63 protein-coding genes and 1 pseudogene (2 of these 64 running past the window's edge) are annotated in these 54,702 nt (G+C 68.9%); 34 read left to right on the top strand and 30 right to left on the bottom strand.

Features of this window, described 5'->3' with window-relative positions:
* The 18 genes from ACWD26_RS30120 to ACWD26_RS30035 form a co-directional block, all read right to left on the bottom strand.
* Positions 1-269, bottom strand: the start of a protein-coding gene (locus ACWD26_RS30120; protein ID WP_451275106.1) for a hypothetical protein. Its footprint begins 463 nt before the window's first position; 269 of the gene's 732 nt are visible here — the first part of the coding sequence; the start codon lies at positions 267-269; its stop codon lies beyond the left edge, outside the window.
* 58 nt (positions 270-327) lie between these two features.
* Positions 328-843, bottom strand: a complete 516-nt coding sequence (locus tag ACWD26_RS30115; protein WP_451275105.1) for a hypothetical protein — start codon at positions 841-843, stop codon at positions 328-330.
* A 135-nt stretch (positions 844-978) separates the two neighbouring features.
* Positions 979-1,359 carry a hypothetical protein gene (locus tag ACWD26_RS30110; RefSeq protein ID WP_451275104.1) on the bottom strand — a complete coding sequence of 127 codons (381 nt, stop codon included), beginning with the start codon at positions 1,357-1,359 and terminating at the stop codon, positions 979-981.
* Between the two features lie 138 nt (positions 1,360-1,497).
* Positions 1,498-2,196, bottom strand: coding sequence for a hypothetical protein (locus ACWD26_RS30105; RefSeq protein ID WP_451275103.1), 699 nt, complete (start codon positions 2,194-2,196; stop codon positions 1,498-1,500).
* Between the two features lie 80 nt (positions 2,197-2,276).
* Positions 2,277-2,561: a hypothetical protein gene (locus tag ACWD26_RS30100; RefSeq protein ID WP_451275102.1), complete on the bottom strand. Its 285-nt coding sequence runs from the start codon at positions 2,559-2,561 to the stop codon at positions 2,277-2,279.
* Complete coding sequence (locus ACWD26_RS30095) at positions 2,558-3,175, bottom strand: hypothetical protein (protein ID WP_451275101.1); 618 nt, start codon at positions 3,173-3,175, stop codon at positions 2,558-2,560. Before ACWD26_RS30095 ends, ACWD26_RS30100 begins: the two co-directional genes overlap by 4 nt.
* 73 nt (positions 3,176-3,248) lie before the next feature.
* Positions 3,249-3,842, bottom strand: a complete 594-nt coding sequence (locus tag ACWD26_RS30090; protein ID WP_451275100.1) for a hypothetical protein — start codon at positions 3,840-3,842, stop codon at positions 3,249-3,251.
* Positions 3,843-3,918: 76 nt separating this feature from the next.
* On the bottom strand, positions 3,919-4,392 hold the full coding sequence (locus tag ACWD26_RS30085) for a hypothetical protein (protein ID WP_451275099.1): 474 nt from the start codon (positions 4,390-4,392) through the stop codon (positions 3,919-3,921).
* A 137-nt stretch (positions 4,393-4,529) separates the two neighbouring features.
* Positions 4,530-5,411 (bottom strand): hypothetical protein, encoded by an 882-nt coding sequence (locus tag ACWD26_RS30080; protein WP_451275098.1) that lies wholly within the window; start codon positions 5,409-5,411, stop codon positions 4,530-4,532.
* 142 nt (positions 5,412-5,553) lie between these two features.
* Positions 5,554-5,880, bottom strand: coding sequence for a hypothetical protein (locus ACWD26_RS30075; RefSeq protein ID WP_451275097.1), 327 nt, complete (start codon positions 5,878-5,880; stop codon positions 5,554-5,556).
* A gap of 209 nt (positions 5,881-6,089) precedes the next feature.
* On the bottom strand, positions 6,090-6,665 hold the full coding sequence (locus ACWD26_RS30070) for a hypothetical protein (protein ID WP_451275096.1): 576 nt from the start codon (positions 6,663-6,665) through the stop codon (positions 6,090-6,092).
* A 118-nt stretch (positions 6,666-6,783) separates the two neighbouring features.
* The gene (locus tag ACWD26_RS30065) at positions 6,784-7,515 is read right to left on the bottom strand and encodes a hypothetical protein (protein ID WP_451275095.1); all 732 of its coding nucleotides are present in this window, start codon (positions 7,513-7,515) and stop codon (positions 6,784-6,786) included.
* 12 nt (positions 7,516-7,527) lie between these two features.
* Positions 7,528-8,007, bottom strand: a complete 480-nt coding sequence (locus ACWD26_RS30060; protein WP_451275094.1) for a hypothetical protein — start codon at positions 8,005-8,007, stop codon at positions 7,528-7,530.
* Between the two features lie 215 nt (positions 8,008-8,222).
* Positions 8,223-10,472 (bottom strand): hypothetical protein, encoded by a 2,250-nt coding sequence (locus tag ACWD26_RS30055; protein ID WP_451275093.1) that lies wholly within the window; start codon positions 10,470-10,472, stop codon positions 8,223-8,225.
* Between the two features lie 89 nt (positions 10,473-10,561).
* On the bottom strand, positions 10,562-10,804 hold the full coding sequence (locus tag ACWD26_RS30050) for a hypothetical protein (protein WP_451275092.1): 243 nt from the start codon (positions 10,802-10,804) through the stop codon (positions 10,562-10,564).
* A 63-nt stretch (positions 10,805-10,867) separates the two neighbouring features.
* Complete coding sequence (locus tag ACWD26_RS30045; protein WP_451275091.1) at positions 10,868-12,283, bottom strand: hypothetical protein; 1,416 nt, start codon at positions 12,281-12,283, stop codon at positions 10,868-10,870.
* Positions 12,284-12,449: 166 nt separating this feature from the next.
* On the bottom strand, positions 12,450-12,713 hold the full coding sequence (locus ACWD26_RS30040; protein WP_401694999.1) for a hypothetical protein: 264 nt from the start codon (positions 12,711-12,713) through the stop codon (positions 12,450-12,452).
* A complete protein-coding gene (locus tag ACWD26_RS30035; protein ID WP_451275090.1) occupies positions 12,710-13,078 on the bottom strand; it encodes a hypothetical protein in 369 nt (122 codons plus the stop codon). Before ACWD26_RS30035 ends, ACWD26_RS30040 begins: the two co-directional genes overlap by 4 nt.
* 306 nt (positions 13,079-13,384) lie before the next feature.
* Between ACWD26_RS30035 and ACWD26_RS30030 the strand changes: the two genes are divergently transcribed.
* The 5 genes from ACWD26_RS30030 to ACWD26_RS30010 all read left to right on the top strand — a co-directional run bounded on the left by ACWD26_RS30030 (position 13,385) and on the right by ACWD26_RS30010 (position 19,515).
* Entirely contained in the window at positions 13,385-14,200 is an 816-nt protein-coding gene (locus ACWD26_RS30030) for a GntR family transcriptional regulator (protein ID WP_451275089.1), read from the top strand.
* A 655-nt stretch (positions 14,201-14,855) separates the two neighbouring features.
* Positions 14,856-15,866, top strand: a complete 1,011-nt coding sequence (locus ACWD26_RS30025) for a hypothetical protein (protein ID WP_451275088.1) — start codon at positions 14,856-14,858, stop codon at positions 15,864-15,866.
* 81 nt (positions 15,867-15,947) lie between these two features.
* On the top strand, positions 15,948-17,330 hold the full coding sequence (dnaB, locus tag ACWD26_RS30020; protein WP_451275087.1) for a replicative DNA helicase: 1,383 nt from the start codon (positions 15,948-15,950) through the stop codon (positions 17,328-17,330).
* Between the two features lie 987 nt (positions 17,331-18,317).
* Positions 18,318-18,974 carry a hypothetical protein gene (locus ACWD26_RS30015; RefSeq protein ID WP_451275086.1) on the top strand — a complete coding sequence of 219 codons (657 nt, stop codon included), beginning with the start codon at positions 18,318-18,320 and terminating at the stop codon, positions 18,972-18,974.
* A gap of 1 nt (position 18,975) precedes the next feature.
* Positions 18,976-19,515 carry a hypothetical protein gene (locus tag ACWD26_RS30010; RefSeq protein ID WP_451275085.1) on the top strand — a complete coding sequence of 180 codons (540 nt, stop codon included), beginning with the start codon at positions 18,976-18,978 and terminating at the stop codon, positions 19,513-19,515.
* A 221-nt stretch (positions 19,516-19,736) separates the two neighbouring features.
* On the opposite strand, the gene ACWD26_RS30005 is transcribed toward ACWD26_RS30010, so the two are convergent.
* From ACWD26_RS30005 to ACWD26_RS29995, 3 genes are all read right to left on the bottom strand, one after another.
* Positions 19,737-20,564 carry a hypothetical protein gene (locus tag ACWD26_RS30005; protein WP_451275084.1) on the bottom strand — a complete coding sequence of 276 codons (828 nt, stop codon included), beginning with the start codon at positions 20,562-20,564 and terminating at the stop codon, positions 19,737-19,739.
* A gap of 458 nt (positions 20,565-21,022) precedes the next feature.
* Positions 21,023-21,448 (bottom strand): hypothetical protein, encoded by a 426-nt coding sequence (locus tag ACWD26_RS30000; RefSeq protein ID WP_451275083.1) that lies wholly within the window; start codon positions 21,446-21,448, stop codon positions 21,023-21,025.
* A 12-nt stretch (positions 21,449-21,460) separates the two neighbouring features.
* Positions 21,461-22,252 carry a hypothetical protein gene (locus tag ACWD26_RS29995; RefSeq protein ID WP_451275082.1) on the bottom strand — a complete coding sequence of 264 codons (792 nt, stop codon included), beginning with the start codon at positions 22,250-22,252 and terminating at the stop codon, positions 21,461-21,463.
* A 165-nt stretch (positions 22,253-22,417) separates the two neighbouring features.
* Between ACWD26_RS29995 and ACWD26_RS29990 the strand changes: the two genes are divergently transcribed.
* From ACWD26_RS29990 to ACWD26_RS29980, 3 genes are all read left to right on the top strand, one after another.
* Positions 22,418-22,765 carry a hypothetical protein gene (locus ACWD26_RS29990; RefSeq protein ID WP_451275081.1) on the top strand — a complete coding sequence of 116 codons (348 nt, stop codon included), beginning with the start codon at positions 22,418-22,420 and terminating at the stop codon, positions 22,763-22,765.
* Between the two features lie 33 nt (positions 22,766-22,798).
* Positions 22,799-23,410, top strand: coding sequence for a hypothetical protein (locus ACWD26_RS29985; RefSeq protein ID WP_451275080.1), 612 nt, complete (start codon positions 22,799-22,801; stop codon positions 23,408-23,410).
* Between the two features lie 256 nt (positions 23,411-23,666).
* Positions 23,667-24,035 (top strand): hypothetical protein, encoded by a 369-nt coding sequence (locus tag ACWD26_RS29980; protein WP_451275079.1) that lies wholly within the window; start codon positions 23,667-23,669, stop codon positions 24,033-24,035.
* A 106-nt stretch (positions 24,036-24,141) separates the two neighbouring features.
* On the opposite strand, the gene ACWD26_RS29975 is transcribed toward ACWD26_RS29980, so the two are convergent.
* The 4 genes from ACWD26_RS29975 to ACWD26_RS29960 all read right to left on the bottom strand — a co-directional run bounded on the left by ACWD26_RS29975 (position 24,142) and on the right by ACWD26_RS29960 (position 26,465).
* Entirely contained in the window at positions 24,142-24,399 is a 258-nt protein-coding gene (locus tag ACWD26_RS29975) for a hypothetical protein (RefSeq protein ID WP_451275078.1), read from the bottom strand.
* A gap of 175 nt (positions 24,400-24,574) precedes the next feature.
* Positions 24,575-25,108: a hypothetical protein gene (locus ACWD26_RS29970; RefSeq protein WP_451275077.1), complete on the bottom strand. Its 534-nt coding sequence runs from the start codon at positions 25,106-25,108 to the stop codon at positions 24,575-24,577.
* Between the two features lie 95 nt (positions 25,109-25,203).
* Positions 25,204-25,983: a hypothetical protein gene (locus ACWD26_RS29965; RefSeq protein ID WP_451275076.1), complete on the bottom strand. Its 780-nt coding sequence runs from the start codon at positions 25,981-25,983 to the stop codon at positions 25,204-25,206.
* 65 nt (positions 25,984-26,048) lie between these two features.
* A complete protein-coding gene (locus ACWD26_RS29960; RefSeq protein ID WP_451275075.1) occupies positions 26,049-26,465 on the bottom strand; it encodes a hypothetical protein in 417 nt (138 codons plus the stop codon).
* Between the two features lie 175 nt (positions 26,466-26,640).
* On the opposite strand from ACWD26_RS29960, the gene ACWD26_RS29955 reads away from it, so the two are divergent.
* Together ACWD26_RS29955 and ACWD26_RS29950 are read left to right on the top strand one after the other, a co-directional pair.
* Positions 26,641-27,093: a hypothetical protein gene (locus ACWD26_RS29955; RefSeq protein WP_451275074.1), complete on the top strand. Its 453-nt coding sequence runs from the start codon at positions 26,641-26,643 to the stop codon at positions 27,091-27,093.
* 198 nt (positions 27,094-27,291) lie between these two features.
* Positions 27,292-27,738 (top strand): hypothetical protein, encoded by a 447-nt coding sequence (locus ACWD26_RS29950; RefSeq protein WP_451275073.1) that lies wholly within the window; start codon positions 27,292-27,294, stop codon positions 27,736-27,738.
* Positions 27,739-27,762: 24 nt separating this feature from the next.
* Here the strand turns inward: ACWD26_RS29950 and ACWD26_RS29945 are convergent, their stop codons facing one another.
* The gene (locus ACWD26_RS29945; protein WP_451275072.1) at positions 27,763-28,431 is read right to left on the bottom strand and encodes a hypothetical protein; all 669 of its coding nucleotides are present in this window, start codon (positions 28,429-28,431) and stop codon (positions 27,763-27,765) included.
* 151 nt (positions 28,432-28,582) lie between these two features.
* On the bottom strand, positions 28,583-29,626 hold the full coding sequence (locus tag ACWD26_RS29940; protein ID WP_451275071.1) for a DNA polymerase Y family protein: 1,044 nt from the start codon (positions 29,624-29,626) through the stop codon (positions 28,583-28,585).
* 132 nt (positions 29,627-29,758) lie between these two features.
* On the opposite strand from ACWD26_RS29940, the pseudogene ACWD26_RS29935 reads away from it, so the two are divergent.
* The 5 genes and pseudogenes from ACWD26_RS29935 to ACWD26_RS29915 all read left to right on the top strand — a co-directional run.
* Positions 29,759-29,938 (top strand): annotated as a pseudogene (locus ACWD26_RS29935) (Ku protein); the annotation flags it as partial.
* A complete protein-coding gene (locus tag ACWD26_RS29930; RefSeq protein ID WP_451275070.1) occupies positions 29,913-30,473 on the top strand; it encodes a Ku protein in 561 nt (186 codons plus the stop codon). The pseudogene ACWD26_RS29935 and the gene ACWD26_RS29930, both read left to right, overlap by 26 nt.
* A gap of 254 nt (positions 30,474-30,727) precedes the next feature.
* Positions 30,728-31,933 carry an AAA family ATPase gene (locus ACWD26_RS29925; RefSeq protein WP_451275069.1) on the top strand — a complete coding sequence of 402 codons (1,206 nt, stop codon included), beginning with the start codon at positions 30,728-30,730 and terminating at the stop codon, positions 31,931-31,933.
* 21 nt (positions 31,934-31,954) lie between these two features.
* The gene (locus ACWD26_RS29920; protein ID WP_451275068.1) at positions 31,955-33,589 is read left to right on the top strand and encodes a VWA domain-containing protein; all 1,635 of its coding nucleotides are present in this window, start codon (positions 31,955-31,957) and stop codon (positions 33,587-33,589) included.
* A gap of 56 nt (positions 33,590-33,645) precedes the next feature.
* Positions 33,646-34,719, top strand: a complete 1,074-nt coding sequence (locus ACWD26_RS29915) for a DUF6744 family protein (RefSeq protein ID WP_451275067.1) — start codon at positions 33,646-33,648, stop codon at positions 34,717-34,719.
* 211 nt (positions 34,720-34,930) lie between these two features.
* Here the strand turns inward: ACWD26_RS29915 and ACWD26_RS29910 are convergent, their stop codons facing one another.
* Together ACWD26_RS29910 and ACWD26_RS29905 are read right to left on the bottom strand one after the other, a co-directional pair.
* Positions 34,931-35,689 (bottom strand): IclR family transcriptional regulator domain-containing protein, encoded by a 759-nt coding sequence (locus ACWD26_RS29910; protein ID WP_451275112.1) that lies wholly within the window; start codon positions 35,687-35,689, stop codon positions 34,931-34,933.
* Positions 35,690-35,830: 141 nt separating this feature from the next.
* Entirely contained in the window at positions 35,831-36,781 is a 951-nt protein-coding gene (locus ACWD26_RS29905; RefSeq protein ID WP_451275066.1) for a quinone oxidoreductase family protein, read from the bottom strand.
* Positions 36,782-37,713: 932 nt separating this feature from the next.
* Between ACWD26_RS29905 and ACWD26_RS29900 the strand changes: the two genes are divergently transcribed.
* The 15 genes from ACWD26_RS29900 to ACWD26_RS29830 all read left to right on the top strand — a co-directional run bounded on the left by ACWD26_RS29900 (position 37,714) and on the right by ACWD26_RS29830 (position 50,546).
* Positions 37,714-38,253 (top strand): hypothetical protein, encoded by a 540-nt coding sequence (locus ACWD26_RS29900; RefSeq protein ID WP_451275111.1) that lies wholly within the window; start codon positions 37,714-37,716, stop codon positions 38,251-38,253.
* Positions 38,254-38,512: 259 nt separating this feature from the next.
* Complete coding sequence (locus tag ACWD26_RS29895) at positions 38,513-39,790, top strand: MFS transporter (RefSeq protein WP_451275065.1); 1,278 nt, start codon at positions 38,513-38,515, stop codon at positions 39,788-39,790.
* Complete coding sequence (locus tag ACWD26_RS29890; RefSeq protein ID WP_451275064.1) at positions 39,787-41,070, top strand: ATP-grasp domain-containing protein; 1,284 nt, start codon at positions 39,787-39,789, stop codon at positions 41,068-41,070. The genes ACWD26_RS29895 and ACWD26_RS29890 overlap by 4 nt, the downstream gene beginning before the upstream one ends.
* Before the next feature lie 41 nt (positions 41,071-41,111).
* Positions 41,112-42,392 (top strand): hypothetical protein, encoded by a 1,281-nt coding sequence (locus ACWD26_RS29885; RefSeq protein ID WP_451275063.1) that lies wholly within the window; start codon positions 41,112-41,114, stop codon positions 42,390-42,392.
* The gene (locus ACWD26_RS29880) at positions 42,389-43,660 is read left to right on the top strand and encodes an MFS transporter (protein WP_451275062.1); all 1,272 of its coding nucleotides are present in this window, start codon (positions 42,389-42,391) and stop codon (positions 43,658-43,660) included. Before ACWD26_RS29885 ends, ACWD26_RS29880 begins: the two co-directional genes overlap by 4 nt.
* The gene (gene trpA / locus ACWD26_RS29875; protein WP_451275061.1) at positions 43,657-44,493 is read left to right on the top strand and encodes a tryptophan synthase subunit alpha; all 837 of its coding nucleotides are present in this window, start codon (positions 43,657-43,659) and stop codon (positions 44,491-44,493) included. Before ACWD26_RS29880 ends, trpA begins: the two co-directional genes overlap by 4 nt.
* 50 nt (positions 44,494-44,543) lie before the next feature.
* Complete coding sequence (locus ACWD26_RS29870) at positions 44,544-45,170, top strand: hypothetical protein (RefSeq protein WP_451275060.1); 627 nt, start codon at positions 44,544-44,546, stop codon at positions 45,168-45,170.
* A 173-nt stretch (positions 45,171-45,343) separates the two neighbouring features.
* Complete coding sequence (locus ACWD26_RS29865; protein ID WP_451275059.1) at positions 45,344-46,342, top strand: hypothetical protein; 999 nt, start codon at positions 45,344-45,346, stop codon at positions 46,340-46,342.
* Positions 46,339-46,725, top strand: coding sequence for a hypothetical protein (locus tag ACWD26_RS29860; RefSeq protein ID WP_451275058.1), 387 nt, complete (start codon positions 46,339-46,341; stop codon positions 46,723-46,725). The genes ACWD26_RS29865 and ACWD26_RS29860 overlap by 4 nt, the downstream gene beginning before the upstream one ends.
* 230 nt (positions 46,726-46,955) lie before the next feature.
* Positions 46,956-47,264 (top strand): hypothetical protein, encoded by a 309-nt coding sequence (locus ACWD26_RS29855; protein ID WP_451275057.1) that lies wholly within the window; start codon positions 46,956-46,958, stop codon positions 47,262-47,264.
* Between the two features lie 108 nt (positions 47,265-47,372).
* Entirely contained in the window at positions 47,373-48,146 is a 774-nt protein-coding gene (locus ACWD26_RS29850; RefSeq protein WP_451275056.1) for an IclR family transcriptional regulator domain-containing protein, read from the top strand.
* A gap of 633 nt (positions 48,147-48,779) precedes the next feature.
* Positions 48,780-49,142 carry a hypothetical protein gene (locus tag ACWD26_RS29845; RefSeq protein WP_451275055.1) on the top strand — a complete coding sequence of 121 codons (363 nt, stop codon included), beginning with the start codon at positions 48,780-48,782 and terminating at the stop codon, positions 49,140-49,142.
* Positions 49,143-49,221: 79 nt separating this feature from the next.
* Positions 49,222-49,620, top strand: a complete 399-nt coding sequence (locus tag ACWD26_RS29840; protein WP_451275054.1) for a hypothetical protein — start codon at positions 49,222-49,224, stop codon at positions 49,618-49,620.
* A gap of 52 nt (positions 49,621-49,672) precedes the next feature.
* A complete protein-coding gene (locus ACWD26_RS29835; protein ID WP_451275053.1) occupies positions 49,673-50,005 on the top strand; it encodes a hypothetical protein in 333 nt (110 codons plus the stop codon).
* A 202-nt stretch (positions 50,006-50,207) separates the two neighbouring features.
* Positions 50,208-50,546, top strand: coding sequence for an SH3 domain-containing protein (locus tag ACWD26_RS29830; RefSeq protein WP_451275052.1), 339 nt, complete (start codon positions 50,208-50,210; stop codon positions 50,544-50,546).
* A gap of 149 nt (positions 50,547-50,695) precedes the next feature.
* On the opposite strand, the gene ACWD26_RS29825 is transcribed toward ACWD26_RS29830, so the two are convergent.
* Positions 50,696-51,955, bottom strand: a complete 1,260-nt coding sequence (locus tag ACWD26_RS29825; RefSeq protein WP_451275051.1) for a DUF1173 family protein — start codon at positions 51,953-51,955, stop codon at positions 50,696-50,698.
* A 74-nt stretch (positions 51,956-52,029) separates the two neighbouring features.
* Here ACWD26_RS29825 and ACWD26_RS29820 point away from each other — a divergent pair, with 74 nt between their 5' ends.
* The 4 genes from ACWD26_RS29820 to ACWD26_RS29805 form a co-directional block, all read left to right on the top strand.
* Positions 52,030-52,494, top strand: coding sequence for a hypothetical protein (locus tag ACWD26_RS29820; protein WP_451275050.1), 465 nt, complete (start codon positions 52,030-52,032; stop codon positions 52,492-52,494).
* A 712-nt stretch (positions 52,495-53,206) separates the two neighbouring features.
* Positions 53,207-53,845, top strand: a complete 639-nt coding sequence (locus ACWD26_RS29815) for a hypothetical protein (RefSeq protein ID WP_451275049.1) — start codon at positions 53,207-53,209, stop codon at positions 53,843-53,845.
* Between the two features lie 85 nt (positions 53,846-53,930).
* Positions 53,931-54,515, top strand: a complete 585-nt coding sequence (locus ACWD26_RS29810; protein ID WP_451275048.1) for a hypothetical protein — start codon at positions 53,931-53,933, stop codon at positions 54,513-54,515.
* A 144-nt stretch (positions 54,516-54,659) separates the two neighbouring features.
* Positions 54,660-54,702 carry the start of a hypothetical protein gene (locus ACWD26_RS29805; RefSeq protein ID WP_451275047.1) on the top strand. 743 nt of this gene lie beyond the right edge of the window, so the window shows 43 of its 786 coding nt (coding positions 1-43); the start codon lies at positions 54,660-54,662; the stop codon falls past the right edge of the window.

Raw genomic sequence — 54,702 nt, 5'->3', positions numbered from 1 at the left:
TCGTCCTGACGGCAGAGGACGCGCACCGGTTCCCAGTGCCCGCCGGTGACCTGCTGGAAGGTGGCGGTGAAGTCCAGGGCGATACGGAAGTGCGTGGTGACGCGTACGGCCACTCCCGGCAGCGGGTTGTCGCCGACGTAGTCTGAGAACTTGGGGCGGAGGGTGAAGGTAGCGGCCCGGCCGAATACTTCCCCGGACACCCGGAGTTCGGGGGGACCGGCGCAGTGGTCGTAGGCGGTGGCCGGGTGGGCGGTTGTGTCGGCGGACATCACGGAAGCCTCCTTGTGTGGCTCATCGGGTGGGTCGGAGAGGACTGCACGGCGCGGATCAGGCATGGGACGGCACGCTCGGCCCTGGGGCGTAGAGCGCAGCGGTGAGGCGGGTGCATCGCTCGTCGAAAGCGCGTGCGGCTTCGACGGCGGCGGGTGATTCGGCCTCGAAGGTGCACACGGGGCACTCGCCGCTAGCGAGTGTCTGGCCGTGGGCGCACTGGACCATGCCGCTGCCTTCGCAGGGGGAGCACTCCGTCTCGTCGCAGCTGGAGGGCAGGACGCGGGCGCCACGGCCCTTGCAGGTCGGGCAGCGGTATCCCTCGGTCGCGCGGTCGTTGATCAGGGCCTGCCGCAGGTACCCGGGCACTTCCGCATAGGCGGCGGCCAGTTCGAGGACGGTGGCGACCTCGGAGATGTCGTACCGGGCCGCACCGGCGAAGAAGACGGTGCGCGCGGCGCCGTTCGCCTCATCGGTGACGCGGATGCGGTACGTGCCGAGCCAGGTCCATCCGACCGTGACGGTACGGCCGGGCGGTGCGCTCTGGTGGGGTGTCAGGTCGTAGCGGGACACGGGTTTCTCCCTCGGTGGGGTGCGTGTGGGAGCCGGTCCGGGGAGCCACCCCGTTCCGACAGAATGAACTTTACCAGCATACGACCCTTCTTGATAGTGAGGCGGGCCCCTGCCGGGCGCGCGGTCCGAGGGTGGTCAGAGGCCGATCGCTTCGGCGACGGCCTCCGGTATGGTCTCCGGGTTTCCGTCCCAGGGCTCGTCCGGGTCCTCGCCCGGCAACTGGAGCGGATCCGGGTCCTGCTCGTCGACGTCGCACCAGCAGGGCCTGCGCTGGGAGCACTTGCCGCACCATGAGGGGGACGGCGCGCAGCCGGGCTTGTAGCAGCCCTCTTCCCAGCACAGGGGGCAGATGTCCCGGCCGTCGCGCGAACGGTGCCATCCCTTCTGGCTGTGCAGGAAGCGGCGGACCTTCGTCGCGGTGGTGTGCCACGGGAGGGCCGGCTGACCTTCGGAGCGGCACTTCGTGCCGGGACCGCCGGGTGTGCCGTCGCACTGGATCACGGGTTTCACAGACAAATCAGGCTCCTCGGGGTGAGGATCGGCCGCCCCGTCAGGGGCGGCCGGGCGGGCGGATGGCGGAAGGTGCGGTGTCAGGCCTGGGCGGTCTCGCGCACGGCCTCTTCCCTCCTTCTGTGTGGTGCGGCCAGGGGCGGTTCAGGTACGGCGAGCCGTGGCAAGGGCCGGGCCGTCCTGTCCGACGAACTCGCCCTCGGAGGCGACCAGGCGCAGCCGGGGGAACGCCTTCGGGCGCTCTTGCCCGGGCACGGGTGGCCATTCGTCGGCCGACAGGCCGTACGAGGGTGGGGTCCATGAGCTGCGGTGCTTGATCAACTCCATGGCGCGGCGGTACTTCGTTTCCCAGTTCCAGGCGAAGAACAGCGGGAGCATCCCGCCAGCGTTGGGGATCGGCTCGGGGGCGCGGTTCTTGCTCCCTTCGGCGCGTTCGCGGATAGGGCGCATGTACTCGCGGCAGCGCGGCCGGGAGCAGAACCCCCAGTTGGTCATCCAGCCGGTGACCGGGTCGAATTCCGGGAAGCCGATGCTGGTGGACCTCCCGCACAGGCGGTTCGCCCGGACCATCGGGGCCTGGCAGCCGGATGGGCTCGCGTGCCAGTCGTGCTCGTAACGGGGGACGTCCTCGGCGATCGTCTCCAGCATCTGCCGGTTGTCGGCGTTGAGGACCTCGCGGGTGCGGTCCCACAGGGACACGGCCGGGTGGTGGCGCTTGGGGTCCCGGAGGGTCACCCACCCGAGGGCGAGGATCAGGTCCCGGGTGCCGGAGGGCAGACGGCGCTCGCCGTAGACGCGTTCGGTGAGCTGGTCGTACCGGCGTATCTCATCGAGGTTGGTCATCCAGTGGCCTCCTTGTCGGTGTCGTCTCAGCCGGTGAGGACCGGCCGCCCCGGGAGGGGCGGCCGGCGGGCGGTGCGGTGTCAGACCTGGGCGATTGCGCGGAGGGTGCGGGCGGTTCCCAGGGGCTCGGCGCTGGCTGCGGCGCGGAACACGCGGATCGCGGCTCCGGCCGGGGCGTGGGGCAGGGCGTAGGCCTGGCCGCGGTCCAGGGAGGCAAGCAGCCGGGCCGCGTGGCCTTCGCAGCCGTGCGCGCCCGCGCGGTCGGCGTCGAGGACGGTCACGGTGACCGGTCCGTCGCAGGAGGTCGGGTCAGCGGGATGGGCGGCGCCGCAGCGTGCTCCCTGAGGCTGTACGGGCGCGGTCACTTCCGGCCTTCCCGGCGGGTTGCGAGCCAGGCGGTCAGGACGGCGGCGCCGACACCGATCGCGCGGTGCAGGGCCTGGTCAATCTCCATGAGGGCTGTTCCGGGTCCGGATTCCTCCACGACCGGGGCCTTGGTGTCGGTGGCGGGCTTGCGGACGACGGTGGCGTGCTCGATGTATCCGCTCTTGCCGATCTTGCCCGCGAGCCACAGCAAGGGCTCCCTGCGATCGATCACGGCGTGTGTCAGCGCGTTGACGGCAGTGCCGGCCAGCAGAGTGCGCACGGGCACCCGGTAGCCGAAGACCCGGGTGACGGTGATGCTCGCTGCCAGCTGCACGGCGCTGTAGGACCCGACGTGCCGGCTGACCGAGCGGCGGCCGTAGGCGCTGGCCGTGCAGGTGCGGCCTTCCTTGCCGTGCCGCCACGGGTCCTCCTTCACGGGAGTGCCGTCGTTCACGTAGACCAGGTGGGAGCCGTGCATTGCCTTGGTCACTGCGTCGTGTGAGTCCTGCACGACCTGGTCGCACAGGGCGTGCAGGCCGTCGAAGACGGCGATCAGGGTGCCCGTCAGGGCCAGGCCATGGAGGTTGATGCGGGGGGCGGGGGTGCCGCTCATGCTGAGCTGTCTCCTCGTGTGGTGGGTTCGTGCGAGGGACCGGTCCGGCGGTGCCGGACCGGGGATCAGGGGCTTACTGCCAGTCGGACCGGCGGGCCTGGTCGGCGAGAAGGTGATTGACGGCTGCGTAGGACACCTCGCGCACCTGATCCTGGTGGCGCGCCTCATCGTCATCGCCGAAGCGGGCGGCGTCGGCGCTCTCGGTCTCGGCTCGCTTACCGACGGCGGCGAGGATGAGCGCCAGGGGCTCGATGCCGCCGTGCCGGTCGAGTTCGTCGACCGCGTGCGTGGTGCCCTCGGCAAGGTCGCTGGCGATCTGCCGGAGGGCTGCTGCCGCCTCCTGCCAGTCGGGGCCACGCCGGAGCCAGTAGGCCAGGACCTCGGCCAGCACGACGGTGCCGTGGCCGAGTCCCATGGCGGCGGCGGCCTTGAGCCCGGCGCTGCGGTCGGGCTCGCCGCCGTGGCGGAGCGCCGATTCCAGCATGATGAGCGCCGCGATGCCGTCGCCCAGGTAGAGGGCGGCCCGGGCGATGCGAAGGGCGATACGGGAGGCGCGGGCTCGGGCGGTCACGATCTGGGGCAGGTTGCGGGCGCAGAACATGCAGGTGGTCCGGTAGGCGCGGTTGTAGGTGTCGCAGGTGGTGCAGCGAGTGGCACTGATGCGCATGGGAACCTCCGGGGTGGTGGCGTGTGGAACGCGGCACGGAAGCCGTCCGTGCCGGGCGGGGGTCTGGCCTGGGGGGTCAGCGGTCGGTGGCCTGGAGGTGCCGGGCGGCGGCGTCCACGAATGCGTCGTGGGCCTCGACTGCCTTGGCGCGGGCAGCGGTCAAGGCATCCCAGGAGTCGCCGGCGCGGCGCATCGCGAACGTGGCGACGACCATGGCGTTGGCGGCGGCGCGGACCGCCTCGTCAGTGACCAGCAGCCGCAGGGCGGTGAGAGGCTGGGCCACCTGGGAGCGGGTGTGGTGGCTGTCGGCGCGCAGCCGCTCGACGCTCTCCTGCGGGGCCCCGGACAGGGCCGCTTCACTGCGCAGATACATGGCACGTCGGTGGTCGCTGACGGCCCCGGCGAGGCGGGAGACGGCGTCGAGCGTCTCGGCGCGGGCCCGCTCCCGGCGCTGGACGGCTTCGGTCCGGCGGGCGCTGCGGTCGTGGAAGAGTGCGGCGACGGCGGTGCCGAGCAGGGTGCCGACGATGGCCAAGAGCGCGGTGAGCATCTCGTTCTCCTCGGATGCGGTGGGTGCGTGTGGCGCCGCCCCGGGAAGCCATCCCGTTTCGACAGAAAGAACTTTACCATCCTGATCACCCGCCCGGCAAGTGTGCTTGCCAGGCGGGCGGTTCAGGGCTGGTGGGTTCAGGTCGAGGCGGTGAGCCGGACGGCGTGGGCGACGAGCGCGGTGGCGGTCAGTTCGTCGAACGGCACGTCCCAGCGGACCTCGACGGTGGATGTGTCGTAGTCGCGGCTTCGGGGCCGGTGCAGCACGCTGCGCCCGTGCCGGTGAGAGAGGGTGATGAGGGGGACCCCGGGCAGGCGCTCGGGCAGGGAGGGCGGCGGCTGGGGCGGCCGGTCGGCGGCCTCGGTGCGGTCGGCGAGGTCGGCGGCCAGGTGCCGCAGGTGGTAGGTCTCGTGGGCGCAGGCTCCCTGGCAGGTCAGGACGGCCAGGCGGGGCCCATCCTCGTGCCCGTACAGTTCGTGCCGGGTGGCGGCCGGGCCCACCTCGCTGCGCACGAGGGCCTCGTCGGCGGCAGGGTGATCGCGCACGATCCAGAACGCTTCGCCCTCCTGGTCACTCCACCACCAGCTGATCCGCCCTCCGCGAGTGTTGAGCACCTCGCTCCAGCCGGTTTCCAGCAGGGGCGGGCCGCCACTCCAGACGGAGAGCTCCAGATTGCTGCGCCCGGCGGTCAGGCCACCGAAGAGTGCGCCGGGGGCCGGCGGCCAGGGCCTGATCCGTGCGAGCAGCAGCGGGACGCCCTCGGGCCAGTCCACGCCTCCCTCGTACGCGAGGTGCCGTTGCTGCACCGGGCATTTGCCGCACGCGCCGCGCCCCGTACAGGGCTCGAAGCCGCCCCAGCGCTGGCGGCCGGTCATGGCGGCGAACAGGGTGGGATGGTTCGTCGGCATCCAGCCGCACTCGTCCCACAGGCCGCCGTGCGCGTTCAGGCTGAGCCGGTTCCAGCCCAACCCGTCCGGGCCTCCGGGGTCATAGCCGGGCTGCTCAAGGAAGATGGGCAAAAGGGTCCTCCTGGGTGTGTTGTCGTCACGGGGGTGCTCTTGGATCTGCCCGCGGTTTCAGAGTCGGGGGCCGTACACAGGGACCGCCCCGGCCGCGGGCCGGGGGCGGGGCGCGATCAGGACGGGCGGTCAGGCGGAGGCCTCAGACCTCGTGGGCCTCGCCTCCCCACTGCATCCATGGCCACAGGCCGCCGATGCGATAGCGGCCATCGGGCTCGGGGGTGACGATCTCGCTTCCCTTTTCGCCTCGGTGGCGCTCGTCCCAGGTGAAGACGAGATTGGGGCCGTCCCATGCGGCGGTGAGGCCGCATCCGGCGTCCCGCACGTTCAGGTCGTACGCGATCCGCTCGGCGGTCGAGCGGGTGACGCTGATCGGGTCGTAGGGGCCCCAAGTCTCGGGGACAGGGCCGGCCGCGTACGGGCCGTGGGTGCTGCCGTCCACGGTGAACAGCTGGTCGGTGGCGCTCATGGGTGCCCTTTCCGGTGTCGAAGGTGTCGGTGCGATGAGCGGCCGTGCCGTGGACTGCCGTGGACGCTGGAGCGGGGGCTTCGTCGTGTCGGCGCGGCACGTGTAGAGGTCCTGCCCGGTGCACTCGGTCCCGGCGGCGCGGACCAAGCCGGGCAAAGGGGCCGCCCCCGGCGATGAGGCGAGGCCGGGGGCGGGGGCGGGGCGGGGGATCAGACCTTGTCGCCCTTCTTGGTGTGCAGGTAGACGTCGGCGGTGACGGGCATCCATGCCGTTCGCCCGTCCTTGGCCTTGATGCGGAGCTTGTAGACGGCGGGGTGCGGGGTGGCCACGATGCGTTCCCCGGTCTTCGTGCACTCCTTGCGCTGCTGGGTGCCCGTGCCGGGGCTCTTCGGGCTGCTGCCCTGCGGGCTCGGCTTCCTTCCGGAGGAGGATCCCTTCGAGGGGTCGGTCTTGGGCTTGCGGTCGGACCCGCCGCCGAGTAGACCGCCGAGGAGGCCGCCGCCACCGGACCCACCGGACCCACGGGACCCGCCGGTGCCGCCGGTGCCCTTTCCGAGGACGAGGCTGGAGCGGGCGGCCTTCGTCGTGATGGTGCGGCACTTGTAGACGTCTCGGACGGTGCGCTGGGTCCAGGCGGCGCGGCTGTACTTGTCGATGACGATGCCGTGGCGGACCGGGGGCTTGCTGTCAGCGGACGGTGCGATGCCGGCGCAGGAGACGATCAGGGTGGTGGCGCCGAGGGTCATGGTGACTGCGGCGAGTCCGCGCAGGGAGGTGGAGTTCACGGGGGTCCTTCCGGTTCGAGTGCGTGTGACGCCGGCCGGGGAGCCACCCCGTTCCGACAAAAAAAACTTTACCACAATGTAGGCGCGGGGCGGAACTCCGGGAGTTCCGCCCCGCTGGTCATCCGTCGCTGCCGTCGCCGTCGGTCTTCCGGTTGTCCCGGGCGAACCGGCGGGCTCCGGCGTTGTCGGCCGCCTCGATGGCGGCGCGCCCGGTGCGCACGCCTTCGCGGCCGAGATCGGCGACCTTGCCGACGGCTCCGGCGGTGGAGCTGACGGCGGCACCGGCGGCACCGGCCGTCTGGCCCACGGCCTGGGCCACGGCGGTGACCGTGTTCAGACCGGCGACCAGGGCGCCGCCGCCGCGCGCTGGCGTCGGCCTGCCCGCGCGGGCGGCCCGGGCGGCGGCGGCACGAGTCGCGTGCGCACTGGCGGCCGGTCCGGCCCCGGATGCGGGCGCGGCCTTGGCGGCCCGCGCCCTCTTGCCCTTCAGGACCTGGCCGCCGGGCATCTGGAAGGCGAAGGGCCGTCCAGGTTCGTGCTTGGTCGCGATGGTGCGCACGACCGCGGGGGTGACCAGGGGCAGCACGAAGAAGCACTGCGGGTCCCGGCGGCTGGGCCGCTGGCCCTCGGGCGGGTGGCGCTCGCCGCAGGTGGCGTGTACCTCCGTTCCGGAGATCATCAGGGTCAGGTAGCGGGGCACGCTGCCCGTGCTGCGGCCGGGGCAGCGCAGGAGCGAGCCGTTCAGCGTCAGCGGCCCCTTCACGGTGACGGCGGCCGCCGCGCCGGGGGCGGCCGTCTTCTTGCCCGCGGTCTTCTTCGCGGGCGCCTTCTTGGGTGCGGACTTGGTCATCAGCGTTCTCCCTTACTTCTTGACGGTGGCACTGGCGCGGGCGGTGGCTTTACCGAACAGGCCCCGGCTGGTGGCCGTGGCCGTTGCTGTGGCGGTTGCTCCGCCGCGGCGGCCGCGCCAGGTGACGGCGACGGCGGCGACGGCGGACAGAGCGAGGAGGCAGAGGAAGAGGTGCCACAGTGCGGCGGCGAGCACGGCGAGGGACTCGACGGCCAGGGACAGGCCCCAGAAGGCGAGGGTGGCGCTGCCTGCCGTGACGGGCATGAGCAGCGCTGTCGAGCGCACCCAGACCGGCAGCGGCTGGGATGTGGCGGCGGGGGCAGGGCTGTGGTGGTCGGCCGGCTGCATGAGGTAGCCGGTGACGACGTCGCCCTGGGGGGTGACGATCTGGGTGACAGGCGCGGGCGGGGCCGTCTGGACGGCGGGGACGTGGGTGAGGGGCTGGGGGACGTGAACGGCGGGGGCCGTCGGGGTTCGGGCGGGCGTTTTCATGATCGGCAAGGCTCCTTGGCGTGTGCCGGGAATCTGGTGTTTTGCGAGGTGCGATGGGCCCGCGACGGGCCGCGTCGTGCCTGGTCAGCGGCCTCGACGGCCCGCGACAGGGGACGTGGGGGCGCGACGGTGACGCGGGCCCGGCGGCCGGCGTCGTGGGGCCGTCGCGCCCCTGACCTGGGGCGACGCGGCCCGTCGGGGCCGCGTCGCGGGGGTCATTCCGGGGCAATCCCGGCGGCTGCGCGGACGTCGGCGAGGTAGTAGCCGCGGCCTCGACCGCCCTTGCTCCACTCCTTGGAGGTCAGCGTGCGGCCGGTGCCGCGAAGCTCCTCGGCGATCGCCTCGCGCAGCTTGGTGCCGCCCTGGCTGGCCCAGCCCTTCTCGTCGTCCTCGTCGACGCCGAGAGCCTTGGGTGACCACGTCGCCGGGTCGTCCTCAGCGAGGACGGCCAGGATGTCCACGGTCCGCAGCCGGTCGGGGTTGCCCCTGGCTTCAAAGATGTCGAGCAGGTCGGCCAGCAGGCTGCGATGCAGGGACGCCGCCGCGGTGGGGCGCCCGGGCTTGCCCCGGCCGGCGGGGCCGCCGCCGACCGAGCTGAGTCCTGTGCACTTCAGCAGGAAGTCCTCGATCTCGTCGAAGAACTGGCCCGGGGCCCGGTTCACCGTCTCCCGCAGGCGGCGCCCTGCGGCGATGATCGGGGCCGCCCCGTCATAGGCCTCGTCCTCGATGATGAACGACCTGATCAGCGCACCGACCAGGCCGTCAACGTCCAGGATGGTCAGGCCCTTGCGCTCGGGCGGCAGTTCGTGGGCGCGCATGCCGTTCCCGGTGGCGCCCTCCTTCAGGATCGCGTTGGTCTGGGTCGGTGAACCGGTGCGGGTGGCCATGCGGGCCCCGGAGTTGGACTTGTAGCCACGCGGAACGGTGTCCGCGTCCGGGTCCTGGGTGCTCAGCACGATGCCCATGTTGAGCGCCGCGATGAACCCGGCCAGGTCCTCAAGCAGGTCGGAAATCTCCTTGGCGAAGGGCTTGGCCTTGCCGGTGTACTGCTTGAGCTCGTCGATGATGAGGATTTCCCAGGGGAACTTGTCGAGGTCCTCCTCACTCATCTTGGATCGGCCCTGGTCCTCCAAGTACGCCTCGCGCCGCAGGGCCTCCTGCTGGAAGCCCTTCAGCAGCGCCAGGAGCCTCTCCGGCCGGCGGCCGAAGAAGGTCGCGCACACCGGGGCGTAGCCGATGTGCTCACCCGGCTTGGCACCGGCCACGAGGCGGATGTTAATCCTCGGGTCCAGGCCGAGACCGCAGATGAGCGAGCGCAGCAACATGCCCTTGCCCGTGCGCGACATGCCGCCGAGCAGCGCCAGGACGTGCCGGAGCTTGAGGTAGACCACCTCTCCGCGCCGGTTGAAGCCGATAGGGATGCCCTTGTTCCAGGCGTCCTGGCGCTCCGGGTTCTCCACCAGCGGCGAGACCCGAGGGTCGGCGAACGGCTCGGAGGTCGCGATCCACATGCTGATCCGGTTGGGGTGGCCGGCCTGGCGGATGTCCAGCCACCCCGGCTCGACGTTCAGCGCCTCGGCCAGCGCATCGTGGGCGGCGATGACGCGCGGCGCGGTAACGCCGCTGGGCAGCTTGAGGGTGGCCTCGCAGGCGTTGATCGCCACGGACCGGATCGGGCCGACCAGCTCGGCGACCTGCTCCTCCCCCAGCACCTTCACCTTGCGCAGGGCCTGGTTGAGGGTGAAGTCGGTCAGCGGGGCGTCCTCGGAGGCCGCCGCCTGCTCGAAGACCTCGAACGGCTCCGTACGACGCCCGAGTTCCCGCACCCCGCACGCGGCCAGGAACCCCACGGCCGGGATGAAGAACGGGGCCGTGACCCCCATGCCCCACACCGTGGCGAGCGCGATCAGAGCGGTGGTGTAGGTGGTGAAGCCCGTCAGCCCGAGGACCGTGGTGTTCTCCCGGCGGCGCGCCTTGCCCTCCTTGCGCCGCTCGGCGCGCAGCTGGGCGACATGGTCGTGGCCGTAGTTGTGCCGCTTCGCCTCGTCGATCATGTTCCCGTAGTCGGTGGCCAGCAGGTAGCCGCACGCGGTGCGCAGCTCGGTCCAGGCCCCCAGGACGGACAGGTGGCCCAGCCGCCAGGCGTAGCGCGGGGAGCGGGCCAGGTGGAACCCGGCGGAGTGCACCACAACGTCGATGCGGTGGCGCCAGACCTCGCGGTCCAGCAGCGCGGTGGGCAGGGTGCGGCGCGCGACGGGCAGCTCGGTGATCTCGGCGTCGTCCTCGACCTCGTGGGCCAGGCGGACGGTGCCGGTGATGGTGTCGGCGTATCCGGCGTGCGTGAGCTGCACACGGGCGCGCGCCTCCCGCTCGACGTCGGCGAGGGCATCGGGGTGGGGGAAGAGCTGGCGGACGTCCATGGGGGTCTCGTCCGGCTGCGGGCTGTCGGGGATGTGGTCGGTCATGCAGGAAGCTCCTTCGTGCAGGGTGCGTGTGGGCGGTGGCGGCGCGGCCAGGCGCCGCCACCGTGTGATGCAAAAACGGGCGTTTTTGCTTAGCCCTTCTTGTCTTTGGACTTCTTCTTCTTGGGCTTGGTCAGGGCGGCGGCGGTCTTCGCGGTGCCCTTGAGCAGGGCGGGGGCGAAGAGGACGACGAGGAAGACAACCAGGGCTGCGATGCCTGCCTCGTCCGCGGGATGCGTCTTGAGCGTGACGATGAAGACGCCGGTTCCGGCGGGCATGGCCAGCGGAAGGGTCAGCGGAAGGTGGCGGCTGTCGGTGCTCGTGTTCGGACTCATGGGTGATGGCCTCCGTTCCGGTGGGTGGGGACGTGCACGCGAACGTGCGGTGGCAGGCGTTGGTCAGTGGGCGTACCGGTCGACACGGATCAGGGACTGCTTGGCGCGCGCCTGGTCGCATCCGACCTCCTGCGCGACGTAGCGGGCGGAGAGGGTGGGCTTGTCCGGGTCGAGTGCACGCACCCGCTCGTCGAGCTGCTCGTCGGTGAGCGGCTCGCGACGGGTCTGGCCGCGCTGGCCGGCAAGGACACGGGGCTTGCGGCGTGCACTGCCGCCGCGCTGCTTCTTGCGCTCGGCGCGGCGGGAACGACGCTCGTTCCGATCGGTCTTACGAGAGGTCTGACCTGCGGTTTCGGTACCTTCGCGTGCGCCCGTCGCGGACGGGGCCGGCGCCTCCTGGTCGAAGACGTCGCCGCTCTTGGCGGGTGCACTTGCCGCACCGTCGACGATGCGGCTGAAGGTCCCGAGGATCGGGATCGTGGCGTGCACGTGAGCGTGCCCGCCGGCCTCGGCGACGCGCGCCTCGGCGGCTGCACGCATCGTCATCCACTCGCTCGTGTCGCCGACGTCCGTGCCGTGCACGTCGCGCCACGCACGTGCCCACACGTCGCGGGTGACCGAAGTTTCGCTGAACGCGGCTGCCACGTCCAGCGCGTGCGCCCAGACCTCCGGGTGTCGGTCGGCGTAGCCATCGAGCACGGCCTGCTCGTACGCGGCCGCCTTCTCCTCGGCCGCCTTCTCGGCCGCACGCTGGGCCTTGAGCTCGGCCGCCCGCTCCTTGGCCTGCCGGCGCTCGGCCGCGCGCTGGGCCCGGCGTGCACGCCAGGACACCTTGCCGTCGCGCTTGGAGATCCGGCCGTGCTCGTGCAGGTCCCACACCGCGGGGCCCGCCACGGAGCAGAACGCCGCCCCGAGTGCGGTGGCCAGGCCGTAGACCTCGACGCCGTGGATGTAGCTGATGACCGCGGAGTTGATGGCCACGCCCATGGCACCGAGGCGGTAGTGCCAGCTGGGCCGGTGGTCGTCGATGGCGGCCGCCGCTCCCCGCAGTAGCGCGAAGGCGATGCCCTCCAGGACGAACGGCACAGCGCCCAGCCACGGCGCATCCGGGTCCCAGAAGAACGAGATCTGCATCGGCAGGGAGACAACGACGCAGGCGATGGCAATGGCCTTGGCAGCATGGCGCCATGCGGCCGCGGACTGGGCAGCCCGGCGCATCTGCTCCGCTTCGGTTTCGCGCGCCTTGCGCTTGGCCTCGCGCTCTTCCTCCTCCTTCTCCTCCGCCTTCCTGCGGTTTCGCTCGATCTCGTCGGCCTTGGCCTTCGCTGCGGCGATCTGCGGCGCGGCCTTGGCGGCTGCCACCTCGGCGGCACGCTCCTCGGCCCTCGCCTTGGCCTGAGCCTCGACACGGATGGCTTCCGCCCTGGCTTCCTGCTCAGTCCAGGACGTGCTGGACGGGTCGGTGAAGGTGGTGGTCATCGGGTGGGTACCTCCTACGGGGTGCGCGGCGGGTCGGCGAACTGAGGGTGGGGAGAGGCGAGTTGGAGGGACCGCGGGTGCGTGCCGCCCCCGGGGAGGGCGTCAGCGGGGCCCTGGCGGCGGTGTGCGGCCGGGCGGGCGGTGTCCAGCGGGAACGGACCGGGGGTCATGCGGTGACGGCGGCGCGGCGGTTGGAGTAGGCCGCGGCAGCGTTGATGACCCAGCGGGCCAGCAGGATCACGCCGCCGGAGGCGGCGATGAGGGTGACGGCGGCCGCGATGACGGCGATCGCGAACGCGGCGGCGCCCACGACAAGGACGAACAGCGGGATGACCAGCAGCAGCAGGCAGGGGTGCAGGTCGTCCAGGCGGGCGAGGAACATGCGGGTGAGTCCGTCGAGGATCTGGAAGTAGTGGGTGGTCGTCTTCACTTGGACCGCCCCCGCAGGACGAAGCGGGCGGCCGGGCGCGTGGAGACGGCCGGCGCAGCGGGGCGGCGCTCGTTCTTGGGCCGCTGGTCGGCGACCCGGCGCGGCCGGCGCGGTTCCTTCCGGGGCAGGGGCGCCTTGCGCACCAGCGTGTTGTAGAAGGCCAGCCGGATCTGGTCCAGCTCGTAGTCGGCGATGAGCCGGTCGTAGTACGGCAGGTCCGCGCGCTCGATCTCGTCGCCCTCGGCCGCGATCGTGTCGCGGATGTCGCGCAGCGCGTGGATGCTGGCGTGGTAGTAGTCCCCGAGCGCCGTCTCGGCGAACTCGGCTGCGGTAACAGGCTTCTGGCCTGCGACGATGTTCTTCACGGGTCGTCTTCCTCTTCTCATCACTGTGGGAGTGGGCCGACCCCGTCAGCGGCCCCCCGGCGTCTTGCACACGCCCGGGGGCCGCGCTGCGTATAGGCAGCAATGACCGGGTCACGCGGAGCGGCGAGCCGCCGTTCTGCGCTGGGATTAATCTTCCACACCCTCCTTATTCCGTCAACTGTCCTAGTACTCATCCGACCGCAAGAAGGGCAGTGCTAGGATTGTTCCGCAGCCCCGACGAGTGGAAGGGAACAGGTGCGATATAGATGTGCACGCGTGTGTGCCGATTACGAGGGAGACGCCCGGGTGGCGACGAAGAGCGAAGAGATCGCGGCCGCGCTGGCCGAGCGCATCGGGGAGGACAAGGACTTCCCACCGGGGAGCACGCTGCCCCGCACCGATGACCTGGTCCAGGAGTTCGGCGTGTCCAAGGTGACGGTCGGCGGCGCCATCGAGCTGCTTGAGCGATGGGGCTTGCTCAGGGCGGTGAAGAAGGCCGGCTATCTCGTGTTGCAGCCGGTGGAGCGCCGCACCGTACGGGATGTGGTACGTCGCCCCCGTGGCGGGGGCTACGTGTTCCCGGTGGTCGCCTCGGCCCCTGGGGCCTGGGTCCTGCATGGTCGTGAGCAGGTCGACCGCCTGCCGGTGCCGGACGACATCGCCGAGCTGTTCGCCGACATCGAGCCGGGCTCGCAGGTGCTGCGGCGTCGCAGGGTGTCTTCGCCGCCCGGGGAGCCGCCGTTCCAGCTCGCTGACACCTGGCTACGCCCGGAGCTGGAGGAGTCGGCGCCGGAGTTGGCGGAGCACGACACCGGCCCGGGAGGCTACTTGGAGGTGATTGAGCACGGTGCTGGCCACGGCCCGCTGTCCTGGGACCGGTTCCTGCAAATCGACATGCCGACGGCCGAAGAGGCCCAACTGCTCCAGGTCTCTCGGAAGTTGCCGGTCTGGCGGCAGTACACCGTCGGCGTCTCCGCCAAGACCAACCGTCCCGTGGAGATCACGGCCGTCGTGATCCCCGGTGCACGGGTGCGGTATGCCACGAAGTTGCGGCGCGACGCGTCGGCCCGCTGGCCGGTGGAACCTTTCGCGCCCGCTCCGCAGTCCTTCGACGTGGGCTGACCTGCCGTCAGGCGTGTCTGCACCAGCGAAGAATGACGTCGTCGACCCTGCGACACACCCGTTACGGTGCGTGTGGTCGGATAGACGGCTGAGGGAGGAGTATTCCTCCCGGAAACCAAACAGGCCCCCGAGGGGCCTGTTGGTCCGTCGCCCGGGTGGCCGCCCGGAACGCGGACGCACACCTGACTCAACGACGGGGAGGTGCGCTCATGAGCAGCGTACGGGTTTCAGCGCGACCGCCGCACCGACAAGCGGCCCACGCCACCGGTGAACGGCCGAAAGATCACCAGCACGACCGGTACCGGCCGTCTGCCTCGGCCTCTCCCCTGACATGACCGTGGCCGCCCCTTTTCGCGAAGGGACGGCCACCCACGGACTCTCGCCCGAGTCAACGCACCACCAGTGATCGGAACCCAACCAAAACGCTGAGGGTGCTCCAGCCGGCGTGTGCAACCACGCCGACCGCCGCCAAGAGTATGACGTACTGACCGGTCTAGCTGATGCCAGTCCGGTCACGTGGAGATGTCATCTGGCGCTTGGAGCTCCCTTCGCTCGCCCGAAGGGGGAATGCCTCCGTGCAGTGCCCGCACCACCAACCACCACCGTCCGCCGCTCCGCCCCCGCCCGCCCGGCCTCTGGGGCTGGGGGTGGGCCGATGAGTGGCAACGGCTTCATCCGCCGCGGCCCGATGGCCGCGGACGTCTTCGAGCAGCAGTTCACCCAGATCCACAACGCCGTCTTCCGCGACCCTCGGATGAGCTTCAAGGCCAAGGGGATCTTCGGCCTGATCTCCACTCACAGGGACGGCTATGGCCTGTCCATCGAGTCCGTCGTCGCCTGCTCCACCGACGGCGTCGCTGCCGTACGGACCGGCCTGAACGAGCTGGAGAAGTTCGGCTACCTGGTTCGGCGCCAGGACCGGCTCGACGGTCCGACCGCTGACCGGCCCAACGCCAAGAAGGGCTCGTTCGGACAGACCGAGTACTTCATCACCGACATGCCGGACGGCCTGACCATCACTCTCCCGTCCCCTGTCGAGGGCCAGCCGCAAAACCCCAGCTCAGCACCGTCATTCGAAAATCGCACCACGGAGGAGGCAGCGCAAAACAGCAGGTCAGCACCGTCATGCGATTTTCCGCAGGCGGAGGAACCGCGTACGGGGAATCTGCCGCATAAGAAGATCACTTCTCAGAACACCATCTCTCTCTCCTCCCGTCGCGGGGGCCAAGGTGGGTCCGAGAGAGAGATGGCTGCGCCCAAGAAGGGCGCGGTGCCCGCTGCCCGCAGCGGCTCCGCGCGGGCCGGTGACGAGGAACGCCGGAACGAGGCGATGGCCATGATCGCCTCGTTGCCGGGGCATCCCAGTCGGGCCGACGCACTCGACCTGGTGCCGCTTGTACTCGACGCCGTTGGTGCCGGTTGGACGCTGACCGCCCTTAGGGCCCACCTGGTGAAGCGGTGCGACCCCAGCCGGGTGTTCGCCCTGGGTGCGGTCTACCGCAAGCTCCTCAAGAATCTGCCCGACGCTGCCGAGACCGCTCCTCAGCTGGTTGCTCCCTCGCCGGACTGCCCGAAGTGCCACGGGAGTGGTGTGGCTGAGGACCCGCAGACCTTCCTGCCTGCCGGGCCGTGCGACTGCCGCACCGCGCCCGTGATGGCGTCCTGACCAGACCTCAAAGCACACGCGGCGGCCGGAAACCTTGCCCGGCCCGGCCGCCGCGACCTACCCCAGAGACGGAGTAGCACCTTGAGCGTAGCCACTTTCAGTGGTGCCGAGCACGACCACACCCGCCACACCGACGGCTTCGACCGTGTCCCTCCGCATGACATAGCTGCGGAGCGGTGCGTACTGGGCGGCTGCCAGCTGTCCAAGGAAGCCATCGGCGACGTCATCCAGTTGGTCAACGCCCGGGACTTCTACAAGCCGGCGCACGAGACGATCTTCCTTGCGATCGTCGACATGTACGGCAAGGGCGAACCGGTAGACCCGGTGACCCTCACGGAGACCCTCCAGAAGTCCGGCGACCTTGCGAAGGTCGGCGGCGCTTCATACCTGCATGAACTCGTCCAGGCCGTGCCCACGGCGGCCAACGCCCAGTTCTACGCGGAGATCGTTGCCGAGACGGCGGTCACCCGGCGCCTGATCGAGGCCGGTACGCGCATCGTCCAGAGCGGCTACCAGCGGCAGGCCGATGCGGCGGACCTGGTCGAAGAAGCCTCCCGCGAGATCTTCGCCGTGGCGCAGCAGCGCGCCGACGAGTCGCTTCTGCCGGCCCAGCACGGTCTCGACACCACGCTCGACCGAATCGAGGCCGCGGGCAAGCGCAAGAAGGGCGAGCTCACCGGCGTACCCACTGGCTTTACCGACCTTGACGCACTCACCCAGGGTCTTCAGGACGGCCAGTTGATCATCGTCGCGGGCCGTCCCGCGATGGGTAAGAGCACGGTCGGCCTGGACTTCGCCCGAGCAGCGGCCATCAAGTACGGCCGGGCGGCGGCGGTCTTCTCGCTGGAGATGGGCCGCGAGGAACTCCACCACCGACTGCTGTCTGCTCAGGGATCGGTTGCTCTGCACCACATCCGCTCAGGTGATCTCGATGAGGAGGAATGGACGCGGCTGGGGAAGGCTCAGCAAGAGATCGCGAACGCCCCGCTCTACCTCGACGACTCCCCGGAGCTCACCGCCATGACCATCCGGGCCAAGTCCCGCCGGCTCAAGGAGCGCGGCGAACTTGACCTCGTCGTCATCGACTACACGCAGCTGGTGCAGTACGGCGGCGGCCGCCGCCCAGAGAGCCGTCAGCAGGAAGTCTCCGACATCTCCCGCAGTTTCAAGCTCATGGCCAAGGAGCTGGAGGTGCCGGTCGTGGCGCTCTCCCAGCTCAACCGCGGTCCCGAGCAGCGCACCGACAAGAAGCCGATGGTCTCCGACCTGCGTGAATCGGGCTCCCTCGAACAGGACGCGGACATGGTGATCCTCCTGCACCGGGAGGACGCATACGAGAAAGAGTCTCCGCGTGCGGGCGAGGCGGACCTGATCGTCGGCAAGCACCGCAATGGACCCACGGCCACGATCACAGTGGCCTTCCAGGGTCACTACTCCCGCTTCGTCAACATGGCGCAGACGTGAGGCCAAACTGACCCAAGCGGCCCTCGACGGTGCCCTGACCAAGATGGTCGGGGCACCGTCTTGAATTCTAGCCAGTACCGGCGGCGGATATGCCCGAATCCGGCACAAGCCCCCGAGGAACCCCGTCGTAGCCAGCTTCTGTTCAGGACCATGCTCTGCCCGCATCCCGGCCGACGGCCTGCCACGTAAACCGGCCACCGTAGCCGCCGACCACTATGGGGAGGTGCATCGCGCCAAGGCGCGATACCCGGGGGCCAGCCCCCGGGACCCCCGCCAGCGCTGCGGCGCTGGACCCGCACCTGGACTCGGCGCAAGCGCCTCACCCCGAGTCGGCCGGCTGAAGTTGAGCACCTACTCGGGACGTCACGTCGACAGGGGCTGATGACCTAGTGAATGGCGTGGCTAAGACCGGAACAGGGTTGCTGGAGACATACGCGCGCCTGGAAGGTCGGATGACGGTGCGCTGTGGCTGGCTTTCGTGGGCTGAGGTCCAAGGCGGGTAGTAGTGGGGCACGGGTGGGATGGGCACTTGCTCCCACACAGCCCCAGTAGGCGATGGTTCGCAAGGTACAGGTCACGAGGAAGTCCGACGTCCAGGAGTCCGAAAGGTCCCCATTGGCACTGGCCGGGGACTCGCCGAGAACCCCAGGAGTCCACGAACGTCGAGCGCGGATGGACGTCAGCCATAGACGGCCCGCACGTTTAGAGATGTACTGGGTCGTAGATCGTTGCTGGTCAGAGGCTCATGAGGGATAGTCGACCATGACGTGGGGGGCAAGTTGGGCGGGTGCTTGATTGTCGATGCAGACAACTTGAGCGCCACTACTGCGACTTATCTGCGCAATGTCGCGACTCGCTCCGGGAGTTGACTCCCAAGTCATGCAAGGACACGCGCAACGCGCACATAGGTCGCGTCGTTGCTATCTATGTGCGCAATCACTACTGTGCTCCACGTCTAGGTTTCGATCTTGAGGAGCACATCGCGCCATGTCCGCCCAACCCCAGGGTGACCCTCGCCGGTCACCTGGTTCCTCACCGCCTCGCGCGCCAAGCCCGAGAAGCCCTTACGCCGGTGCCCTCGGGCCACGGAAGAACCTGGTCGAGCTTCCACAGGGCCACTCCGCCCACGTTCAGCCGCCCGTCACCGCTGGCGAGTTCATCGGCAAGTACTTCGCTCAGGACAGTCTGGAGTTCCTCCGGTGGACCGCACGCTACTTCCGGGATGACAACGTCACCCTGTGCGTGCTGCTCTACATGATGGGCAGCCAGGAAGTCGGCGGTCACGTCGAGCTGAAGCAGACCGAGATCGCGGAAGCGTTGGAGATGGACCCTGCTCAGGTTTCCCGGGCGCAGACCAAACTGAAGCGCCTGGGCCTGGCGTACTCGCCCAAGAAGGGCACGATCCAGCTTCAGCCCGCCGCGACCCTCCGTGGTGGCTTCCGAGTCATCGAGAAGCCTGTCCGCGGTGCCGCCAAGAAGCAGGTCAAGGTCCAAGTCGAGCAACTGAGCCTTCTGAACGAGCTGGTGGTTGACCAGGGCGTACCGGAGGAATTCAGGAGTATGGCTCTTCCCAACGCGAAGTTCCCCGAGCCCAAGAGAACGCGCAGGCGCAAGAGCGCGCAGAAGCAGAAGCCGGAGGCATGAGATGAGGAATGCAGCGGCTGTGAACCCTGAGCCGGCAGAGCTGACGTATGGCACATTCAACGGCTTCGCGTACATGCCCGCGATGCCGGGGATCGCCTATCGAGTGCTCTTCAGGCTGCTGGGGACGCAGGAGCCGGGGGGGCGCTGCCTCGTCACAGAGGATGAGTTGGCCGACGCGCTTGAGGTCCACCGCTCTCTGGTGGGGCGAGGGCTTCAGGCGCTGATTCACGCTCGGCTCGTCTTCCGGCAGACCAAGGGTGTGTACCAGCTCAACCCCATGATCAGTGGAGCCCGCAACGTCACCGAGCACTTGGAGGCCATCGGCATGCTCGACGCCGATGACCGCCTGGACGTCGATGACTACCAGGACCGATACGACACGGCCGTGGCGGAAGCTGAGCGGGAGAAGAAGGCGAAGCGTCTCGGACGGACCAGGGCGACCCCCGCGCCGACTGCCGACAAGGCACCTGCTGGGGCAAGTGCTGACGTCCTGGAGCTCTCGACCGCGCGGCGGCGTTCCCGTCGTAAGCCGTCCCAGTAGGACGCATCCATGCAAACCATTGAGGCCCCCGCCAGAAGGCGGGGGCCTCAATGTGTCTAGGTTTCGGGTAGAGCCTACAGCTCGTGAGGGGACTCCGCCATCCGATCTTGACCCTTGAGTCATGTCGCCTACATGCCGGAACCGGATGATCTTGGCGGCCGGTACCTGTACCGCGCGGGAGGGCATCCCCCTAGCCCGGGTTCTCTGAGGGGCCGATGTACCTAGGTGGGTCGGAGGGCTCCGGGGCGTAGGGGTCGGCCGAGGAGGTTGTAGACGAGGCGGCGGTGGGCGTGGTGGAGGGTGCGGATGGCTGCGCGGCGGGCGCCGGGTGGGGGTGTTTCGTGGCCGGCGCGGGGGCGGCCTTGCTTGGTGGGGATCCAGAGGTAGCCGGGGTCGGTGTCGCTTTCCAGGGCTGCGGTGATGCCTGCGCGTTGGCGGAGCCAGCGGCGGACGATGCGGACGGTCTTCTCATCGAGGGGGACGGGACCGTCTTCGAGGAGCAGCCGCGGTTGGGGCCGGTCGAGTTGGAGGTCGGCGGTGTCGAGGCGGGCGAGGTCGCTGACGGTGCGGCCGGTGGTGGCGACGAGGGCGGCGAGGGCGGCGGTGCGGATGGTGGTGGCGGCGTTGGCTCCGTTGGGGCGGCGTACGGAGAGGTTGTGGATGACGGTGCGGGCGTCTTCGGGGTCGAGGTGTTCGCCGGTGGTGACGGGCGGGAGTTCGAGTCGGTGGGGCAGGGCGAGCCAGGCGGCGAAGAGGTTGTAGGTGATGGCGCGGCTTCGCTGGGTGGCCTGGGCGGCGTCGGCCTGGGGGCCGTGGAGGGTGTTGCGCTGGCGGGTGAGGCCGGCCTGGGCGTCGTTGTACCAGGCATGGGCGCGCTCGGGTTCCGTCAGCTCCTCGGCGCTCAGGTCCGGCGGGGCGCCTTCGGTGGTCAGGGCGTGCTGGAGGTATTCGGTGAGGTAGCGCTCGCGCAGGCGGCGGGTTCCGGCGGCGTATCCGCGGCCGGTCAGCTCGTCGAGGTAGGCGTCGATCGTCTCCTGCGCGCTCGTCACAGCCGACAGCGTACGCAGCAGCGCCGCAGCACCCCACCTTGATTACAGCAAAAAGCGCCCCGGGCCAGCCCCTCCCTCCCCTGCTGCTCGCATGTGGTCCGGGACGGACCGAACCGTATCGTCACGGTCCGAATCGATCCGGCACGGACCCAGGGCGGGCCCGCTGCGGCCCACGAGCCCGCCCTGGCTGAGGGGCGCTTTTTGCTGTAATCAGCAGTGCGGAGGCGGCTCCGCCGCCATGTTCTGCGTCTCCAGCTGGCGCCGTCGACCAGTGCGGGTGCGTCGAAGGGACAGAAAGGACGCGCTTCGCGCGGCGACCAAACAAAGCAGAGCGCTGGATCGGCGCTGAGACCAGGCAGCGACCGAAGCCGGGCCACGAGGTTGGTTCCGCGTACAGTCGAAACGGCGTCCGAAGCCACCTCCTATGGCTTCGGACGCCGCTTCTCGCTGGCGCGGTGTCAGGCGCGGGTGGGTGCGATGTAGCGCCGGGCACCGACCATGAGACCGAACGCCAGGGCGAGACCGACGAGGTGTGAGCCGCCCACAACGGTCTTGGCGATGGCGCCGGTGAGGTCCTGGCCGTGAGCGATGACCTCGCCGGTGGCGTAGCAGGCACCCCAGATCACCAGCATGGCCACCGCCAGGATGATGAGACGGGCACCCACGGGAAGCCACTGCGGCCCCCTGGACGGGCCGATCTTGGTTTGGACGTGCGCGAGGTGTGCGACCAGAGCCTCCTCACGGGTTCCCGCCGGCAGTTGAGGCATCCGGCCGCAGGAACACGTGGCCCGAAAGCGGGCCGTACCGGCGACGGTGGACGCATCCTCATCGATGACGACCTCCGGCAGATGGCGGCCGTCGTCGATAGCGAACCGGTCGAACATGCTGTCCCCCTGTCAGTTCCGGCCGGCCACGGCGAGGGTCTCGGCAGCGAGCGCCTTGCGACGGTTGTGCTCGGCCTCCAGCTCCTCGTGCAACCGGGCAGCCTCCGCCTCAGCATCGATATCGGGCTTGCTCACCGGCGGGTGACCAGCGGGGAGGATGAACTGCTCGTAAGCGTCGGCCATCAGGTTGTCCCCCTCTCCGCGATGGAAGGAAGCCGTGCTCTGCAAGCGTTCGGCGGCGGCCTTCCACGCGTCGATGGCGCGGTGGGCGCTGTCGACGGCGATGACGTAGGCGTGGTGGCCGTGCAGCCAGCTGCCCTTGCTGTTCGGGTCGGCCAGCGCCTCCCACCGGACGTCGACCAGGTGCCGGGCCCGGTTGCGCTCGGCACGGGCCCCTTCCTCCTCGGCGAGCCGGGCGCGCAGATCGTTGTACTGCCCCACCGCGAGGCTCAGCGTCATGAGTCGCCTGGCCTCGGCGTTGAGCTCCGGGGAAGCCAGGTCGTCGCGGGCGCGGAGGACTGCCCTGGCGACGGGGCTGTCGTTGTCGTCCAGGTCGTTGATGCCGTTGAGGCCCTCGACGGTGATGGGTGCGGTGATGTTCTTCTCCTTAGGCCGGTCGCGGGGATCGATGCCCCGGGACTTGAGGTCGTCGTAGATGGTCTGGCGGCTCTTGGCGCGTGCGGCCTCGGCGATCTCCACCACAGTGGCGCCCGCGTTCCAGGCCGCAAGGGCCAGGTCCGCACGGCGGCCGGGGACGGACCACTCGCGCAGTTTGGCGAGCGCGTTCTCTCGTTCCGTTCTCACACCACCATTATGCGTCTAGAAAATAGACATGTCTAATAACTAGACAGCGCTGAAGAGCGGGGCGCAGCACTACCCGGGTCAAGTGAGTCAGTGTCAGAGCGCCGCGCGGCCCTGCCGGCTGCGCCGCCGGTCTGACAGGATCAGTGCGCCAGGGAACGCAGGCACATGGGGGCAATCGTGGGCCGGGAAGACCATGCAGAGCAGGACATGCGGACGGCCTCAGGGCTCGGCGCCGCGGCGGCCGCCGTCACGCTCCTCGTCGCCGTCACAGGCGAGCACCACAAGGCCCTGTGGCTGTCCGTCGGCCTGCTCACCGGCGCCGTTATGGCCATCCGGCGCGTTCTGCGCGAACAGCGGCACGCATCCTGGATCGCCTGGGCGGCCGGGGCCGTCAACGCCCTCCTGCTCTCCTGGGCCGAACCCCTCGGCCGCCCCCTAGGCCTGCCCCTGGCGGCCGTCCTCGGACTCGGCGCCGGTGTCCTGTTCGCCCGATGGCGCCAGCACCGGGCCTGAACGCTGTCACAGGGCCGCGCCATCATGGGCGGCGTGAGCGACTACACCCACCTCGTGGCCGCCGCCGCACAGGCGGCCGGCCCCTGCCCCGAAGGCCAGGAAGCCGCCTGGCAGCGCCGCGTCCACCAGCTGGCCGTCGACCTCGTCTTCACCTCCCGCGAGGTCGACCAGGCCGTCAAGGCCCTCGACCAGACCCGCCCCTTCGCCGCCTACCTGGAGAAAGTCGAGATCGAACCCACCAGCCGCCGCGGCGTGCTCACCCTCCGCCCCGACAGCGGCGGCGCCGCGGAGACCATCCGCACCGAACAGCAGGACACCGCACGCGGCGACGCCATGATCAAACGCGCCCGCGAGCTCGAAGGCCGCTGGGTCCTCGTCTACCGCTACAACGAGCCCACCGCCGCCAGCAAAAAACAGCGCGGCGACTTCAGCACCGTCCGCATGGTCGCCCGCCTCGTCGACCTCGGCGAAGGCGCCCTCTCCTTCACCATCGCCCGCGAACTGGTCACCGCCGACGCCGGCGGCGACACCCGCCTCGCCGTCCAGGCCTGGCGCGACGCCGGACTGCCCGAACGCGGCATGATCCCCGTCGCCGACGTCAACCGCGTCCGCCAGGCCCTCCGCGAACGCACCACCCCCACCTGACACCTGTCCAGGCCACACCACTCCACCAGGCCACACCGGGCCGAAACACCGGCCCAGACGCCCCCTCGCCGCCGATCACGGGCCACACGCCCCAGACCGCCCGCCACGCCATACGAAGCGCCCACAGAGCCTCCTGTGGCTTCTGAGGCGGCAGTTCGCGTACCGGCACCCGATCCACAGCCCTACGGCCGCCCCCGTGCCAGCACTTGGCGGAAACAGAGCGTGTCCTTCCCGGCCCGTACGCAGTTGGTGGGGCATGAACGACGCAAGCCGTCCGGACTGGGTCGGGATCCTGCCCCCGATCCTGGAGAGCCTGCCGCAGCAACACGTGGACGGCCCGGCCATCTCGGTGCTCATGTGCCTTCTCGCACAGGGGGACGAAGCCCTCACCCCCTCGGCCATCGCCGAGCGCACGCACCTCGACGTCACCAGCGTCACCGCAACGGTCCAGCGGCTACAGACCCTCGACATCCTCCTCGCAGACGACACCGGTTCCGAGAACCGGCTCCGGATCAGCCCGGACGTCGCGATGACCGGTCCTGGAACCCCTGAGCTGCCGCAGGACACACAGGACGACTCCACCGCCGTCACCACCGGCGACACCCCACTGCACGCACCCGGCTGACCCCCGGCAAGAGGGCGACCCGAAAACCCTTCTGGGTGTGTCAGCGTTCCGCTGACGCACCCAGAAGTCCAAGGCCGCCCGACCCGGCCGACAGAGGCCTCCCCGCTCAGAACTCACCGAGGATCCGCAGGGAGACATGCCAGCGGCCGGGGCTCACCTCGCGCACCGCGGTGGCCGTGGCCTCGCGCAGATCGTCCTCGTAGCTGTGATCGATCCAGGCCAACACCCGCAGCTCAGCCTCCTCGGTGCCGGCGGCGTCGATCGCGAAGGTGGTCGTGGCCGTCGGCGAGCCGTAGTCAGGACGATCAAAGACGGTGTCCCCCACACGCTCGCCGTTCCAGGCCGTCTCCGGGTCGGAGGGCACCGGCGGAAGGGTTACGGGGTAGGTAGTAGGCACGGAGTGACTCCCGAATTGCCGTGGTCGACTTGCTGGGCCGAAGCATGATGCGAGGCCCCCATTGTCAACTCCTGGCCGGGACCCCGGGTTGCCCTCCGGGCACGATCCCGCCCCAAAAACGTCCGTTTTTGATTCCCGCGGCCTATGCCCCTCGTCCGAGCGCATCGAGGGTCTCCGCGACGGCGAGCGCCGCCAACACCTGGACCTGGCCGTGGTGTTCCTCCACCAGCCCGGCGGCAAGGGCTTCGGCGGCCCGAGCCGCCTGGTCCAGAGCCACTCGTACGCCGTCGAGCGGCATCAGGGACCGCGCGGGAGGCACCAGGGGCCGTTCCGGCCCGTCGACGTGCTCACCGGCCAGCCAGTCGTGTGCGGCGCGCAACGCGGCCGCGACGTCGTCACCGTGGTCTTCGGTGACGTAACCGGCCATGGGGCGCAGCCACTCCTCGTAGTGCGAGCGGAGCACCTCGTCGTAGGCCCGGTAGTCCACCACCGTGCCGCAGCGACCGCCGTCCGGCTCCGGCGTGCTGCGGCGGCCGCCCCAGCGCTCCGCGAGCCAGCGGTGACGGCGGCACATGGCCATCCGGTAGTCCACGGCGCGGCCGCGGCGGCGGCCGGCGCGCACAACGACCAGGGTGGCAGGCTGGGTGCAGGTGGTGATCTGGCGGAGCACAGGCATCTCGGGTCCCTTCCACAGCGGCACGGGCTCCGATCATGGCTGTGGTGCGCGGGCGCTACAGTCCAGCGTTGGGCACAACGGCAGTGACCCAGGTCTCATTTTTGAGCGGCTGTCAGCGGTTCGCTGACAGCAGGCTGCGCGGGAATGCCGGGCGCGCCGGTCCGGACGGCACGGTGCTCATCGAGCAGTGTCAGCGCGGCGTCGCGGGCCTCGGCGGCTTCGGTGGCCCGGGAGCCGACCGGGGCCGGCGGCTCCAGTCCGTACGGCGCCAGGGTGAAGCGCACTTCGTTCAGCCGCTCCACCAGAGCGATGGGGTCTTGCGTCTCGGCCAGTTCCCTCAGCCGGCGGGCGGCATCGGGCTGCATCTGCGGCCAGGATCCGGCGACGTCGGCCAGGCGGTGTGCGACTGTCCGAATCCGGTGGGCGTGCTCGCCGCACCATGCGTCAGCGTTCCGCTGACGTGCTCGCTCCGCGCGTTGCCGGTCCACGTCACGGTCCTTGCGGCTCTGCACCGCCGCCTCCAGGCGAACGGATCGGGTCTCAGCGGACTGGCGGGTTTTCAGGGCGAGGTGGTCGGCGATCTCGGTCCACGAGGCGCGATGGGACCGCGCCGCCTGAATGAGGTCGTACTCCAAGAGGTCAAGGTCGAACCGTGCGTCCCTGATCAGCGTGAGCGCGGCCAGGATGTCCTGGGCGGTCTCCGTGCTGCCCTCTGCGGTGCCGTGTGCGCCGTCCTTCTGCGCCGCAGCCCGTACGTCCAGCATGACGCGCACGGGATCGAGATACCCGCGGCCGCGGGCGTACCTCTCGCGCAGCCGTTCACGCGCGGCCTCGCTGATCTGCTCGTGCCGGTCGTCGTAGTCGATCGTCGCCATGGCACTGGAGGATGCCATCCCGGTCGCGGTGTCAGCGAATCGCTGACACCGACGTCGTCTTCTGGCTAGTTCTCAGGCTCCCCGGCTGTGCGCCGACGGCTCGCCTGGAAGTTGATGTGATGCCCTGACCTGGTGATGAGGTCCAGCACGGTGAACAGCCGATCCCTCCCCGCGTCCGCGTCTATCTCGCCCTCGCCGGCGAGTAACCAGACGTCTGCACGCTCGGGGTGGGGCAGCACCCCACCTGACGCGAAGAGCGCAAGGAGCGCCGTCGCGAGCATCCCGTCGGACAGGCCCGTGCGCTGGCTCAGCCAGTCGTACGAGGGCGCGACGATCTCACCGGCGGAAAGGTCCGGCCGGACCGGCATCTCCTCGATCCAGTCGCACAGTGCGTCCAGGACACGCCCTGTGTTGGCGTGGGCGACCATGAACTGGTCTAACTGCTCATGCTTTTCGGGGGGCACCCCCTCGTACATCGACACTCCGCAAGCGTACGGCTCCTGCTGCTCTCCTGTAGGGCCGCTGTAGATCTTTCGGATTCTCATCGATCTGTCGTCAACGTGTCGTCTGCGACAGATCGATGAGAATCGCTCCCGCGTAGACACCCTCCACACCTGGAAGACTCGCCCCAACCGGATTCGGCAAGAAGGAGCGCTCATGGGTCTGACCATCCGCTTGCGCGGTCGCCGCAAGGAGCTCGCGCTGGAGGCTGGCAAGCTCTCGCCGCGTACGCCACCCGCCGAGGGGGTAACGCTCGCACCACACACCGCCGAACTGGCTGCCCTACTGACGAGCGGACTGGGAACCGGCGTACTCCTTCGTCGTATCCCGGAATACAGCGCGACAGCCGTGCTTTTGGTCGGCCCGGGCGGCGATGTGCTGCGCAACTACGGCGTCGTGCCGGAGCACATGGACGGGCCACCGTGGTCTCCTATCACTGTCGCCCTGGTCAAGGACGATCCGGACCAGCCCATCGACATCTACCTCTCGCCGGTGCCGGACACGCCGGTCGAGTACAAGGGAAATCTCGCGTTGGGCACTGCCGACGCCGCCGCCCGACTCTTGCGCCACTACGCTCCAGCACTGGCGTCTGAGGCCAGTCACCCCTGACTCTCCTGTCCAAGAATTGGACACGGCCGTGAGAGATCCGCCCGGACAGAACAGTGAGAAGACGCTGCGAACGCACAGCTCACAGCCGTCCAGCCGGACAAGAAGACTGAGAACCTACATCTCCTCGATGGAGATCACGCCAGCAGCGCAGCGGGGTGCGGCAGCTGCATGTCAGAGGCGCGAACTAGCATCCGAAGCATGGCCAGCACGAACCCCGAAGCCCAGCCCGCTCCCGACGAGAACGACGATTCCTCCGCCTCCGAGGCGGAGCCCTTCGAGCCCCTGAACTTCCCGGCCGACCTGGTGATGAAGCAGCGCGCCCTGACCGCTGCGTACACCGCCCTCCATGCCTTCACCACGGCCCCTGGCTTGCCGTGGGCCGTCGAACCTCACGATGGATGGGACGACTCCGGTACGGGGCTGTGGCGCGAGACGAGCCGTCCAGGGACGGCTGGCTGGACCGACGAACAGCGGTCCGAGTACGCCCGGCTGTGGGCCGAAGTGCGGCAGAGGGCGCTCGAAGTCAGCTGTGCCCCGCATTGGGAAGCCGTACGGAAGCACTGCTCCCCGGAGAAGGTGGTGGAGGCACGGCAGGCCCTGAAACAGGCCGCTCTCAAGCCCCTGGACGTCGCGAAGGCAGCCTAGCTGTCCCCGGCGGCAGGTAATCGGCTAAGGCGCGGCCTCGTCCACGTCCGCGGAAACAACGGAGACCGCCAGGGCGAAATGCCGGGAGGCGGCCAGGCAGCCCTCCGCCGCCGTGCTCGGATCGGACTCGCGCTGTGCCTCCCGCAGTGCCAGCAGCCCAGACAGAACGGCGGTGTCGGCCGCTTCGTCAAGGATTTGATCCGCGGTGAACGCACCGGTGCCCGCCATTTCACGTACCTGGCTGATCGCCTGCTCCGGGTCGTCCAGGAGTTCCGTGAGGAAGTCCGCGCCGACTCCCGCCAGCGCCATTGCTGCCGACTGCGGCGCCGTCGGCAGCGGGATCGCACCGGGCGGCTGTGGGCGGTCTGAAGCGTCACCGAACGCCGCCTCGTGCAGGACCTGTTCGGCCTCAGCGGTGGCGCACCGTGCGGCAAAGGTCCGCTGGTCGTCCTCCTTCTCCTTAGCGACGACAGCCGGCCAGCGCGCGACGTCCTGGGCCCGCGCGGCGTCCAGGCGAGTGCTCGCGGAGTGGCTGAGCGCGTTGAGCGGCCAGAGGTCCACGGGTACGTTGGCCTGCTCGGGTGGGGCATCGGCGATCGGCCCGTACACAGCACTGGCAGCGGCTGCACAATCGCCGATCAGGTCGGTGAGAGTGGCGATCAGTCGCGCGTGACGACGGCGCCGTGCGGGCACTTCGAGACGGTTTGGTGTAGCCACGGAAGAACTATGTCGTGTGTGCAGGGTCTTCTACGGCTGATCGCCGAAGTTGGGCGAGCGTAGGCCAGCGCGGGCACACTCGCCCTGAGAGCGAGCCGGTGCTGTCGCAACTCCACCTAGACCTCGATCATTGCTGCACCGAGACGGAAGCGACGGGGCTATACGACGCCCTCCCCAGGAGCGTGGCTGGCCCCACCATCACCTGGGGGCCGAAGCGTGCACGCGCGCAGTCGACGACCTCCTCCACCTTCAGCCGGGCTTCTCGGGTGCCGTCGAGGGAGACCTGCTCGGCGACCCGCTGGGCATCGAGCAGGTCTTCTCCTCTCAGCACCAGGGCCACAAGTCGCGCGCGTTCCAGCGCTGCGGCGTCCATCAGCCGGTATGTCGTCACCCGCAGGTCGTCCTCGTGGGCGGAGGCTTCCGCCAGGCGCCGCGCCCGTGACCACGCCGCGCCGCCGGCGAACTCCAGCCGGAGGCTGAGGGCCTGTGCGACCTGGTCTCGCTGGCGCAGCAGCGCGCCCAACCGCACGACCAGGTCCAGCAGCGCCGCGCGGACGGGGAAGCCATCGAGCATGTGGCGGTCGAAGCTGTGGCGCACCGAGACGGAGGCTGGCAGGGCCTTCGGGGTGACCGGGCGGGGGTCAATGCCGCGGGCGCGCTCGGCGACCAGCCGCCCCGTGCGGCCGCCGAGAAGTCGCTGGACGGTCGCGACAGGCACCGCCGCCAGCACTCCCACGCAGTGCACTCCGTACGTATGAAGGACAGCTGCCTGCTGCTTACCGATCCCGTAGAGAGCCTCGACCGGTAGCGGGCCCAGCCACTCCTGCACCTTGTCCGCCTCGACGAACACCACGCCACTCGCCTCGTCGGCTTGCCCGGAAGCTGTCGCGGCGGTCGCGATCGTCGGTGCGATCCCGATCCTCAGGTCGACGCCCAGGTGGGCCAGCGCGCGGACTCGGGCCACCTCCCCCAGCCTCCGCGCGCCGACACCGTGATAGCGCAGTGCGCCCCGCAGCGAGACGAGCGCGGCTCCCGGCGGAACTGCCTGAACCACGGGGGAAAGATCAGCAAGGAGTTCCAAGACCTCGCGGTACATCTGCTCCGGCAACCCGATCGGGCAGCGCACGTGCATCACGACCGACGTCTGCTCGACCCGCCCGCGCTCGTCCACTTGGCACCTCCCACCGAAACAGTAATCGAACGTAATTCGAAAATGCCAGCGCCCTGGAGCGCCTGGGCGTGACGGCACCCACCCGGGGCCTAGCATGAAAGCTGGGGTCACAGGGGGTGTGAGGAGGCCGTCATGCCCGGGCCCGTCATATGGAATGGCCACATCACGTTCGGACTCGTCTCGGTTCCCGTCGGCCTGATCCGGGCCACCCAGCCACGTACGACGCCCTTCCACCTGGTCCACACTGCCCACGGCTGCCTGGGACGCATCCGCTACCGCAAGCACTGTGACCTGGACGGCGCCGAGGTCCCCGAGTACGGCATCGGCCGCGGTTACGAGACGCCCGCCGGCGGCATCGTGCCGGTCACCGAGGGCCGACCTCGACAACGTCCCCCTGCCCACCGCGCACGCCATCGAGCTCCTCGGGACCCTCCCCGCCGACACGATCGACCCGCGCCAGATCGGGGAGAGCTCGTACTACCTCGCCGTTGGCCCCGCCCCTTCAGCAGTCCGCCCGTACGTGCTGCTCGTTGAGGCCTTGTCCCGCCGGTCCCAGGTCTGCGTGGTCAAGCTCGCGGTCAAGGGTGACCGTGAGCGGCTGGGCATGCTGCGCCCTCTCAACGGCATACTGGTCGTCAACGTCCTCCGCTGGGCGGACGAGGTCCGCCCGCCTTCTGGAGTCGCCCCGGCCCCGGCTGATGTCAACGAGGCCGAGCTGGCTCAAGCGCTCGAACTCATTGACGCATGTAGCGTCGACACGATCGACGACATCCCCCGGCCTCGTCGATCACTACGGCGAGGCGCTCGCTGCTCTCATCGAGGCCAAAACGCAGGACCGGGTCTTTGAGCAGACCTCCGTACGGCCCAGGCAGGTGCAGCCCGTCGACCTCATGGCGGCACTCCAGGAGTCTGTCCGCACCGCCCGCTCCCGCCGGGGCGAGCCTGCCGAGGAACCCTGACCAGTTGTGGCTTCGGGCCGTCGGCACGTCATCACGATTCAGCCTCTGCGGTGATGCGAAAACGTCCGTTTTAGTTTTTGCTCCGATACGCTGATCGGGCCTGACAGCGGGCTGGTCGGCCCGCATGAGTGGAGGAGTGGCGATGGCGGCAGAAGCGGGTGACGGCGCTACGACAGCGAAGCGTCTTCGCACGATCACTGAGGAACTCTCCGACCGCTTCCTCGAACGTGAGGACGTCGTACGGACTCTGATCGTCGCCATGCTGGCCCGCCAGCACTCTTTGGTGCTGGGGCCGCCGGGGACCGCGAAGTCGGAGCTGGCCAGGGAGCTGACCGCCCGGATCGAGGGTGCGACGTTGTGGGAGATCCTGCTGTCGAAGTTCACCGTGCCCACACGGATGTTCGGCCCGATCGACGTGGCAGCCCTCAGCCGGGGCGAGTACCGCCAGGTCTACGAAGGCAGAGCCACCACCGCCGACATCGCCTTCATCGACGAGATCTTCAAATGCTCGACCGCGGCCCTGAACGAAACTCTCGGATTCCTCAACGAACGGATCTACCACCCGGAAAACGGCGGCGACCCCATCCACTGCCCCCTCATCAGCGCCATCACGGCCTCGAACGAACTGCCCAGCGGGGAGGACAGCGCCGCCATCTACGACCGTCTGCTCGTCCGGGTGGAGGTCGGCTATCTCGCCGATCCCTCCAACTTCGCCGCCCTGATCCGATCCGCCGTCCCTCAGTCCACTCCCCCGGCACGGACCACGGTCTCGCTCAAGGACCTCCAGTACGCGGTGACCACTGCCGTCCCGGCCGTGACGGTTCCGGAGCCGATCGTAGATGCCGTGTGCACTCTGCGCGCCGCACTGCGTCGCCAGGAACTGATCGCCTCCGACCGCCGTTGGCGCCAGTCCGTCACGCTCCTTCAGGCATCCGCGTTCCTGGACGGGCGTACGGCCGTCGGGGAGAGCGACCTCGCGGTACTGACCCACGTCCTGTGGGACTCCCCCGCTCAGCGCCCGACCGTCGAGCGTGAAGTACTCCAGATGGTCAACCCCGACGCCAGGGCCGCTCTCGACCTGGCCGACGCCATTGAAGAGCTTGAGGCCCAACTCGACGCCAAGGCAGGACAGTCCAGGGAGGAACTGTCCGCATGGGCGATCAAAGAGGCCAATACCAAGCTCAGCCGGGCGGGCAAGAAGCTGGAGGAGCTCCGCGAGGCAGCACAGGCACAAGGCCGGTCCACGGCATCAATCGAGCGTGTCCTGGCCCGCCAGCGCGCCGTCCACTCCCGCATCCTCACCGAGGCCCTGGGTGTCGATGCGTCTGTGCTCCACGCCAGCCGCTGAGCAGAAGGGTGCCAAGGGATCGTGGGCAGAACCCTGAGTAAGCTGAAGGACCTCGCGAGCCGGGCCGGGAAGTGGCTCGGTCTCAGCTCTGCCGCTTCCGCGCCTCCAAGGGCGACATCAGCTGTGGTGGCAGACCGCTTCGACACCATGGCGTGGCGGGAGATGTACGACCAGGCCCAACCGCTGCGCGAGCTCGCCGAGGACCTGAACGAGCAGTACGACCACACCGAAGACCTTCTGCGCGACGTGTTCCTGTCCGCGTACAAGGTCACCCCCCAGGTCCGCGGCCGCGAGGAGATGGATCCCTCCAGGCTGGTCAACCATCAAGTCATCACGTCGATGATCACCAGCCCGGAGTTCGAGGAACTGCACCGCGAGACAGCCGGCGACCCGTACGCCGCTGCCATGGCCGTCCTCGCCCAGGCGGCCGCCCTGCGCCGGATCCTCGAACAGTCCCGCCGCGCCAGCGAAGAAGCACAGCAGGCGAAGGCAACCCAGGAAGCGGCTGAGGAAACGGCCCGGGCCGTGGCCGAGGCCCTCCAGAACGCCACGTCGGCCGCCGCCGACGACGGCACCGTGCCCCCCGCGGAGGCCGACGCAGTACGCCAGGCCATCAGCCAGGCCGAAGACGCCGAGCAAAAGGCTCAGCAAGCCGCGGAACGGGCCCGCCAGGCGCTCGCGGCCGCCGCTCCCGGGACGCGCACCGCTGTGCGCGTCGCACTTGCCCAGGCGGCCGAAGCGGCCCGGAAGGAAGAGGCCCTCATGCGGGCCTGGGGGGTCGAGCCCGGACAGCTGGAGCGGATGTCGTTCGAGGAACGGGCCGCGCTCGCCGAGCGCCTTCGTACCGGCCGGCTCGGGCGCTTCGCCGAACTGATCGGCCGTTTCCGGCAGATGGCCTTTGGAGAACGGGCCCGCAAGGTCGAGCACGCGCCCGGCGAGCTGGTGGGGATCACGCTCGGAGACGACCTGTCCAGGGTCGTCCCCTCCGAGATCGCGCAGCTGGGCACTCCTGCGCTGCGTGCCGTCTTCGTGGCCAAGTTCGCAGAAGCCCGGCTCATGCTGTACGACAGCCGGGGCGATGCCCCGACCGGGCAGGGCGCGATTATCGCCTGCGTGGACTGCTCGTTCTCCATGGCGTCCCCGGTGAGCGGCACGGCAGACGGGATCACTAAGGAGGCCTGGGCGAAGGCGTGCGCGCTCGCCCTCCTTGACCAGGCGCGGCAGGCCAAGCGGGACTTCGTCGGCATCCTGTTCTCCTCGGGGGATCAGGTCAGCGTTCATTCCTTCCCTGCCTCCCGGCCAGTCCCGATCGGCCAGGTCATCGACTTCGCCGAGGACTTCTTCGGCGGCGGCACGGACTTCGAGGCGCCGCTGTCCACGGCCGTCGACGTCCTGGAGGCCGAGTTCAACGCGGAGGGCCGACCGCGTGGCGACATCGTGTTCATCACTGACGGCGAGTGCGGCGTCAGTGAGGAGTGGATGCGCCGCTGGCAAGAGGCCAAGCATCAACTCGGCTACCGCGCCTTCGGCATCGCCGTTGGCGAGAGTCCGGCGACCGCGCCCGGGTCGGTCCTGGACTCGCTGTGCGACAACCTCCGCAACCTCCGAGACCTCACCGACCCGCGTGCCGTCGCCGACCTCTTCCGCCTGATCTGAGTGGCGGCCGGCACCGTCGGCCCTTCTGTAAAACGCCCGTTTTCGTTGGAGTCGCCATGCCCACCCCACCACCGCCCTCGCCCGCCCCTGAGCTCAAGACCGGCGACGCCGTCTTCGACTCCTACGTGAGCAGCGATGCGCCACTGCTCGGCCACCTGGTGCTCTACTCCATCTTCGAGGGCAGAGTGACCCGCGACGACCTGGTGACCTGGTTCCGGGAGCTCGACCTGGACGAGGACCTCCTGCCTCCTCCCCTGCGCCAAGCTGACGTCTTCGAGCGGGTGACAGGACCGGACGGCGTCCGCGTGACCTACCCCTTGGACGATCCCACCGCGACCGGCCCGGCCAGCCGTACCAGCCGACGCCGCCGCAGGGAGCTGGAGCCCTCCGCAACGCTGATGGTCCGGCACGTGCGCCGCGACGGCGAGCAGATCGTGCGTCACGTCGTGCGTGAGGTACGCGACGAGAAGCGGACCAAGCTCAAGTACGACACGAACCTGGCGGTGTGCACCTTCCACCGTGACCACTCCGAAGGCAGTGCTGAAGGCGCCGGCGACCTGGCCATCGAGCCCAACCACAGCGCCATCGCGAAGCTGCCCGAAGCCGAGCAGAAGACCGTGCGGGAGATGCTGGCCGCCATCGAGAGCCGGTATCGGCACCGCTGCACGTACCTGACCAGCGACAAGCTCCGCTCGGTCATCAGGCAGTACGTCGAGCACCTCAGCGCCATCAAGGTCCGCCCCACCGGGGGCGTCTACTTCGTCCACCGGCAGCACGCCGAAGCCTTGGGCGGCCTGCGCGACCTCGTAAATCGGTTCGGTTCGGAGAGCAGCTTCGTGCGGGTGCCGCTTCCCGACCAGGATGAGATGAGGGAGATGGTCATCAAGGCCTTCACCACCAGCGCCAAGGACGACCTGGACAGGCTCGCCGAAGACATCGCGGCCGCCCAGCGGGCGAAGCGGTTCGATGAGGCGGCCAAGCTCTACGAGCGCTTCGCTGCCGTGCAGGAGGCGACCAACCAGCACTCGATGCTGCTGTCGACTTCCCTGGACGATACGCGCGCAGCCTTGGAGCTCGTCAAGGTCCAGCTTGGCGGCCTGCTGGTCGCAGGCGACGGTGAGGACGACTGAGCCGGGCGCCTTCTGCGGGCCCTTGCTCACAGGGCGGATCGGCCGCAGTGTGCTGCCGCTGCGTGTCCCACCCGTGGGGGCTTCTCGGCCGAGTCGGAGAATTGGGCCCCACGTCGACGGGGTGCACCGCTATGGTCGTAGTTCTAGGTGCGGCACCTCCCCCCGTGGGTGCCGCACCTTTTCGATCTGTGATCTCTGGCCTGTGGGGACGTCAGTCGCCGGGCCAGGCCCCGCCTATTCGGCTGAGCCGAGCCGCCGCGGTGATGGTGGCGTAGATGTAGTGCTGAGGCGCTTCCGGCATGACATCCATGGGCTTGAGCAGCAAGACAGCGCCCCAGATCGCGCCGTCCCAGATGACCGGCGCCGCGACGGAGTTCCACCCCGCCATGCACTCCTGGTACCCCAGGGCGTACCCCTGGTCCCGGATTTCAGTGAGGGAGTGAAGGAGTTCGTCGCCGTCTCTGATGACGCCGGGGCCGGCTTCTTCGGGGACCGGGCCCTCGGCGACTCGCTTCTGAACCTCATCGGGAAGGTAGGCGAGGATTGTCCGGCCCGAAGCGCCGGTCCGCAGGGAGCGTGTAACCGAGAGGACGTCACGCGGCGTCATCCCCAGCTCCTTGAGGTCCGAGTCCCCGACGGCCATGTCCAGGCACTGCCTGCCGGCTACGCCGAACGGCGCCCTCATGTAGAGGAAGACCAGGCCGTTGCCGGTGGCCGTCCGGAGGCTTTGCAGGACTCGCGTGGTCTCGCTGCCGGTGAGGTTGTCTTCGGCGAGCGCGTGGAATCCCAGATCGGCGACGGCGGTGCCGAGCTGGTACAGACCCCGGTCGACGCGAATAAAGATGCTGTTGTACGTACCGGCGGTCAGTATTCGGCCCGTGGTGGAGTCATCCAGCTCAGCGACCTTCGCGATCTCTGACAGCCGGTGGGCACCGGGCCCCAGAGTGACGAATGCCTGCTGCACTCGCATCAAGCGGTCTGCGTAGCTTGTCCCACTACCTCGCTGTCCACTCATCAGCCGTTCCCCTTGCTCGCACCCGCGCCTCTCCTCCTGAGGCACGCACGTACGCGGCGCCGGTCAATGCACCGCGCACGTTCAGTGTCTTGAATATTACTTCGTGGTATCCAGACTGAACTTGCCCCTACCGGTGCGGGAGTTGAGCGCGTTGTGTGCTTTTGCTGCGTCGGCGAGCGGGTAGGTTCCGCCGTTGACGATCTTCAGCGATCCGTTGCCGACTGCGTCGAACAGCGACTTCATGGACGCCTTGAGGGGAAGGTTCCGGTCGGAGTACAGGCGCGGAAGCCAAAATCCCTCGGCCCTGATGGACTTCTCCAGCAGGGTGTGCACGGGCACGTCGGCGAGGCGTCCGCTGGCGAAGCCGTATACGGCGAGCCGTCCGCGCGGGGCCAGCGCGTTGAGTGTCTCGTGCAGGGTCGCGCCGCCGGTCATCTCCAGGGCGGCCTGAACGTCGCCGCCTGCCGCTTCACGGATCCTCTCGGCCAGGCCCTCCTCGTCGGAGGAGTCGACGGCGGCCGCGGCGCCGAGTTCCAGGGCCAGCTCACGCTTATCCGGGGTGCTGGCGAGCGCGATCACGGTGGCTCCGGCACGGTGGGCGAGCTGGACGGCCAGGGACCCCACGCCGCCGGCGGCCGCGGGGATGACGACCTTCTCTCCCTTAGTGATCTGGGCGACGGTGAAGAGGAGGTGCCAGGCGCTGTTGCCCTGCAAGGCGAGCGGCACTGCCTGCTCGTCGGTGACGTCGTCCGGGATCTCCCAGTTCAGCATGCGGTGCACGGCGACCTTCTCCGCGTACCCGCCGCCCTGTGTCAGGGCCACAACGCGTTTGCCGTTCGGGGTGACGCCGACGACCTCGTTGCCGGGGGTGTACGGCAGGTCAACCGGCGCAAGGTACGTATTGCCCCTAACATGCACATCGGCGTAATTTACGCCCGCAAGTCTCACATCGAGCAGGATTTGCCCGCGCCCGGGCTCGGGGTCGTTTACATCTTCGAGCTGCAAAACCTCAGGGCCGCCGAATTCCCTCATGACGATGGCGCGCACAGTGCTCCTATCGAAGTCGGTCGAGTGCGTACCGCGACAGGCTATGCCATGAGCCGTAGGGCCCTGACCTGGGCCTCTTGCTCCCTACACGTTTCTCACTGAGTGAGAAACGACCTTCGCTTCTCACCCCACAAGAAAGTTTAACCTTGAACTTCTCGGAGGGTGAGAAACGGAATTTGCAGCTTGCGTTAATGCAATCGGACAGACATAGTGATCAGCGCCTCGCCTTGCCAGACGGTGACCCGCAGCTCTTGCTGCCGGGTGTCGGCAGCACGGGAGGACGGTGGCACTAGGTTGGTGTCGGCGGCGGCCTTGACTCGGCTCGCCGGCTCGCCGACCAGGTGCAGTGCCATCGGAGGCGTACGGGGACGGGTGGAGGACACCAATGAACGACCAGGTGCCACAGATGGCGCGACATACAACGACCGCTATCGGGTTGCGCGCCCTCCAATTGCTTCCTCTGAAGGCCTCGTGATCATGCAGCGGTTCGCCACTGCATAACGCCCGCATTCCAGTGCTTGCCGGCCTGAGTGCTTGATGCACCCACTGATGGCTCTCAGCCGACAATACGGCGTCACCGGACAATTCGGCCCATCTCGGCCTGTGGCTCCCTGTTCGCGCGGGGAGAACAGCCGCGTCAGGCGGCTCTCCACAAGCCGTAGGGCCGCTCAACAACTCGATACGCATGGTGGCCGCCCCCCTGTTCGCGCAGGAGAACGGCCACCGGTGACTCGCCCGAGTCAAACGCACCACCAGCGATCGGAACCCAACCAACCCACTGGGGTGCTCTAGCAGGCGTGTGCAACCACGCCGTACTCAGGATAGTCATGCCCAGGATTCAGGGGATCACTTCCCCCGTTTTTTGGACACGGCCGTTCCGAGAGCCAGGGCTCCCCGCATCGCAGAGGGAGCCCTCCGTGCCTTCTTTGTTCATGCCCGCGCTCAAGCGCACCGCCGTCACCCTGCTCGCTGCCGCCGCTGTCACCGGCACCACGCTCGCCACCGCCGGAACGGCTTCCGCGGCCAGCTACTCCTGCAAGACCAGCAGCAGCAAGTCTTTTGACGACCCGTCGTACAACGGCCCCGACTCCGACAACTGGGCGTTCACCGTCAAGTTGTGCGCCAAGCGGTCCGGCGGCTACGTCTACACCACGGCCACGGTCTACTGGGACGGCCCCTACTCGTCCGGCACGAACAACCACTTCACCTTCGACAACGCGCGCTTCCACCTCCAGACCAAGAAGAGCGTGAGCGGCGCGGACCCGGTCGTGAAGTCCGCCAGCTACACCGGGTTGGAAGGCGCGCTCGAAAACAGCAGCGCCACGGGCAACGGCTCGTACAAGACGGGGACGCTCAAGTACAAGGCCGGATCGGGCCGCTACCTCGCCGACGGCTACATCCAGCTGGACTGGTCGGGTGACGGCAAGGGCTACCGGGCCCCCATTCAGTTCTCCGCATCCCCGACCGTGTAGACGCCGCTCCCGTCTCGCACATCCGCACCAGCTGCGTCGCTGACGCCCGGTCAGCGGCTAACCGCTGACCGGGACCGGCCGAGCAGTGAGCCGTGCCTCCGGCTCAATGAGACTGCGCGTTTCCTCCACGTTTGCGGTCCTCGGCCCCGCGGGGTGCCGTCATCCCCGGCGGCACCCCCAACGGCCCCCCACGACGTCATCTGACCCGGGCGCCCCGGATTCGTCTGACGCCGTGGCTCCCCTCTGTCCAGGAGCACCCGTGCCCGCAACCCTGCCTGTCACAAGACCACCCTCGTCACAGCAGCCCACACCTTCAAACGGCCGCCGTGATAACGCACACATCTGGGTCCTCGTGGTTGGGGCCGGCGCAGTCCGCGCGGCGGGATTCAGCTACCCTTTCCTCGCCTACCGACTCGCTGACCTCGGCTTTTCAACGAAAGGCATCAGCGGCGTACTCGCCTTGTACGGCGTGGGCTGGCTCGCCGGTCAGATCCTGTGGGGTCGCTTGGCCGATGTCCTGGGGCGCCGTTCCACTCTGGTTAGCGCAATGCTGCTGGCCGCGGTGGTGCTGCCCTTGTTGGCTGAGGTCAGCAACCCGTTTTCAGTCGGAGCGGCGGCCATCGTCGCGGGCGTCGTCTACGACGCTCCGCGACCGGTCGTCTCTGCGGTCGTCGCCGACGAGGTTCGCGACGATGCCACGCGCGCACGCGTCACCGGATGGCGCCACTTCGCGATCAATGTCGGCGCCGCTATCACCGGCGCCACCGGCGGTCTGCTCGCGGACAGCACTGGCCTCCCGTTGCTCTTCTGGATCAACGCCCTGGCGTGTGCCTTGTTCGCGCTCGTCGCCCTGCGCACCATGAAAGCCGATAGCCCTCGCGCGCTGACGTCTGCTTCCAGCAGCAGCATGCGATCGGCACTGCGGGATGTCCGGCTCGGGCTGCTCTGGCTGGCCAGCCTCCTGGCACTGACCCCGGTGGCCGGGCTGTTCAGCATCATGCCGCTGCTCATGGAGCGCAACGGCTTGCCCGCGTCGGCCTACGGATGGACCCAGGTCGCCAGCGCCGCCGCGGTCCTGATCCTGTCGCTCCCCCTCAACAACTGGCTTGCCCGCAAGACCCGGTCCTCGTCCATGGTGGGGCTCCTGGCTGCCAGCTCCCTGGTGCTGGGGGCAGGGATCGGTTCGGCAGGCCTGGCCTCTTCGACTCTTCAGTACGCCGCGGCCGCGGCCGCCGCCGTGCCCGGCGAGATCGTCGCGTTCGTCGCGGCCACCGCCATCGTGGACCGCATTGCCCCACCGCATGCCCGGGGTCTGTACGCCGGCATCTGGGGCTCGACGCTCGCCAGCGCCATCATCTGCGCTCCCGCGCTCGCGGGCTGGTCCCTCACTCAGGGCGGCCCGGGCCTTGTCGGACTCACCACATTCTCCTGCGGCGTCCTCGGCGCCGCGGTGTGCCTGCCGCTCGGTCTGCTTCTGCGCCAGCCCCGAGCACGCTCTCGGCCCCGCGTCGGGCCTATCCCAGAGGAAGGACGATGATGCGCTCCACCGACAGCGCGCACGCGGCGCGCCCCGTCCTGCTCCTGGGCGCGGGCTCCCGTCCCTATCGCGAGCATCTACTCAAGCGGATCTCAGCCGTGCACTCGATCGTGCTCGTGGACAGCGAACCGTCCTCCTGGGCGAGGCCCTACGTGCATCGAGAGGTGACGGTCGACCTCGCGGACCCGGAGGCTTTGGCGGTTGCCGTCAAGCAGCTCAACGAGGAGACCACGCTGGGCGGCATCTGCACCTACATGGAGCACTACGTCGTAGCCGCTGCCCAGCTTGCCGAGCGGTTCGGCCTGCCCGGTACCTCTCCAGCGTCGGTGGCCGCCTGCCGGGACAAGGCGCGGACCCGACGGGTCTTCGCGGAGCACGACGTAGCGTCGGCCGTCTCCCACCTCGTCGCTGACGAGGACGCGGCCGTGGACGCTGCCCGGTCGCTGGGGTACCCCGTCGTGGTCAAGCCCCGGGGAATGGGCGGCAGCGCCGGAGTGGTCCGCGCCGACACCGACGCTGAGGTCCGCGAGGCCTTCCGGCGCGCAAGCCGGGAGACGGTACTGGGCCTGGACGCCTTTGCGGTGCGTGGGGTCCTGGTTGAGGAGTACCTCGCTGGCCCGGAGATCAGCGCGGAGACCGTCGTACTCGGCCATGACGACGTACGGATCGTGGCCATCACCCGTAAGCGGCTGGGCGCGGAGCCCCGCTTCCAGGAGGTGGGGCACCTGGTCGACGCCGCGGACCCGCTGCTGGGCGATGCCACGGTGGCCCAGACCGTCATCGACGCCGTGCAGGCGCTAGGCATCGAGCGCGGTGTTCTGCACATCGAGCTGCGACTGACGGCCCGTGGTCCCGTCCTGATCGAGGTCAACGCCCGGCCGGGCGGCGACCTCATCCCTCATCTGGTGCGGCTTGCCACCGGCATCGACCTGGCCCAGGCGGCGGCCGCCCTCGCCACCAGTGCGGTGCCCGACCTGGCTCCGACCCATCGGCGTGCGGCGGCGGTGCAGTTCCTGTACCCGCCCGCCACCGGAGTGGTGACCCACCTCAGCGCACCTGCCGCTGTGCGCTTCGAGAGGTGGCTGGACCGGCTTGTCTGGACCCGGCATCCGGGAGATCGGGTCACCGCCCCGCCACATGCCTCCATCGATGACCGGCTCGCCCACTGGGTGGTCACCGGCGCGGACCGTGCCGAATCCGATTGGCGAATCGCCCAGGTGTTCTCGCAGGTCACCGCCCGAATCGGTGCCTCAGTGCACACGACCGCCTGCACCCGCTGACCTCGCTCACCTCCCGTTCCTGCCGCCTGGAGACAGATCCCATGACCGTCGCCGCCACCCCGCTCGTAGCCTCCGCCCGGTCCGTCGCCGACGCCGGCACGGCGGCAGTCGTCGCTCCATACAGCGGCGGCGGGTACGCGGAGGCCCTCGCACGCAAGGGCTGGAAGACCGTCGCAGTCGACCTTGCCGCACGGCTCCGGCCCCTGGCGCTCGCCGGGGCGAGCATCTGCGGGCCGTACGCGGACACCGTGGAGCATCGCGGCTCACTGAGACAAACGGCGAAAGCCCTGCGCGCGCTGGGGGTATCGGCTGTCGTCGCCGGAAGCGCGCCGGGCATAGCCCTGGCCGATCGGATCGCCTCGCTGCTCGATCTCCCCGGCGGAGACCCCGATACCTCACATCTGCGCTACGACCGTGGTGCGCAGGCGGCCGCTTTGGCCGCAGATGGAGTCCCGGCGCCGAACAGCGTGCGCACCACGAGCCTGTCCGAGGCCCTGAAGTGGGCCCAGCTCTTCCCACTGTCCAGCTATGTGCTGGCTCCGGCCGCCGTCGGTGTGCCCGTCGAACCGGTGGTATGCAAGCACGAGCTCCAAGTCAGCGCGGCCTGGCCCGCTATGCGGCGGGCCGCCGCCCGGTACTCCGGAGACGCCCACCTGGTGCTCACCGAGAACCTGCCCGGCCGCCAGTATCTGGTTCACAGCGTGACCATGCCTGGAACGGCGGGGCAGCCGAACCACGTCGTCACTGACATCTGGGCGGAGACGCGGTCTCCCGATGGCAGGCTGGCGCGTACCGATCTGCTGGACCGTCAGCCCCTGCTGACCCGGGCCTTGTCGATGTACACGCTGCGTGTGCTCGATGAACTCGGTGTCGTGCGCGGTCCGGTCATCAGCCGTATCGCCTACGGTGCCACGCGCGGACCTCTGCTGATTTCGGCCCTAGCGGCTCCAGGTCCGTCGCTTGCCGACGAGGCCTTGCGAACCGCCACCGGACGCGAGCGGTTTGCGGACGTGCTGGACGCATGGATCTCGCCCTCCCCCGCCGAACTTGTTCCTGCTCCGACCGATCGCCGGGTCGTGCGCGTCCACCTCCAACCCACCGATGGCGGCCACGGGATCGACCCCTGGTTGGGCCGGATTCTGCGCCAGCTGCCCACGGTGGTTGCCGTGAGCGCGGGCCTCCAGCCGCAGGCCCCGGCCTCTACTCCCTTGGCGGGCGCCGAGGTCGTGCTCAGCAGCGACGAGCCGGAGGCCGTCGAGGCGGACTACCGCGTCATCCGGGCATTGGAGCGCGAGGGCCTGTATCGGGGAGGCCGCCCGTGAGCGTGGTCGGGACACCTCCCGCTCCGGTCGAACGTGCCGCGCCTGCGAACCAGGTAGATCAGCGGCACCCCGTGCACTGGGGCGGGGTACTGCGGTTGCCGTACGCCGCGCGGCTGCTGGGCGCCACTCTCGTGGGGCGGGTGCCGCTGGGCATGATGCCGGTGGCGCTGCTGATTGCCGCGCGGGCGGACGGTCACGGGTATGGCACGGGGGCAATGCTCGCCTCCCTGTACGGCCTCTCGGTGGCCGTCGGACAGCCGCTGCTCGGCCGCCTGGTCGACCGGCGCGGACAGACCCTCACGCTCCTGGGCGGCTGCATCGTGTCAACGGCCGCGCTACTCGTCCTGGCGGCCGCCGAGACCGCCGACCTGCCGATGGCGGCCACAGCGGTGGTCGTTGCGGGGGCAAGCGCCCCTCCGATGGAAGGTGCGCTCAGGGCGCTGTGGCCCGCGCTCACTCCCACGCCACGGCACCTGCGCGCCGCTTTCGCGCTCGACAGCGGGAGTCAGGAACTCGTCTACGTCGTCGGCCCGCTCACGGCCGCTGTTGTGGCCTCTGTGGCAGCCCCCGGGCTCGTCTTCGCCGTGGCTGCTGTCCTCGGGATGGGAGGGGCGCTCGTCGTCGCTGCATCGGCTCCTTCCCGCAGGTGGCGACCCGTTCCGACTCGCCAGGGGGCGCTCGGTGCCCTGCGTTCGGGCGGTTTGCGGTGGATGCTGCTCGTACTTACCGCGATCGGCGCGTCACTTGGGGCATTGTCGGTTGCTGCCCTGGCGGCAAGTGAACGTCATGCCGCCGAGTGGCTGGCGGGCGTGCTGCCCGCAGGGGTCTCGGTGGGGGCGCTTCTGGGCACGGCCGCGTGGACCGCTCTGCCCTTGCCGGTTCCACTCGCTCGACAACTGGCGCTGACCGCCACGGTGTTCGTAGCCGCCTGGGTACCGCTGTGCCTCGACCCGCCGCCGTATGTGGCGCTCGCCCTTGCCGTACTCCCTGGCATGGCCTTCGGCGCGCTGTTGACGTGCGCCTACCAGGTCGTCGCCGACTTGGCGCTGCCCGGCACGCTCGTCGAGGCGTACGGCTGGCTGATTGCGGCCTTCGGACTGGGCCAGGCCCTGGGCACGGCGGCCGCCGGGCCGCTCGCCGGATCCTGGCTCCTTCCGACCGCCGCGGCCGCCCTCGCCCTCCTTCTCGCTGCCCCGGTCTGCCAGCGCCTCGCGCTCCGTACGGCCGCCGCCCGCTCCCTTCGCCCGTCGTCCGAGAGGCCGTCATGATCACACCCACCCCGTCGTCCCGGCCCGCCTCCCACCTCGACCGCGCCCTCGCCGCCAGCCGCGCCGAATCTCGGGCCGCACTCGGCCTGTACCTGCCGCTCGGCTATCCAACGCGCACGGCAAGCCTGGACGCCCTGCATCTGATGGCCCAGTCCGCCGATGTGCTGGAGATTGGTATCCCGCACACCTCACCGGTCCTGGACGGCCCTGTGATCCGGGGAGCCGTTGCCCAGGCCCTGGCCGGCGGGTTCGACATGGACGACGTCTTCACGGCCGCCTCGGAACTCACCGCGTCCACCCCGGCCGCACTGCTGGTCATGTCGTACTGGGCTCCGATCGCGCAGTACGGTCCGCAGGTTTTTGCGAGTCAGCTGGCCGCTGCGGGCGGCGCCGGCGTGCTCATCCCTGACCTCCCCCAGTCGGCGGCCACCGCTTGGAGGGCGGCTGCCGCCACGGCGGGCCTGCACGCCGTTCCTCTGGTCCCATCGGGCGCCTCTGTCGCGCAGCTCGCGGCGATCGGCGCGTCCCACAGCGGCATGGTCTACGCCCCCGCCACCCCCGGCCTGACCGGGTCCCAGCGTCCGCTCAGCTCCGACTTGTCGTGGCAGGTGCACCGGCTTCGCTCCGCGACCCGTCTGCCGGTTGCGGTCGGCATCGGCGTGAGCACACCGGATCAGGCCGCGCATGTCTCGGCGTTTGCGGACGCCGTGGTGGTCGGCTCGGCACTGATCCGCCGAATGCGGGACCGAGCCGACACGCCCGCGACCGCCGCCGCCGAAGTCGCCCGCGACTTCGCCGCCGGAGTACGCCGCGCCCGGCGCTCCGCAGCCTGACCAACAGATCCCCTCAGCACTCACCCGTTCCAGGAGGAGGAACACCCACCATGTCTCATCCCACACCCCAGGTCCCCCGCCTGCGCAGCCTGCCCCTGCTCGCGCTCGGCGTCACGACGGCATTCGCCCTCACCGCCTGCGGTGCCGGCTCGGACACCGGCGCCGCCGACACGGCCGCAAGCTCCGCCTCAACGACGAGCGCGGCCAAGGAGAAGACCACGTTCCGCCTGGGCGAGGCCAGTCCGGCCCAGGAGAGCCAGATGCAAAACTCCGCAGGGGCCACATACACGGTCACGCCGACCAGGGTGGCCACCGGCACCAAGGCCGACATGGACAACTCCGGTCTTGAGCAGGACAAGAAGGACGGCCCCAAGGTGCCCGTGTACGTCTGGTCGACGCTCACGCACAAGAGCGGCAAGGCCATGGCGCTCGGCGACATGGATGACGATCTGGTCGTCAAGACGGACGCAGGCCAGCGCACTCGCGCCCTCATCGTGCTGCTGGGCCAGGCGAAGTGGCCCGACTGCCCTGCTTTCGACCCCGACAAGAAGCTCGCGCCCGGCCAGTCGGAACGCATCTGCACCGCCTTCCTCATCCCGCAGGGCCAGAAGGCGGCAGCAGTTGAGCTCACACAGGGCTTCTACAAGGAGCCCCTGGTGTGGCCCGTGAAGAGCTGATCTGACGTCGCGCCCACTACTCGCACAGCGAGGCGGGCGCGGGACCGCACCCGCCTGCCCCCCACACACACAGCACGGGTGCCCCTCGTATCGACGTGGAGCGCCCGCCCCTTGTCAACTCACCAGGAGTGATCCAGATGCCGTCCCCCCACCAACCTCCTTTCCCACGTCGCATGCATGCCGGTGCCGTCGCCCTCGGTGCGGCGGTGGCGCTGGGCCTCACCGCTTGCGGTGGAGGCTCGGACAGCGGCATGGCCGACAACGCCCCAACGAGCGCTAGCCCCGCCTCGAAGGGCGTAGTGACGAAGGCGACCGCTGAGAAGATCCTCGACACCTACGAGAAGGTCAACAACAGGGCCAACCGCACACAGGATGCCAAGCTGCTGTCCACGGTCGAGGCCGGGCAGGTCAATGCGCAGTCCAGGGCGGATTACAAGCAGTGGGACACCTGGTCGAAGAAGGAGCAGAAGCGCTACGGTTCGCCGTTTTTCTACACGAACCGGAAGTACTACATCCCCACTGCCGGATCAGGTGCTTCCTGGTTCGCCGTGCAGGGCACGTCCAGCAGCGAAAAGGCCAAGTCGCTGGTGGTCTTCGACAAGGTGGGCGGCACCTACAAGATGGTCGCTGCTGTCTGGTTCGACAAGGATGAAACGATCCCGAAGGTCGCTGTCGACCGTAACGGGCATGCCACGCCCGTCGACCCGTCCAAGCGCGTGGGTGCGCTCGCCCCTGATCAGCTCGGCGACACCTTCGTAGACCTGCTGGAGACCGGCGGCAAGAAGTCTGGTGCGCAGCTGGCCTCCACACCGGCCGTCCGCACCCATATCAAGTGGCACAAGGAGCGCAACAAGAGCACGGCTGAGGAAGACCTCAGCTGGCGCACGCTGACCTACGTCGCCGCCGACCCTGCACACCCGAAGGTCTACGCCCTGCGGCTCGCGGACGGCGGCGTGCTCGCCGCCTTCCCGAGCGCGTACAAGGCGGAGTTCCTCCACAAGCAGTACATGAGCGGCGGCCGGATCATCCCAGGGCCCGCGGAGGCGGTCTACAACAGCGCCGAGCGCCCCGTCGTCGTCGACGAGTACCAGGGGCAAGCGATAGCGGCGCTGAGCCCGAACAGCAAGCCGCGGGTCCTGGCCTTCGAGGACGAGATGGTGGCTTCGCGATGACCGCCTCTCATCGGCCTGTCGGCAGCGTCCGGGAGCCGGGCCCGCTGGTCTTCTCTGTGCAAATCCCGGATCCCGCCTGGGAGAAGGATCGCGACGCGCGCCTCGCTGCGTTCGTCCGCGGACGCCTGGACCATGCGGAGGCGACCGGTTGCACCGAGGAACGGAAGTGGGCGGCCGGCGTCCGCGAAATCTTCGCGGAATGGGACGGGAAGCGCGAACTGGCCGCCCTCACGGACAACGACTACTTCAGCGCGCAGGTGAGCGCCCTTGGCTGGGCTCTGCGCTGCGTCGCCCACAGCACATGGCACGACGCACCCGGTTGGGAGCCCGCCTTTCATCCCCAGCCCGCAGACCTGGAAAGCCCCTCGGAGATCCCCTCATGACCACCTCTTCCCAGCCGAATCCCGGCTCCGGCCCGGACCGTGAGTTCGTGCCCGTCTACACCCCACCCGCCTGGTACCACCAAAACCAGTCGCCCTCCGCGCCGCCCGCCTGGTGGTCGACGGAGAGCCCGACGGCTATGCCAACCGCGCCGACACTCGGCTGCAAAGTGTGCGGCGTTGCACCCATTGCTCCGGTCACGATTCGCGCCCACCAGGGCCTGATCCTCGCCATGCGATGGCACACGCTCGACGGCCCCTTCTGCGCCATCTGCGGTATTGCCCTGGTGCGGAAGATGACCACCAAGACGCTCTGGCAGGGCTGGTGGGGCGTCGGCTCCCTCATCTTCGGGACCCCGTTCGCCTTGGCCTCCAACTGGGCCGCCTACCGCAAGCTGCGTCGGCTCCAGCCAGCCGTCCCCGTACCCGGCAGGCGTCAGCTCCCGCTCGGCAAGCCCATCCTGCACCGCCCGCTGGCGTACGTCGCGCTCATCCCCCTGATCTGGGCCGCGTGGCTCATCACCGGCGCCCTGACCCACTAAGAGAGGGCCGAGTTGGCCAGCACTGCACCACAGAAGGCCCGTACGACGGTGGCACAAGAAGAAGCAGGTGCCACCCGACCAGGCGGCACCGCTCATGCACGAAGGGTCATGCAGGTAGTAGAGGCCTTCACCTATTTGTCTGGCCTCGATCACGGTCCTAGCGAAATCGCAGCAGCCACGGGGCTCCACCCGACCGTGGTCTATCGAATCTTGCAGTCCGGCACTCCCAGCCTCTTCGTTCGCAGGCCCGCCGGGCGGTACCGGCTCGGGCCCGGCGCGGCGCGAATCGGCATGCAGGCGATGGCGGCGGCCGCGCCCGGCCCTCAGGCGTCTCGCCTGGTCCTGGAGCGGCTCAGCCGGGTCCTGGACGGACTCGCGCTGTTGTGGGTCCTCTCCCCATACGGCCAGCCTGGGCGGGTGATCAGCGACGCTGCGGGGCGGTACAGTCTCGACGCTCTGGGCCTGAGCGTGACCGACTTCGTCCAACTGGGCAGCACGTTGCGTGTCGGTGCCTCCGGGCGAGCGATCGCGGCACATCTGCCTACGCACATGATCGCCTCCATAGCGGAGGAGGCTCTTCCCGACGCCGCCGGACCGGGCGCACTCCAGTCGGCCGACTTCCGCGCATCTCTGGAGACCGTCCGGCAGACCGGATACGCCGTGGGCTACGAGGAGATGACCGGGTGGGCCGAGATCGCCGCGCCGGTCATGTGGGGCGATGCCATCTACGGAGCCGTCTCCGTACTGATGCCCGCCCCGCTGATGCCGCAAGACTTGCAGGTTCCGGTCGCCGCGACGATGGCGGCCGCCAGAAAGATCGAGTCGGGCGGTACCGGCACCACCCCAATACCCTGGTGGGACAGCGGGCGCTGCGCTGGCTGACAAGGCCACCGAGCAACGGCTGAAAGGGCGGGCCGTTCACAGCGAACATTCGTCTTCAGCGCCTTGGGAAACACGTGGGCGCGAAAGCGCTGGCGGAGCATGCCGGTTCCTCACTCCCCGGGGTAAAGCAGCGGGATTGTCTCTGCGTACAGGGAGACCCCACCAGTTCGGATCGCTGGTGGGGTCTCCCTGTGTGGGGGACTGATGCCCATAGCGTCGCCCCTGGTGGCGTCCGACCTGCCGGTGCGATCCGATTCTGGACACCTGATGGTGATCATCTTACTCTCGGGCATGTTGATCTCCTTGACAGACGCTGCCCCGCTGGCGCTGAAGTAGGCGCAGCCCTCAAGTACACCTGTCAAATTTTTCGCTGCGCGAAATGAGACCAAGCACGTCGGCCGATATGGACGGCCTATTGCGCCACACGAAAGCGCCCATTGCGGCTCGCGCGCATAGACAGACCAAGCCTCCGCTACCTGCATCTTTGCGTCTCGCGGAATCCAACGGATCGACGACCATTGCGTCACGCGTAAAAAGTTGACATGCCCCTGGAACATTCAATTGACTTCCGTCACGTCCCTACCGGCAATGCCATTTCCAAGGAATGCCAAAACCTCGAACGGGGAAGTTCGCATGAAGTTCCGCACTACTGGGCGTCTGATCGCCTCAGCCACGCTGGCCCTGTCTGTGACCGCCGGCGCGATGGCGACCACCGCCTCGGCCGCCCCTGCCGCGGTCGGCAAGAGCGCCTGCAACAAGTCGGTGAAGCTGGACACCCGGGTCTCCGCCACCGTCAAGTTCAGGACGGGGCCGGGGACCAAGTACACGGCGAAGGGGCAGCTCGCCGAGGACACCCGCGTGTACTGGGCCTGCAACCGCGGATCCACCGGCTCCGACAAGAGCTGGTCGTACCTGAAGGTCAAGAACGGCGCGCACAAGGGCAAGTGGGGCTGGGTTTCCCAGCGCTATGTGCCTGTGCCGATGCAGTTGGACTGACCGGCCTCCGCCCCCCAGGACAGAACCTCCGCAGCTACGCAGAGCTGCACTCCACGGCATCCGAGGACGGAATACCCCCATGCCACAACTGACGAAGCGCTCACGGGCCCGCGCCGGCGCCACCCTCGTGGCGACCCTGGGCCTTGCCCTCACCGCAGGTCTGGCCGCCACTCCCGCCTCCGCGGATAGCTCCGGCCGCGTGTTCAGCAACGGCCGCGGCGCCGAGGGCTGGTACTACTACGGATCCGAACGGATCTACGCATGTGACATCAAGACCGACGGCTACAGCGCACTCACCCGCGTCTTCGCCAAGGACGGTCGACTCCTCACCAGCGTCAAGGACAACTACAACAACGACGCGTGTACCTCGAAGAAGCCCACGCTGTTCGAGGGCACGCACCTGATCCAGGTGTGCGTAGTCAAGACCGGGAAGGCGCCCAAGAACTGCTCCGCGAAGCGCGAGTGGTACGTCGACTGACGTCCTCCGATCAACCCCGGAACGACATCCACAGGCAATAGCGAGGACGAACATGAAGACACTCCTGGGCCGCGCCACGGCCGTGACCGCGCTCGGACTCACCCTCACCGCAGGTGTGGGCATCTCGGCGGCAGCACCGGCTATGGCGGCCGACAGCTTCAACCAGCAGATCACCTGCAAGAAAGCCGACGTGCGTACCAAGCCGAACGGCAAGGGCAAGCACGTGATGTACGTGTACGAAAAGGGCAAGGATTACGGCCACATCACCAAGTCGTGGCTCAACAAGAACGACACCATCTCGTACTGGTACGGCACCTGGCACCACGGCAAGACCGCCAAGAAGGGCTGGGTGAAGTTGGCCTGCGCCGACCCGCGCGCGGTCTGATCACCTCCTCGTTCTTGCCAGATGACGCCACCGGGCGGGTCCGTTGCGGCCCCGCCCGGTGGCATACGTATTCGCCACGCGAAATCTTATGGATGCGCCCCTCATTGCGGAATGCGAAAAAATTCGACAGGGCGAATAGGCCACGCTGCAACTGCCCTTTCAAGGAATTCACGACCAGGAGGGAAGTCCCTTGAGTATCCGTATGCGCGCAGTATCCGTAGGCCTGACTGCCAGCGTCCTTCTGGGCGGGGCCGTCGCACTGGCCCCGGCGGCGAACGCTGTCGGTTCGTCGAAGTGCAACGTCAAGGACAACCTGCCCGGCAGCGTGTGGGAGACCACCACGAGCAACGTGAACCTCCGGAGCGGTCCGGGAACGAGCTACAGCTCCAAGGGCCAGCTCGCCAAGGGAACGGATTTCACCTACCACTGCACCTACGAGACCAGTGACGGCAAGAACCTCTGGTACTACAGCACCATCCGGCAGGGTGCCCACAAGGGCGTCAAGGGATGGGTCTCCTGGAGGTACGCGGGCGTCGCGTAGGCCCCACCGCCTCCCACTCAGGGAGGGCGCCAACGCAGGGCGGGCACCCCACGGGGGCCCGCCCTGCGCCGTTCGGGGACCTGACCCTCGACTTGGCGTCCCAGGGCCCCCACCTGCCGGCGGGCGGCCCTCTCTCGGCGTGCAGGCAGTCAGCGAGGCGTCCGGCTTACTCTGCGGAGAGCGAGATCGGGCATCGGCTCGTGGACGTCCCATTCAATGAGATTGGCCCCCTGGCGCTGGTAGTGCGCCTGCTTGATGCTCTTGCGCTTTTCGTAGGCCTCGCGGCCGCGGATCCCGTACACCTCTACGTAGGCGTGCGGTGCGACGTCGGTCAGGACAAAGTCCGGGAAGACAGCGTCCGTCCCGTCGTACCGAACAGGCTTGACGAAAGCGCGACCGTGGTCGGCGAGTGCGTTGCCCATGGCTACCTCGTGACTGGAGTCAGCAGGAATGTAGAGGCGGTTCAGCAGCATGGCCGCCATGTCAACGATGGTGAGGTGCCCCTTGGGGCTGAGCTCGACAAGGAACAGCCCCACGCGGCGGGCGTCGTGCTCGGCGCCGGCCTCGGCAAAGACGTGCCGGTAGGAACGTCGCACACGCTCATAGAGGGCCGCGGACACGAAGAGAGGGGCCCGCTGGTGGGCGAGCGCGTACCGCGCACCGTACTGGGTGGGAGTGACGGCCTTGATCTCGCCGAGGATCAGGCCCCGGTGCTCCTTCAGACCATGGCGGCCAAGCCGTGCCCTGAAAGCCCCGAACGCTGCCAAGTTCCGCTCGGCCGTCTCCCGGTGGAACGGCGGCACGATGTAGAGCGCCGTGCTCGCCGGGTCCTGGTTGATGGAACAGTCCTCGATCTGCTGACACAGTCGCGCATGGCAGATCCACCAGTTCCGGCGTCGCCATCGTGGATGCCAGGCAGTCAACTGGGATTCTTCCCATAGCCAGTGGAGCATGCCCAACAGGCCTACCGCACGGCGGCTCCGCCCTTCCGCCTGCTCTCCGGACGACTTGGCGGTCGGAGGCTCGGTGAGGTTGCGGGCAAGGACAACGTCGAGGCGAATAGAGACGCCGTTTTCGCCTTCTCGGATGGCTTCGGCGCTGTATGCTTCCCGGCCGCTCAGGCCGGGGGCGAGTTTGTGGAACGGACACGCGGCCTCATGCCGCTCGCCCTCGCCCGGCCAGCCCGCCAAGTGGTAGCGGCCGGCACGGCTGCACCGGATGACGAGTCGCAGGGCGGGAGTGCGGCACAGGCATTCGGCGTGACCAATCTCGGCCTTGGCCCGGCTGAACAGGGTGGCGTACTCGCCCGCGTTTTCACGCAATCTCGACAGAGCCAGGGTCCGGCCTCCCAGCCGTACGCGACCATCCGCCTCATATGCCATCGCCGCCCCCTGTCCGACGTGATTCACTTCGGAGGACCGTACTGGTCCTTGGATACAACTTCAGACTCGCCCCCCATTCCGGTACTCGTAGGCTGTCGTCCATGGAGTTGTCTGCGCCTGCCGAGGCCCTGTTGCTCGTCACCGCCAACACGGTGCCCGGAACCGATCCCGAGGACCTGGGACAGCGCCTCGCCGACACCGTCGTGCACCTGCCTGTCCCCGCAGCTGCGGTGATCGGCACCAGCGAGGTCCCGGCAGACATTCGCGAGCGCACTCGGGAACTAGCAGAGCGTCAGGGCATGGCCGACGGCGCCGCAGACCTCGTGATGTACTTCGCCCGCCTCTGGCTGCGCCCCAGTTCGGAATTGCAAGCCGACGGGACCGATATTGCCATCGCCTGCCGAAACCTCTGGGAGGAGCGTCTTCGCGGAGTCGACGGCTCGGGCCTGACTGAGGTGACGTGTCTGCCGGCTTCGGCAGAGATCTGGTTCCGGGGTGCGCTGCGCTGTACAGCACTGGCGACCACGGCAAACGCCCCAGCTGGCCTGATCCCGGACGCGGTGTGAACGGACGGGGCAATCCGCACCGGTCAGGGCGTCGGCTGCCCCCACTTCCTGGATATTGCCGCCGCGCTTGCGCCGGGCGCCCGTCGTCTCGGGTGACGTTGTCTCTCAGAGGTCGGCGGAAGCGGAAGGAGTATAGCTATAGCGTTCGGGACCCCTCCGGCGGGCGCGCCCCTATTGTGGACGCCAGGTTCACTTGCTATCCGGCGGAGGTGCCCAAGAGTGCGCGACATCCTTGTAGGGATCTTTCTGGGCTTCGGGGTGCTAGCGCTCATCATCGCGTTCATCTGGATGGTATGGGCTTCCCACGAGGAGGCGTGTCCGCCCACCGCGGAGTGCATCGTGGTCGTCCGTTGATTACGCGAACACGACTGCTCGGTGATGTTGGTCGGGTCAGGCAGGTGCCGTGAGGCTAGCTGGGGCCGCCGCAAGTCGGCGGTATCACACCTGGCCCATGCCGGACGAACACCGGTTCCATGGCACGGAAAAGCCTTGTCCGCCACGTCGACACAGAACCAAATCTTCCTCACCGACAACACCAAGTGAGACAGCGCGGCAGAAGTGCAATCGAGAGGCAACATCAACTGAGATTCCGTTCTCGACCTGTCTCACCCGCTCTTGTATCAGCCCAGGTCGCCGCAGCCGCCGTTGGCCGGTGAGCCGGGTGGCGCGAGGATAGAGTCGTCGGGTCGCCACGCGAGCCCCGGGAGTTGCCGTGGAGAGTTACCACCTCAGGCGTGGGCAGGTGTACGCACCGTGCGGGCAACCCGAGGAAGCGGTGACCCGGTGCGTACGGATCGTGCGCCCGGGCGGGAAGCGGGTGCGTATCGCGGACGCGGCCACCGGCCGCCGTGAGCGGGAAGTCGACGTCGGCAGGCTGCACGAGTTCCCCACGCGGAACGGGGTCCTGCGGCGCACCGGGTACTTCCTCGTGGAGACGCAGGAGTGGCTGTGGTACCTCACGGACCGGGCCCTGCGTAAGTACCCGTACACCGTCTCCAGCACGTCGATCGGGCAGGACGTCAGCCGCGGCGGCTACGTACGGCTGGAGCGACAGCCCGCGCTGGAGGCGGTGCGCATTCTCGTCGCCACGTTGGAGGCCGCGGACTGGACCGTGGAGCCGGCCACGACCTACCCAGACGAGCTGCGCGTCCGCTTCCAGGGACGGAACCGGTGCCCGTCCATGTACGTCGTGCCGTCCGAGGGGCGTCAGTACTGCACGCGGTGGCGTGGCCACTCCGACGAGCACCAGGACGACCGGACGCTGCACCAGTGGGAGGACGACGCCCCGCAGCCACCGGCGTGGTGGCTGTCCGGACAGGGCCTGCCCGAGTCTGCCCGGGCCACTGTCTGAGGCGGAGCCGTTCTCGCTGGCCCGAGCCCGGCCAAGACTTCCCGCTGGCGCCTCCGGGCATGCGGAGGCGTACTGGAAGCGGGAGGTGACCTCGATGACGAGCCCACCGAGTAGCTACTGCCGCGCGGCCTCGTTGATCGTCGACATTGGGGACCCTGAGTTCCCGTTCCGGCGCTCCGTGGAGATCAGTGCAACCGATCGGCGTCTGACGGCGACAGAGCAGGCGACTGTCCAGGAACGTATGGCTCCGGATGAACTGAGCACCGCTTCCTTGGAACAGTTGGCTGGTGGCGCTCCATCGCCGGAAGGCGGGACCGCAGCCTGGTACCGGGGTTCCAACGCAACAGGGGCTCTCGCTGCCCTGTGCAACTACAGCGTCCCTTCGGAGGGAGCTGGCTTCCTGCTGGGATTCCTCACATCGCCGCAGGTATGCGTGCCCCTTCTCGATGCCCCTACCAGCGACTGGCCGTCACTACAGAATGCGTTGCAGATGGCGTCTGCGATAGCGCTCGCCCCGACGGCGCCGGGTCCTCTTGGCCAGCCAGTTTGGACGCTGGTTGCCTACAGGCCGGCGATGCTGTTTCTGGTGCGGACGGTCAGCGCGGAGGATCGTGCTGTCTCTCTCGCTGAAGATCTCGCCCAGCAGATCCGCGGCGCTTTCGGGCTGTGACAGCGCTCCGGCGGGCTGCCCAGCCTGGCTGTCCCCGCTCAAGCACAAGAACCTCTTCAAAGAAGCCGCGTACGGCGAAAGACGCTGACTGCGCGTCCGCCGTCGAGGCCCTGGGGGCCCCTAGGCCGCCGCTACGCTGGCTGGGTGACTTCCGCCCCGCTGGCTCTCAAGCGCCCGCTCAGTGAAA

The organism is Streptomyces sp. NPDC002787, from assembly GCF_053592095.1.
This window is presented reverse-complemented; position numbering and strand designations above follow the sequence as displayed.

Bases quoted from the DNA above. Each gene is read 5' to 3' on its own strand.
- ACWD26_RS29845 (WP_451275055.1), top strand. From the start codon at position 48,780: ATGAAGTTCCGCACTACTGGGCGTCTGATCGCCTCAGCCACGCTGGCC.
- ACWD26_RS29865 (WP_451275059.1), top strand. From the start codon at position 45,344: ATGCATGCCGGTGCCGTCGCCCTCGGTGCGGCGGTGGCGCTGGGCCTC.
- ACWD26_RS29850 (WP_451275056.1), top strand. From the start codon at position 47,373: ATGCAGGTAGTAGAGGCCTTCACCTATTTGTCTGGCCTCGATCACGGT.
- ACWD26_RS30010 (WP_451275085.1), top strand. From the start codon at position 18,976: ATGAGGAATGCAGCGGCTGTGAACCCTGAGCCGGCAGAGCTGACGTAT.
- ACWD26_RS30045 (WP_451275091.1), bottom strand. From the start codon at position 12,283: ATGACCACCACCTTCACCGACCCGTCCAGCACGTCCTGGACTGAGCAG.
- ACWD26_RS30025 (WP_451275088.1), top strand. From the start codon at position 14,856: ATGAGTGGCAACGGCTTCATCCGCCGCGGCCCGATGGCCGCGGACGTC.
- ACWD26_RS29950 (WP_451275073.1), top strand. From the start codon at position 27,292: ATGGCCAGCACGAACCCCGAAGCCCAGCCCGCTCCCGACGAGAACGAC.
- ACWD26_RS30105 (WP_451275103.1), bottom strand. From the start codon at position 2,196: ATGACCAACCTCGATGAGATACGCCGGTACGACCAGCTCACCGAACGC.
- ACWD26_RS29835 (WP_451275053.1), top strand. From the start codon at position 49,673: ATGAAGACACTCCTGGGCCGCGCCACGGCCGTGACCGCGCTCGGACTC.
- ACWD26_RS30090 (WP_451275100.1), bottom strand. From the start codon at position 3,842: ATGCGCATCAGTGCCACTCGCTGCACCACCTGCGACACCTACAACCGC.
- ACWD26_RS29885 (WP_451275063.1), top strand. From the start codon at position 41,112: ATGACCGTCGCCGCCACCCCGCTCGTAGCCTCCGCCCGGTCCGTCGCC.
- ACWD26_RS29990 (WP_451275081.1), top strand. From the start codon at position 22,418: ATGGGGGCAATCGTGGGCCGGGAAGACCATGCAGAGCAGGACATGCGG.
- ACWD26_RS30055 (WP_451275093.1), bottom strand. From the start codon at position 10,472: ATGACCGACCACATCCCCGACAGCCCGCAGCCGGACGAGACCCCCATG.
- ACWD26_RS29830 (WP_451275052.1), top strand. From the start codon at position 50,208: ATGCGCGCAGTATCCGTAGGCCTGACTGCCAGCGTCCTTCTGGGCGGG.
- ACWD26_RS29855 (WP_451275057.1), top strand. From the start codon at position 46,956: ATGCGATGGCACACGCTCGACGGCCCCTTCTGCGCCATCTGCGGTATT.
- ACWD26_RS29900 (WP_451275111.1), top strand. From the start codon at position 37,714: ATGCCCGCGCTCAAGCGCACCGCCGTCACCCTGCTCGCTGCCGCCGCT.
- ACWD26_RS29925 (WP_451275069.1), top strand. From the start codon at position 30,728: ATGGCGGCAGAAGCGGGTGACGGCGCTACGACAGCGAAGCGTCTTCGC.
- ACWD26_RS29860 (WP_451275058.1), top strand. From the start codon at position 46,339: ATGACCGCCTCTCATCGGCCTGTCGGCAGCGTCCGGGAGCCGGGCCCG.
- trpA (WP_451275061.1), top strand. From the start codon at position 43,657: ATGATCACACCCACCCCGTCGTCCCGGCCCGCCTCCCACCTCGACCGC.
- ACWD26_RS29820 (WP_451275050.1), top strand. From the start codon at position 52,030: ATGGAGTTGTCTGCGCCTGCCGAGGCCCTGTTGCTCGTCACCGCCAAC.
- ACWD26_RS30085 (WP_451275099.1), bottom strand. From the start codon at position 4,392: ATGCTCACCGCGCTCTTGGCCATCGTCGGCACCCTGCTCGGCACCGCC.
- ACWD26_RS30050 (WP_451275092.1), bottom strand. From the start codon at position 10,804: ATGAGTCCGAACACGAGCACCGACAGCCGCCACCTTCCGCTGACCCTT.
- ACWD26_RS30065 (WP_451275095.1), bottom strand. From the start codon at position 7,515: ATGACCAAGTCCGCACCCAAGAAGGCGCCCGCGAAGAAGACCGCGGGC.
- ACWD26_RS29955 (WP_451275074.1), top strand. From the start codon at position 26,641: ATGGGTCTGACCATCCGCTTGCGCGGTCGCCGCAAGGAGCTCGCGCTG.
- ACWD26_RS29910 (WP_451275112.1), bottom strand. From the start codon at position 35,689: ATGCGAGTGCAGCAGGCATTCGTCACTCTGGGGCCCGGTGCCCACCGG.
- ACWD26_RS29870 (WP_451275060.1), top strand. From the start codon at position 44,544: ATGTCTCATCCCACACCCCAGGTCCCCCGCCTGCGCAGCCTGCCCCTG.
- ACWD26_RS30095 (WP_451275101.1), bottom strand. From the start codon at position 3,175: ATGAGCGGCACCCCCGCCCCCCGCATCAACCTCCATGGCCTGGCCCTG.
- ACWD26_RS29980 (WP_451275079.1), top strand. From the start codon at position 23,667: ATGAACGACGCAAGCCGTCCGGACTGGGTCGGGATCCTGCCCCCGATC.
- ACWD26_RS29840 (WP_451275054.1), top strand. From the start codon at position 49,222: ATGCCACAACTGACGAAGCGCTCACGGGCCCGCGCCGGCGCCACCCTC.
- ACWD26_RS29890 (WP_451275064.1), top strand. From the start codon at position 39,787: ATGATGCGCTCCACCGACAGCGCGCACGCGGCGCGCCCCGTCCTGCTC.
- ACWD26_RS30060 (WP_451275094.1), bottom strand. From the start codon at position 8,007: ATGAAAACGCCCGCCCGAACCCCGACGGCCCCCGCCGTTCACGTCCCC.
- ACWD26_RS30000 (WP_451275083.1), bottom strand. From the start codon at position 21,448: ATGTTCGACCGGTTCGCTATCGACGACGGCCGCCATCTGCCGGAGGTC.
- ACWD26_RS30015 (WP_451275086.1), top strand. From the start codon at position 18,318: ATGTCCGCCCAACCCCAGGGTGACCCTCGCCGGTCACCTGGTTCCTCA.
- ACWD26_RS29915 (WP_451275067.1), top strand. From the start codon at position 33,646: ATGCCCACCCCACCACCGCCCTCGCCCGCCCCTGAGCTCAAGACCGGC.
- ACWD26_RS29965 (WP_451275076.1), bottom strand. From the start codon at position 25,983: ATGGCGACGATCGACTACGACGACCGGCACGAGCAGATCAGCGAGGCC.
- ACWD26_RS30075 (WP_451275097.1), bottom strand. From the start codon at position 5,880: ATGAGCGCCACCGACCAGCTGTTCACCGTGGACGGCAGCACCCACGGC.
- ACWD26_RS29970 (WP_451275077.1), bottom strand. From the start codon at position 25,108: ATGCCTGTGCTCCGCCAGATCACCACCTGCACCCAGCCTGCCACCCTG.